We start from the raw sequence: 57,671 nt of genomic DNA on the forward strand, positions 1-57,671 counted from the left end.
GTTCAAACTCTAAGAGATAAAAGGAATGAGGCTATTTCTCTACGACAATATACTTCCTGAGTTATTTAGACGCTAATGTGCTCTCATTCCTTCTCACTTTAATTTCATAAATTTAAAGCTTTGTAAACATAGGAGACGCTAAGACGCAAGAATTTAAGCTTAATCAGGATAATTTCATGTATTTCAAAAATAGCGTCTTTGTGAGTAATAAAATTCAAGAAACTCTGAAAGAGAAATGACAGATGGTAACAAATAGAAGGATTTCGCTATATAGATCAAAGTTCGATCTAAGTTCACAATCAATCCGACGCCGTAGGGATATTAGCCATTATGATGCAATATTTTCATCCTATAGTGCTAAGTTCCCTCAGCAGCTGAAGGGCAGCTATCGGGATGACAGTGCGCCTGGTACATTTTTCCAGCTGAGCAGCCTCCCAACCTGTCATCCTGATCCGCCCTGGGCGGAGAAGGAACTTCGCTGTTCTAACTCAAAATTATGGCCTGAATTTTGAATTTTTAATAGCATTATGCTTAACGTATTAGAACATGTCATGGGTAGCTCCATATCAACTATTTCTTTTAGAAATCATAGCTTGCCATAAACCAACTACAATCAAAAAAAACAAAACCTGATTTTTTAGCAATAAATTCATCAAATTTATATCTCAGAAATTTATAAAATATCATGGTATACTCCAGGAAACAGTTTTTACAAAACTCAGCCATTCTATTTGCAGCAGCAATGAGTGGTTCTGCTTTTACAGCTCAAAAAAATAAACCGCTATTAGCATTTTCGACATTAGGCTGTCCTGACTGGCCCTTTCAGCAAATTGTTGATTTTGCGGCAACAAATGGCTATTCAGGCTTAGAAATCAGGGGCATAAAACGACAGATGGATCTTACAAAATGTGATGAATTCAGCAGTCCGGAGCGGATAAAAGCAACTCTGAGTCTGATGAAGGAGAAAGGTTTAAAATTTATAAACCTGGGAGCTTCTGCAAATATGCACTTTCATGAAGGTCCTGAAAAGGAAAAAAGCATTACTGAAGCCAAATCTTTTATTGATCTGGCGCAAAAAATAAATTGCCCATATGTCAGAGTATTCCCGAACAAATTTCCAAAAGACAGGACAAAAGATCAAACAATCAGTACAGTTGCAGAAAACCTCTTAACCCTGGGCCAATATGCCAAAGAGCGAAATGTTACCGTTTTATTGGAAACACATGGCGATTTCTCAGGCTCAGATGATATCCTGAAAGTAATGAAAGCTGCCTCGCATCCCAATATCGCTTTGGTTTGGGATATTTCAAACATGTGGACCATAACGAAAGAATCTCCTCAGGAAGTGTATAAAAAATTAAAGAAATACATTTTACACACGCATATTAAAGATGCAAAATTAAATGGCGACAAATTACAATATAGCCTTCTCGGGCAAGGAGATATTCCAGTATTCGAAGCAATAGATATTCTTTATAAAGATGGATATAAAGGCTATTACAGCTTTGAATGGGAAAAACTATGGCACCCTGAAATTGCAGAACCGGAAATCGCGATTTCGCATTATGCTAAAGCTATGAAGGAGCACTTTGGTAATTGAGAGTGGAGAATTGAGAGTGGAGAATCACTGTTGTCCGGGGAAAGTTCTGGTTAAAAATTTAACCGGACAGCCGAATATAAAATCTGCTTCATATTTAGATTTTTCAATTTGATTATCTTAAATATTGAAGCTACAAGAGGTCTAAAAGATAAAAACGCTCTTAAATGAGTGATTTTTACCGGACAGCCGAAAATGATAGTGATTTTTCGAGTTTGCTGAACAAGGGGGGCTTGCTTAAGAAAAGATCGTTAAAATCCTTGCTTACAAGCTTTAATAAGCGATTTTGCTTTAGTTTAAATTTTAACCGGACACTAGTGGTAGAGAATTGAAAACGGGGAAATTATCAAATGATTTCTGGGATTCAATTCCGTTTACATTATCAGCAGGAAGTGATTTTTAAAATTGAAAAAAAGAACGGTATTCTTCCTTCAACTCAATCAGGCAGGCCGCACATAAACATCCCTCATAATGTTCACTTACATACTGAACCTCATTCAAATTCAATTGTATAGTACTGCATTGACACTTGCTAAAGGCATTGGCCTTACATTCCATTCTTTTGCCGCAACGCTCGCAGGTGATGATTTCATGTTTAATCATATGTATCAGAATTTTATTTCTTAAATCCACAACTTAAGAACCGCAACTGACGCAGCCATCCTCCATACTGCAGCTTGCGCCTCCCTCCGAAAACGATGGTTCAACTCCACCGAGGTCATTGTTCTGAACCGGGTCAAGCTTCGGAACTACCGGTTCCAATGTTTTTCCTCCCTGCTTTTCTATCGTAAACTGAACCGCCTTTGTTGCCGCCTGGGTACGCAGATAGTACATCCCGGTTTTCAGGCCCTTTTTCCAGGCATAAAAATGCATGGAGGTTAATTTTGCGGTATTAGGATTATCTACAAAAAGATTAAGTGATTGCGACTGACAGATAAAAGCACCCCGATCAGCAGCCATATCTATCAGATTACGCTGTTTAATTTCCCAAACCGTTTTGTATAATTCCCTGACCTCTTTGGGTATTTCCTCAATATGCTGCACAGAACCATTGGCCCTGATGATATTATCTTTCATAGTGTTGTTCCATAATCCCAGATTAATCAAATCTTTAAGCAAATGCTTGTTTACGATAATAAACTCTCCGCTTAGTACCCTTCGAGTATAAATATTAGATGTGTAGGGTTCAAAACATTCGTTATTCCCTAATACCTGCGAAGTTGATGCAGTGGGCATCGGAGCAACAAGCAAAGAATTCCGTACCCCAAATTGTTTTACCTCCTCTCTTAACTTTTCCCAGTCATGCCTTTCCGAAGGCTTCATACCCCAAAGATCAAACTGAAACAAACCCTTTGATAATGGAGATCCTTCAAAAGTTTCATACGCTCCCTGTTCCTTCGCCAAATCTTTACTTGCCGTCATAGCTGCAAAATAGATCGTTTCAAATATATTTTTGTTCAGTAATGCAGCCAGTTCACTCTCAAATGGCAGACGCATCAGAATAAAAACATCTGCAAGACCCTGTACTCCCAATCCGACTGGCCGATGACGCAGATTGGAGTTTCTTGCCTCCTCAACCGGGTAAAAGTTATTATCAATAATGCAATTCAGGTTTTTAGTAACCTGATAGGTAATCTCATACAGTTTCCCGAAATCAAACTGCCCCTCAGTAACAAAACGTGGCAGGGCAATAGATGCAAGATTACATACCGCTACCTCATCCGGACTTGTATATTCCATAATTTCAGTGCAGAGGTTGCTGCATTTAATGGTACCCAAATTCTGCTGATTACTTTTGCTGTTTGCTGCATCTTTATATAGCAGATAAGGAGTGCCGGTTTCAATTTGTGCTTCCAGAATAGCAAACCATAATTCCTGTGCCTTTATCGTTTTTCGTGCCCTACCCTCCGATTCATACTGATGATACAGCTCTTCAAACTCCTTCCCAAAACATTCGTGCAACCCCGGTGCCTCATGCGGACAGAAAAGGCTCCATTCACCATTTGCTTCGACTCTTTTCATAAAAAGATCAGGCACCCAGAGTGCATAGAAAAGGTCTCTTGCACGCATTTCCTCTTTGCCATGATTCTTTCTCAAGTCCAGGAATTCAAATACATCGGCATGCCAGGGTTCAAGATAAATCGCAAAGGCACCTTTCCTCTTCCCACCGCCCTGATCTACATACCGTGCTGTATCGTTAAACACCTTCAGCATCGGAACAATTCCATTACTGGTACCATTCGTGCCACCAATATAAGTCCCGGTAGCCCTAACGTTATGAATTGCCAGACCTATCCCTCCGGCACTCTGAGAAATCCTGGCGGTCTGCTTCAGCGTATCGTAAATACCATCAATGCTATCATCTTTCATTGCTAAAAGAAAACAGGATGACATTTGAGGCTTGGGGGTTCCGGCATTAAAAAGCGTAGGTGTAGCATGTGTGAACCAACGCTCAGTCATCAGATTATAAGTATGAATAACACTTTCCAGGTCATTTTTGTGAATCCCTATTGCAACACGCATGTACATATGCTGCGGGCGTTCAATAACTTTACCATCAATTCGGAGTAAATATGATTTTTCAAGCGTTTTAAAACCAAAATAATCAAATCCGAAATCCCTGTCGTAAATAATGGAACTATCCAGCAGATCAGCATTTTTTTCAATTATTTCGATCACATCATCTGCTATCAATGGCATTTTACGGCCGCTGTGTGCATCTGAATAATGATAAAGATTCAGCATGGTTTCGGAAAATGATTTGGTTGTATTCTTGTGTAAATTACTTACAGCAATACGGCTTGCCAGCAAGGCATAATCGGGATGCTTTGTAGTGAGCGAAGCAGATGTTTCTGCGGCCAGATTATCCAATTCGGTAGTACTTACCCCATCATAAAGTCCCTCAATTACTTTTTTGGCAACATCAATTGCATCTACCAGTGGACTTAGACCATAGGATAGTTTCTGTATGCGGGCAGTAATTTTATCGAACTTGACGCTCTCTTTTCTTCCATTTCTTTTGATTACAAACATGGCTTGGGTGGGTTTTTAGTTATTGGAATGTGAGTTGTTCATTTGTGGACTGTGAGTTTGTCATTGCGACGAAGGAAGCAATCTCATTTTGTTTTGAGAGCTTAGAATACCAGGGATTGCTTTGTACATCACAATGAAATCGCACCCAAAAATATCTTGGTACTATACTCAAAAATCCTCTTCCAGAGAGAAATTATTCGACTCCTTACTGCCAGAAAGCACTCCAGCTTTCTGATAGTCACCAACCCTCTTCTCAAAGAAATTAGTTTTCCCCTGAAGAGAAATCATTTCCATAAAGTCAAAAGGATTTGATGTATGATAAATTTTCGAATAGCCTAATTCATCAGCCCAACGGTCGGCTACAAATTCGATGTATTGTTTCATTAGTTTGGCATTCATGCCAATGAGTTCTACCGGCAAGGCCTCGCTTATAAATTCCTTTTCAATCTCTACTGCATCCCGGATAATACTCAGAACCTGTTCCTCTGAAAGTTTATTGGAAAGCATTCGGTAAAGCATACAAGCGAATTCGCAATGAAGTCCCTCATCACGACTGATCAGCTCATTGCTAAAAGTGAGGCCAGGCATCAAACCTCGCTTTTTTAACCAGAATATGGAGCAGAAACTGCCACTAAAAAAAATACCTTCAACTGCTGCAAAAGCAACAAGCCGTTCGGCAAAACCACCATTTTCTATCCAGCGAAGAGCCCATTCTGCCTTTTTCTTCACTGCCGGCACCGTATCAATAGCATGAAAGAGATGGTCCTTTTCTACAGGATTGCTGATATAAGTATCGATCAGAAGTGCATAAGTTTCAGAATGAATATTTTCCATCATGATCTGAAAACCATAAAAACATCTTGCTTCAGGAATCTGAACTTCCCTCATAAAGTTGACAGCCAGATTCTCATTCACGATACCATCACTGGCTGCAAAAAAAGCAAGGACATGGGATATAAAATGTTTTTCACCAGAATTCAGATTTGCCCAATCCTTGAGATCACCAGATAAATCGATTTCTTCGGCTGTCCAGAAACTGGCTTCATGCTTTTTATACATCTCCCAGATTACGGGATAATTAATGGGAAGGATCACGAAACGATCCTTGTTCTCTTTTAGTAGAATTTCTTCCTGTTGCATATACTTTTGTTTTTTGTGTTAACAAGAATTGACAAAAGGCAACGAACTCTGATTAAAGGAGAAAGAGCTTTCGCCAAAACTTTAGTCGTGAAAGTTTTGAACAAATTATCTTGGCAGGTGTCTGGCTTTCCATTTTATTGGATTACAGTTGCACGTCAGCCCGCGATTTACACACGGTTCCCTTTTAATCATCCGCCAGGGCGAATGAACCAGAATAGATATGACAAAGAACTAGAAAACGAAAGTAGATATTAAATCAGCGCTACAGATAATCTAGTTTTAAACAAGCTCTCAGTTTTCAACAGATTGGGTGAGAAGTTAGTTTGAGGAAGGAATCAGATAATATCCGACCATAAAAAAAACCTTAAAGAGGTTCATAGAAAACTATAAGAAACTGGTTGAATTCCTGCTAAGCAATTACGATATCCCAAAAATGAGGAATTCAAGGTTATATTGTATTGGCTTTAATCATTGCATAGACAGAACCATTAATTTTCAGAAAACTACAATGAAAGCCAATGCAAGAAGTACGCAAATCATTGAAACCTGGGGCAATGGGGTACATCCGGACAATACCGGCTATTACCAGATGGGAGATGCTTTATATTCTTTTATTAAGAGTTTAGTTTCTCAAGAAGATGGCATAAAAAAGGCGCCAAAATTCAGAAGGCGCCTTGTCAGAAATTATTATAAAATGTTATCTGCCTGCCGGACTTGGTCCTGCTGGCTGCGAAATTCCATCCAAATCATAAACAACATTTCCTGCCCTGATAGTCATTTCGGTTTGAAACCTTTCTTTTCCGGTAAATTTACCACCTCTTACTGGCCATCCAAAATCACCTTCATTAATTCTGAAGATAGCGATATCAGCAACCGATCCCTGAGATAGGTTTCCAAGTTCTTCACGCTTTATTGCCTGTGCCGGATGCCAGGTACTTGCAGCAATTACTTCTTTCAGCGGCATTCCGGTGGCCATAAATAATCCCATGATGTTTTCCATGCTTTTCATCGGGCCATTCATACTTCCAGTATGCAAATCTGTACTGATGGTGTTTGGATAAAATCCTGCCTTAACAGCCGGAACACCCTGATTATAAAGATAACTTGCTCCACCAAAGCCAACATCAAAGATTACTCCCTTTTCCCTGGCTTTGTAAACAAACGGCTTTACTTTACCGTTCATATCTACAATAGATTCCCTTCCATTAGGGTCATTTGTTCCATTACCGCCGAAAGCATGTGTATAAATATCACCCTTTCGAAATTTCACATTAAATAGGGAATCCAATGGTAGAAAGGGGTCTGCAGAACCAAAATCAACCATAATTGGGATATTGGCAAGTCTGCCAGCTTCAAGTGCACGGTCGGTAGGCACCCAGGTACGTCCGGAGAAGTGGGCCAGTTTAACCCCAACAATATCATTTGGATATTTCTTAGCCATCTCTGCTGTTTTCTGAGGATCCATCTCATCAATATTGTTTTCACCTGCTCCATCCATCCCTGTACCGACAATGTTTAACATTGCCAAAACACGGGTTTGGGAAGCATCAATTGTACGCTTTTTATAGAGCTCAAAATCTCTCCAGCCGGTACAACCTGCATCCACAACAGTAGTCACCCCGGTACGGAAAGTAAATCCATCGGCTGGTAAAGCAGTAGGTGCATTTTTAAGATAACTTCCATCATGTCCCCAGAAAAAATGGACATGGATGTCAATTAAACCTGGTGTAACATATAAACCTTTAGCGTCAATTATCTTGTCGGCAAGGTCGGGATTGATACTCTTCGCAATCAGTGCAATCTTTCCTTCAGAGGCAGGAACCGCCGGACGTGCTGGTATTGCCGGACGTGCCGGGCGTCCATTCGCTGCAGGACGTTCGGGCATTGCAGGACGGGCTGCCATTCCTCTTCTTCCGGCAGTAAAGGCAATATCCATAACAGAATTGATATTATTCTTAGGGTCAATAACATGTCCGCCTTTAATAATATAGGCATAAGGTTTCCCTGATGATGTTCCGGCTGGTTGAGCATTAGCCCTGATGCCGAAAATTACCAGGACAGTGAATAGAAGTAGTTTTGTTCTCATTATGTGTTTGTTTAATTCTTGAAATATAGAAAAATACACTGACGATCTTAGCCCTGCAATAGATTACTCTGCTTTCTATAATCAGGATTATCCTATTCTAAACTTGATCCTTGAGTATTGATAATTAAAATATGTGCCCCAATTAATTCCCAGGGACATTTGACCCTGATTTTATTACACGAATGGAGAAAATGCCTACCCTTAGAGGCAATTGTAACAATAACATTATCTCACTGAGGCGACTTGAATCACAGGTTAAAAACCTGTGATGGCAAAAAAAATTATTGCAAAAACAGAGATTGAGCGAAGCTGAAAGCAAGCTTGAATAATTATATTGCATCTAAATCTTCAAGTATGTCCGAGCTCAAAAACCGAATACTGGCACATAGCGACCTTATACAGCTCAAACGCTGGAATACCCCTACCATATATAATGGATGGGAGCAGATTACAAATCAGAATCCTGCTAAGGATGCATTCAATCTGGAAGAAACCCGCGACTTTATGCCTCAAATGGGCCCGATGGTAGGATATGCAGTTACTTTGATTATTGAACCCAGTAATCCACAGCATAAGATTTCAAATCCCAATGCCTACATGGAATACCTGCATTATGTCGCTAATACTCCCGGACCAAAAATTGTGGTAGTACAAGACTTAGATAAATCAAGTATTATTGGATCTTTCTGGGGTGAAGTAAATAGCAATGTTCATAAATCCCTTGCTTGTGTAGGTACTATTACTGATGGTGCTGTACGCGATCTGGATGAGATGACCAATGCCGGATTTAAAGCATTGGCCAAAAGGCTATGTGTAGGTCATGCCTATGTTAGCTGCGTCAGATGGAACTGTGAGGTGGAAGTGTTCGGTCGAAAAGTTCAGCCGGGTGACTTAATTCATGCCGACAAACATGGTTTTATAGTGATTGCACCGGAAGAGCAAAGCAGATTACTGGAAGCAGCCCGTTTTATGGATGCCAATGAGTGCAACACAATAATTCCTGCAGCGCGCGATGCAGCAGGGCATACATCAGAAGAAATTTTAGAAAGCCTGAGACAAAATCTCCAACAGTTCAGCGAGAATGTAAAGGAAAAATTCAAACGAACAGGCGAATTTTAAGCTTAAAGCCGAAAGCACCAAGCTGAAAGTTTAAAGCTGAAAGCCAAAAGCCGATAGCTATCCAAACCCACCCTTAGATCAATATTTCATATCTGGAGTGCATAGTTTAAAAGCTTGACTCTCAATTATAATATATACCTGACACCTTAAGGCTCATACCTCAGACTTCATACCTCATACCTCAGACTTCATACCTCATTCTCTCCAGCCCTAATTTACCCTAATCACCCCTTTCATGATCCGCCAATGCCCGGGAAAAGTACAGATAAACGGATACTCCCCAGATTTAGCGGGTGCTTTAAAATCAAGTCTGAATGTTTCGCCGGTAGCAACCAGCGGGCTTGAATAGAGCACCTCGGGAATAGCCGGAACAAAATTCTTCGCATAAGCATCTTTCCGGCTTGCCATAGCATCAGCAGCTTTTCCAACAATCTCGCTTGAACCGGGTTTTATGATTACCACATTATGAGGCATCTCATCAGGGTTCTTAAAAATAAGGGAAACCAAACTACCTGGTTGAATGTTAATTACAAGCTTATCATAGGCCATTTTTCCGCTTAATGTTGATAATTGGATTACAGTTCTTCCCTTAATATCCTTTCCTTCTGACACTGTTGCATCAGCTTCTGTACTTAGTGTTTTCCTGAAATCAGATACAGCCTTCACATCTGCAAAATCATCATAAAATTTATCTGATAAGGGTTTTCTCGTATAAATGGCCGCATCAGGATCCTTCTTAAAGTAGCCAGGCATCGTTAATACCTCAGCAGATGAAAGCGGCTGAAGCAATAATTTTGCCTTCTCAGGTTCGTTTGCAAGAAAATTTTTATCCTCCTTAAACTTAGCCATCCAGATTGGCTGCAGATGCTTAAAACTCTCCTTTAATGCATAAATGATATAATCATCTATGGGCATTTCTGAAGCTGTTAATAAAGCCATCAGGCTGGCCTCATTTTTGAAATGACTCAATGATACAATTGCCTCCAAACGCACTCTTGGAGAGGAATCTTTAGACATTGTTATTAGCCTTGCCTGGGAGTTCTTCAAATCATCCCTCCAGTAAAATAAAACCCTTGTCGCAGCAGCCCTGATATTTGCATCCCTGGCTTTCAATAAGTTATTTAATAGAACTTCGTTGGTTTGATGTAATCGCTGGTACATCCATAAAGCTTCCAACTGAAATTGCTCATGGTTCTCATCCGACTTGTTTAGTTTTTGAAGCCATTGCGGCAGGGCAGCCAGAACTTCCTGCTTAGGAAACTCTGTCAATTGAATTCTGGCCCGGTATCTTGTTCTGTCTTCGTATTCCTTTAATTGATCCAGTAATTGATCGACCTTAAGACGGCTCATATCTACTGGCTTCAGTAACGCTTTACCGGTATAAGTTATCCGCCAGATCCGGCCATGGGTTTTATCCCGATCTGGATCACGCAGTGCTCTTTCTCCATGATTGATTACCAGGTTGAACCAGTCTGCTAAATAGAGAGCACCGTCCGGACCAAATTGAAGATCTACAGGTCTGAACTGAGGGTCTTTGGATTGCAGAATCGGTTCCTGCTCCTTACCAATCAGACCACTACCTTGTTCAGACAAAGAATGATTCGTGATTCCCTGAAATCCAAGAAATGTATTAAAAAGCACATTGCCCTGATAATTATCAGGGAAGTTCCTGCTTGAGACAATTTCCATCCCGCAGGTTTTGGGTTTAATCTTCAGGGTTAGCATATCCTTCATTTCAACATGCTTTACAGGATAATCAGTCGCAACAGTGAGCGGAGGAGCAAAATAATTCATCCCTGTTGAGGTGTCTCCAATCAGATGTGTACCATTCCATGTAAAGACATTTCCCCATGGGTTGGCATAAGGATATGAAACATATGGCTCCAGTTTCATCGTGATCGGATCGTATCTCCAGGTTTCACCATAAGCAGATCGCTGAGGGCCATAGGGCGTTTCTACCTGTGTATGAAGAAAAGTGCCCATATGCATATAAAGTGCACCATCCTGACCCCAGGTAAGCGCAGAAATTGAATGATGTACATCTTCTGTACCAAACCCATGTAGAATGATCTCTTTTACATCAGCTTTTCCATCGCCATTGGTATCTTTTAAGAACATCAGGTTTGGGGGTTGAGAAACATACACTCCACCATTTCCTAATTCAAATCCCAGAGGCATATAGAGGCTGTCAGCAAAAACGGCATGCTTGTCCGCCTTTCCGTCGCTATTGGTATCCTCCAGAATGATAATTTTATCATTTGGCGGACTTCCCGGATAGTATTGTAAATACGATGGAAGAGTAGATACCCATAAACGCCCTTTTGGATCGAAGGTAATTTTAACCGGTTTTTCAATTGGGAAGTCCTTTTCAGAAGCAAACAACTCAACTTTAAAGCCCTCTTTTAAAACAAATTGTTCTTCCAATGGTGCATTCTGAGGCTTTGTAACGATTATCTCCTGCTTATCATTAATCAAATGCCTGACCTTCTTCGTATCGATACCGGAACTATTTTTAGTACCTGTCCAGATGATACTATCAAGGCTTAAAACCAACTGATCTAATTTCAATAATTCAGTTGGGAAAGAAATTGGACCACCTGCCGGTTGTACCCAGGGTTCCTTCCTGCTTCCATTGATATATTCTGCATTTACAGCTCTGAATTTGTAAAAGAATTGCTGATTTTTATGATCAATAACCCACTTTAATCCGGTATAATCAGGTTCATCTTTCCATTCATCGAATTTGAAATTCAAGCTCTTAGCCATTAACTCACTAATAGCTTTATAGCCCTTATCATTCAGATGGATCCCATTAATTGTAATGGAATCAGCAGCATTTGCTAAATCACGGCTTGGCTTGTAAAGGTCAATAAATGGTATCTCCAATAGTTTTGCAACTTCGGCCATACCTTCTGTATATAACTCCAGATTGGCATTATGCACTTTAGGATCGGGTAAATTACCGCCCAGTTTTTCATGGGCAATTGGGGAAATGAGAATAATTTCGGGTGCTGAACTTGAATTGTATTTTTGCTGTTTGAGATGCAGAAGAAACCCTGAAAGACGGTGCTTAAAATTTGCAAGACTATCCGGTCCTTTAAAAGCCTCATTCAAGCCGAAACATGCAAAAATAATATCTGCCTTTTGGAGGGTAAGATGCTCATCCAGTGTACCAAAATTGTATGGCCTGGGCTGCAGACCGACTTCATCGGCACTCCAGCCCATATTTCGGACAGTCAGGTTTGAATCAGGAAAACTCTTGTATAAAAGTGCTTCGAAATAGTTAAAATTTTGCAAACGCTCGGCAAACGTATTCCCAATAATCACAATCCGCTGACCTTTTTGGGGTTTAAAGTCGATGCTCTTATCGCTGCAAGCCGCAACAAAAATACTAGCTATTAAAGGTAAAATTGCAAATAGCAAGGTTCTGGAAGATTGTTTCATGATTTATAAGCTTATCAAATATTTTTACTGTTTCCTGTTTTTAAATCCGAGCTGAATCAAGTGTTTATATACGCTTCAGGCATTTTCAATTTTCGTATTATCTCAAAACGATAGAAACTATTGAATCAAATTCCTATCCTTCATCCAGTTAACAGCCCTCCCGAACCATTCCTCAAAAACAGGCTTTTTCAGGAATCCATGTTCCCCTTCAGAATAAATATGAAGTTCTGCATTGACCTTATTCTTACGCAAAGCATGGTAGAACCTGAAACTATTTTCAGAAGAAACTACTGTATCATCCGCCGTATGCACCAGAAAAGTTTGCGGAGTAGATTGGTTAACATGAAGTTCATTTGAGAAAAAATTGATCTTTTCGGCTGATGGTGTCTTTCCTAAGAGATTATTACGGCTACCGATATGACCAATTTCATCTGAAAAGCTGATAACAGGATTAACGAGTACCATGAAATCTGGTCGAAGATCTGTGTTCTCAGGATTTTCAATAATGCGGGCATCATAATGAGTACCTGCACTCGAGGCAAGGTGCCCTCCGGCAGAGAATCCCATAATTCCTATTTTTTTTGCATCAATATTCCAATGAACTGCATTCTGACGCACCGTTTTTAAGGCCTGCAGGGCATCCTGTAAAGGTCCGATAGATTTATCTTCCATAATTTCATCATCCGGAAGACGGTATTTAAGAACAAATGCGGTGACGCCCAGTTTTGTAAAGGCTCTGGCCACATCACTACCTTCGCGTTTAGTGAGTAATCCGCCATAGCCTCCTCCGGGACAAATAATGACAGCCGCGCCATTAGATTGATTCTTTAAAGGCAGAAAAATGGTCAAAGTCGGAACGGATACTTTTCTGGTAACGGAATCTACTAAAGCATTTGCGGTTATCTGCTCCTCATTGGCACTTAATCTGGAGTTGGGGATTTTTTTGGGATAAAGAGGAAGGATTTGTTGGGCGTTGGAGATCTGATATGATAACACCAGATTCAAGGTTAGTATTAACCAGTTCTTATAATTCATTATTGATCAATTAATTGCAGCTGTTGATCAATTTTAATCAAATACATTTTACCAACAAAATATATTCTTTATTCAAGCTGATACATTTCAATATTTCAAAAAAACTAGCCCCAGTATTCATATTTTTCCACCTATTAAGAAATACTTTATGCAAATTTGAGTTAAAATCAATTCTTATGAAACAGGGACTTTTAATAGATATGGACGGTGTAATTTACAGTGGTGAATTATTAATAGAGGGGGCCGACAGATTTATAAATAATCTGATAAAGAAAGATATCCCGTTTACATTTATGACCAATAACAGCCAGCGTACACGTCTTGAGGTTGTGCGTAAGCTGAAGCATCTTGGAATTGATGTGACCGTCGATCATGTTTATACCAGCGCCATGGCGACCGGAAAATTTCTTGGTGATCAGGGTTCTCATGGTACGGCCTATGTATTGGGTGAAGGAGGACTATTAACCAGTTTACATGAAAATGGAATTACGCTGGTAAACACCGATCCAGAATTTGTGGTATTGGGTGAAGGCCGGAATTTTACACTGGAAATGGTGCAGCGTGCCGTAGATATGATCCTCGCCGGGGCAAAATTTATTACAACCAACCGGGATCCATCACCCAAAAAACCGGGATGGAATAATTTAGGAATCGCAGCTACCACGGCCATGATTGAAGAAGCAACTGGCAGGAAAGCTTTCGTTACCGGAAAACCAAGTCCGGTGATGATGCGTTCAGCCCGAAAATATTTAGGCCTGGAAACAGGAGGAACAACTGTGATCGGTGATACAATGGAAACCGATATACAGGGAGGGGTTCAAATGGGATACAAAACAATTCTGGTGCTCTCAGGTATCGCCCAAAAGGAAGATTTATCCAACTATGCCTTCAAACCTGATTTAATAAGCAGCTCAATTGATAAGATTGAGCTGCCTTTGAGATGGTGGGAAGGATGAGGTATCAGGTTTCAGGTATGAGGAGGCGTGTTTTATGCCAAAATCAGGGCCTAATAAATCATGGGTCATAAAAGTGATTTGCCCTTATAAAAATCGAGAATTTTCTTTCTCAGAATAAAATCATATCGATTAGTTGCCAGATTCTGATTGGCCCGGTCATTTTATTTTTCGAAACCAGATAGTCTACTGAATTTATAGCTCCAGCATTAAAACGAATCTCCATAGTTCTGAATGATTCAGCGAAAGCTTCCTTTTGTTCCTGCAAATTCTTATAACGCTCCCTGGAAGATCCCATATTAAGGTAAGCCTGGCTTGTGAGCTGCTGAAGTTGAACGCGGATAACTCTGAGAAAGGCTAGTTCTCCTTCCTGATTGATATTATTCTTATTCTGCCTGAAATAGTCAATAGCCTACCTCATTGCCGCAAGCTTCATCAATATTTTTGTGGCCTTTACAGAGATATCTTAAAACTACAAATTAAGAACCACGTGTTCTATTAAGCTCCCTCCCGGCTCACTAGCCCCAATAACTATCACATTTTCTACCCAAACTACCGCTCAGTAAAATAAATATTTTAATTAAATATATAAAGTCTATAGATTTAATAGAATTTAATTATAATTGCACCATGAAATCATGCCGCAGTTGCGGGATTAAGACAAATAAGAAACCGATGAAAAAAACAGTACAAATTAGAAGAATCACCCATTCAATCATTCCTTCCTCATCAAGCATTCAGTTGAACCGATGTTGCTGCTGATCTAAAACATCTGCAAATTCTCCATTTAACCCTTTTTCAAATCTTATAAAACATCATAAAATGAAATATTTATCGTATAAATTAAAATTTTTGCTTTTAGCTATCTTTCTTATTCAAAGTACATCCTCATCTGCCCAGCAGGTAATTATAGGTTCAGTTAAAGACACTCAAGGCCAGCCTTTGGCCGGAGCAACTATAGGCTTAAGAGGAACTACTATTTCCACAAAAGCCGATTCTATCGGTCAATTCAGGCTCAATGTAAAACAGGAAGCTCCATTCTTTATCAGAGCAACCTTTATTGGATTCAAACCCCAGGATTTTCAGATATTGAAAATCGACAATACACCCATCCAGCTCCAGCTTGTCGATGATGCATTACTTGAAGAAATTGTGGTGACCTCCAGACGCCGTTCAGAGGTCTTGCAAGATGTTCCAATTCCGATTTCGGTTTTGGGAAGGGCTCAGATTGAGGAATCAGGGTCATTCAACGTTACACGAGTGAAAGAATTAATTCCATCAGTTCAAATGTATACCTCCAATCCAAGAAATACAGGGGTCAATATCAGGGGAATCGGTTCACCATTCGGTCTTACCAATGACGGTCTTGACCCGGGTGTGGGTTATTATGTGGATGGCGTATATTATGCACGTCCGGCAGCAGCCACTCTTGACTTTATTGATATTGATCGTATCGAAGTACTGCGCGGGCCACAAGGAACTTTATTCGGCAAGAATACCAGTGCTGGCGCATTTAATATTGTAACCCGTAAGGCGAGCTTCACACCTGACTATAGTTTCGAAACCAGTTTTGGTAATTATGGCTATATCCAGGCAAAAGCTTCTGTAACAGGCCCATTGAGTAAAAAATTTGCATCACGTCTCTCCTTTTCAGGCACGCAGCGTAATGGTGTTGTGGAGAACGTCCGTACAGGTAAATTCACAAATGATATCAACAACCTTGGTTTCCGGGGCCAGTTGTTGTTTAAACCAAATGACAACACCTTCATCACCTTAGCGGCAGATGCGTCCGATCAGCAGCCGGATGGTTATGCCCAGGTGGTGGCAGGAGTGGTGACTACAAAACGTCCGGCTTACCGCCAGTTCGATGCAATCATAGCCGATCTTAACTATACCCTTCCAAGCAGAAATGCATTCGATCGTAAGATAGATCATGATACCCCCTGGAATTCCGGCAATGAACTGGGTGGTGTTTCATTGAATGCTGAGACAAAGCTTGGTCCCGGTACCCTGACTTCTACTAGCGCATGGCGCTACTGGAACTGGAACCCTTCAAATGACAGGGACTTTACCGGATTACAGGCATTAGCAAAATCTCAAAACCCGGCAGAACATCATAACTGGTCGCAGGAAGTACGGTATGCTGGTCAGTTGAGCGAGAAATTAAGCGGGGTAGTAGGCTTATTTTATATCGATCAGGTAGTAGAAATCAATGGAACCGAAGAATCCGGGACGGCTCAATGGCGTTTTTCTCAAAGTTCAACAAGTGCCTTGTGGAGAACCCCGGGACTCCTCGAAGGCTATGGTATTTATACTAACTCTTCTATTAAATCCCAAAGTGCTGCTGCATTTGCAAGTATAGACTGGGAAATCGCAAACGGTTTTCACATTTTACCGGGGGTTCGCTTTAATTACGACAATAAAGATATAGACTATAAAAGGGTCGCAAGAGGCGGCTTACAAACCAATGATGCCGCATTATTAGCGATTAAGACCGGGGTGTATAGTGATCAGTCGTACCTTGCCAGTGCTGATGAGCGGAATTTCACCTATTCGCTTACCGCATCTTACAGACCAAACAGACGGCTTAATGCTTTTGCGACTTTTTCAACAAGTTTCAAACCTGTCGGGGTTAATGTGGCCGGTTTGCCAACTGTTAACGGAGCCGCTGCAACAGACCTTGCTGTTATTAAACCAGAAGACACAAAACATTATGAACTTGGGATAAAAAGCACACCGGCTGATAATTTAACCTTGAATTTAAGCATCCATAGTTCAGATATTAAAGACTACCAAACCAATGTTCAATCACCCCAATTAGGTGTTAATCGCGGTTACATAGCCAATGCAGAGAAAGTAAATGTAAAAGGTGCTGAGCTTGACCTAAATTTAAAAGCCAGCAATTATTTCTCATTTTATGGTGCGGCAGCCTATACTGAAGCAACTTATGTTCGCTTCACAAATTCACCTCTTCCACTTGAGGAAACGGGCCTTACGGTGAATGGTATTCAGGTAGCGTTTAAAGACATTTCCGGAGGCGATCTTCCGGGGATCTCCAAATGGGCAGGATCATTAGGTGGCGAGTATGCTAAACCTGCGAAGTTTTTTAACAAAGAAGCGAAATTCTTTACCGCTTTAGATGCTTACTTCCGTTCATCTTTCTCATCAAGTCCATCCCCTTCTGCCTATCTCAATATAGATGGCTATACACTTGTGAATGGAAGAATTGGATACAAAGCCACTAAGGGTTTCTCAGCTTATGTATGGGCTCGAAATGTGTTGGATAAGGATTATTTCGAGCAATTATTGCCTGCTGGTGGTAATGCTGGTCATTATGCCGGTGTATTGGGCGACCCGAGAACATACGGACTTACGCTAAGATTCGCATTGTAATAACTATTGAATATTTTAAAAGCTCCACATTTATTTGTGGGGTTTTTAAAATAATATCCAGGAAATTTTATCTAGGATGATTGTATATTGGTCAGTCTATTGTTGGTTTTCAAAAAGAACAAACCCATAATTGCGCCTGAAGTGATAGCCAGACCAAGCATTATAAAAAATATCCAGGCATGTCCTACCAAAAGAATTCCATTGTCTGGATTAACAAAGGTGATGATATAGAAATACAGTATATAAGTCATTAACATGAATGTTAACACTAATGTCAAAAAAGCTTTCAAATAAGCAATTTTAAATCGCTTTTCAGCTTTTAATACAATCACTGTTACGATCATAACAATTGCATAAATAGGTATTGACCACCAGCCTTTATTTGACAGCATTGTACTGAGAATTAAAAGTGCGCCACCTGTCAATCCAAAGATTAAAACTGTTGGCATAATTTGTTTCAGATTGATCTGTTGTAAGTTCATTGGATTAAAGATTAAAATTTAATGCCGGATTCAGTTAACTGAGCTTGCGTGTAGGCTTTCTCGAGAACCCATATCTATTTATTAATTCTTTCATCAAGCATCAAACATGAATATAAATATAAAAAGAATATCCTTAATTCCATCAGGGTGAATGCTTTACATAACCTTCAAACCAATATATCCCTTTTTCAAAAAAACTGGCATTCTGAAAACAGACATCCCTGTTTCCTATTCTCTTTTTAAAGAAATTTTTCCTTTGGAGCTCCTTTTTTTTCATATGAATAAAACTTTAATATTCTTTTAACTGAAATAAGCTATTTTTATGTGAAAAGAAACATAAGATGTATCTTCTACTGTCGCATTTGCTTCTAATTTTATAAAATATAAAAATGAAAAGATCCTCATTACTTTTTATTGCACTTTTTATACTGGGCAATAGTACAAAAGCTCAACAATCCCAAGCGGTACAACCAACAAAACCATACAGTATTATCATCAAGGGAGGTCATGTAATTGACCCAAAAAACAATATCGATGAGATAATGGATATTGCAATTACCCCGGCTCAGGGAAATCAAACATCCAGAACAACCCTTCCTGTAACAGAAGGTAAAATTGCTCTGATAGCCAAGAGTATTGAAGCAAATCTAGGTTTAAAAGTAATTAATGCTAAAGGCATGTATGTAACTCCGGGCCTTATTGACCTTCACGTGCATGTATTTTCCGGAACCAATTTAAAGCAGGAGTACATGAATGGCCCAAGTTCAGTTTGGCCTGATGGTTTCACATTCCGTTCCGGTGTTACAACGGTAGGAGATGCTGGCAGTGCGGGATGGCGCACTTTTCCTGAATTTAAGAAGAATATTATTGACCGATCAAAAACAAGGATTCTTGCATTTCTGAATATTGTAGGTGATGGAATGGGTCAGTATCAGCAGAATGTTAATGATATGGATCCCAATATGGCAGCTGAAGTTGCAATAGCAAATAAAAAGGATGTAGTCGGTTTTAAATCTGCTCATTTTAGCGGGAATCCATTCATTCCTTTAGATAGTGCAGTGAAAGCTGGAAATATTGCTAATATGCCAGTGATGTTGGATTTAACTTATCCTTCCAAGCCGCCTATCAGTTCAGTCGAGGATCTGTTTATGAAACATCTTCGTCCAGGAGATATTTTTACACATATGTACCGCCTGACTTTCCCATTTTTCTATGATAATGATAAAGTTTCCGCACTTGCAATTGCAGCACAAAAAAGAGGAATACTTTTCGATATAGGACATGGAGGAAACGGTTTTACATTTGCCCGTGCAATACCATCAGTACAACAAGGATTTTTACCTTATTCGATAAGTACCGACCTGCATATTACAAGTATGAATGCAGGTATGAAGGATATGCCTAATATTATGTCCAAATTTTTGAATATGGGAATGCCCCTCAAAGATGTTATTTTGAGGTCGACCTGGAATCCTGCTAAAGAAATTAAAAGAGAAGAACTTGGAAATCTGTCTGTAGGATCAGTAGCAGATATAGCAATATTTACCTTGAAAAAAGGAAATTTCGGATTTATTGATTCACATAATTATCTGCTGAAAGGAACAAAAAAACTGGAAGCTGAACTAACTATTCGTTCCGGAAAAATCGTTTGGGATCTGAATGGCATCGGAGCGAGAACTGACAAAGAAAGTACAGTGTTAACTATCAAGTGAGGGAGAATGTTAAAAAGATTTTCTTATTCAGGAGCATAAACCCTTTTTAATTTCAGACTATACTCTTGATGAATTGATACTGATATAATCCATCAAGATCTTAATTGTCCTGAATGTTTGTCAGATTACGGTTTTTTAACAACCCGCTATCAACCAGTTTAGCAAAATACATTAAAGCCGGAACCTTTCTTAAATCGTCTAACTGCCCTGAATGGTGCAGGTCTGTCCCAATAAAATCATAGAGTTTGTCATCTATCAGTCTCTCAGCCAGAATCAACACCAATTATTTAAATACCAACCTCAGTTACGAAAACAATTTGCATTATAATTTGAATAAATAAATTACTTTTATCCCATGAGGAAAAAAATGATGATCATTGAGCGGAATAATGAGATCCTGAGCATTTTAACGCAAATTTTTGAAGAAGAAGGATACCTTGTTACTCCCTTTTCCTCGGATAAGAAAATGCTTGAAAAGGTCATTTCTGAAAAACCCGATGTGATCGTTATTGATATTTTTGAAACTTCCGAAGAAAGCACAGGTTTATGCTGTGAAATCAGATCCATAGATGAACTTAAAGACATTCCAATTATTGCACTTTCAACTCATGTAAAGGCTGAAAGAATTCAGGCCATTTGTGCTGATAAACTTATTGGAAAGCCCTTAGACCTGTATGAACTTATTGATGCTGTGGAAAGTGAATTACCACCGGAATAGAACGAGCTAAACAGGGTTTAAAAGCGAGCTGCAAAAAATACAACCTGCAAATTAAACCACATAGAACACATAAAAATAAAACTATTTTAAAACTATTCGATTTTTAACCAAATAGTCAAAAACCAGGGTTGCAAGATATTGATACCCATCTCGGTTGGGATGAACGCCATCACTTAAAGTCATTAAGTTAGCTTTCCCTTCAAAGGGCTTGGTCAGATCAAGAAATGATACCTGCTCAGATCTGGCAATTTTTTTTATTCTCTTCCTTAACTCCCAAATCCTTGGTCTCCTGCCACTGAGGTCTTCTTTCCTTTCAGAACTTAAAGCATCAGTCTGAATTACCCTATCTAAAGGACTGCAAATAACGATCCTGCAATCGGGATTTATCTTTCTGATCTGGGAAATATAATCTGAATAGTCCCTTTCGAACTCGTTGATATGTTCCCAGTTAAGACGTGGGCTACCAACAGTTTCATTTGTCCCGGCTTTAATGATCACGATATCAGGTCTATAATTCTGCAAAGAATCCAGGAGTGGCCAAAGATTCGGCGAACCAAATCTAAGCATGGTAGCACCTCCAATACCATGATTTTTAATTTCATAATTGAGGTATTCCCCCTGTTTCAACATAGCAGATAATACTGCAGGGTAGGATTCTATTTTAGGCTATTTTAGGCTGTTTGAGCCTCGCTCCTGCTGTAATGCTGTTGCCAATGCAGGCAATCCTGCCTTTCTGAGCCTGAACTGCGTATGAACAAAAAAGCAAATTAAAACGAATACTGCACGTGATAAAATCGATGAAATTTTCTGGCAGAGTAGGTTAGTATATGGGAAGGTAAATTTTTTCTTTCTCAATTTGATCAGGCCACTAAAATGTAATGAATGAATTATGCAGTGGTGTTTGTTGCGGTGTCCTAAAATGGCATTATATTAATCATAGACTATTGTATTACTTTCATTACTACACGTCTGTTTTTTGCTCTGCCTTCTACTGTAGTATTGCTGGCGACAGGTAATGACTGACCTAAGCCTATTCCGGAAAGCCTGGTGTATTCAATTCCGTTATTTATCAGGTGCTGAACAACACTATTTGCACGGGCCTGGCTTAGTTTAGCGTTCAGTGTGAGGCTGCCCATATTATCGGTATGACCTTGTATTTCAAGTCTGGTATCAGGATTATCTTTAAGGAATTGGATCAATTTGTCGAGGTCAGAAGAAAAGGTAGTATTAAGATCAGCTTTCCCAACTTCAAAATAGATATTATTCAGCACAATACTTTGCCCGACTTTTGCTTCTTCAATCTCCAGTTCTAAGTTTACGTACAGTGTTGTGCTCCGGTTCAGGCCTTTGGTACTAACCTTCCCTATATTCGAAATATAACCGGATTTTTTGCCTGAAATAGTAAAATCGCCTGCAGCCTCCAGGGGTATGCTAAAGGTACCGTCATTCGATTGATTTTGCTGGTTAATGGTGCTATTTTGCGTTGTGTTAACAACACTTACGGTTACATTGCCTTCAGGAGTCTGGGTACTTTTATTTTTAACCCTCCCTACAAGGGTAAATCGCGGATCGTTATGGGAGATACTGACGGGAACCTCCTGGCCAGGAACATAAAAGCTACTTATTGCAATTGTCTGAATGCTTGTCTCAATTCCATGAAGCACTCCGCTCACGGTATAGTCAGCAGCCTGAACAGAATTGAAAATAACCAGGCCATTGGCATCAGAGAGGCCAATGATTTTCCCATCCGGCCCATTGATCACTACTTCAACGGATGATAATGATAAACCGGTTTGCTCATCGCTCACTTTTATCATTATATTTTTTACAGGCATTTTCACTTCTGCTGCTACTATAACCGGTTCAATTATCCTTACTGGTTCTGCCGGCGCTTTTGTCTTTTTCTTTTTGCCGATATTAGTGCCGACGCCAAGCGAGTAATAAAAATGATCGTTTATTGACGGACTTATCGCACGCCGGTATTGAATATTGGCAAGAACAAATGCCTCGTTAAATAAATTGAACTGCAAACCTCCACCAATAGGAATAAAGAAACCAGTTTTACCCTGATAAGTTGAAAGTCCGGCACCACCCGTAAAGTATGGCACCAGCTTATGATTATCGGCAAACAGTTTTATATTAAGTGCGGCATTGACATCCAATAGAAATTTACTGCTCCCATTAGTGCTGCCGTTTTCAAAAAGATAATCAGTAGAACTGCCATCTAAAGTAGCCACCGCATCAATTTTCTTGCTAATCCCTTTCAGATAGTTGAAACCAATTCCCATTTGCATTTCGCCAATTTTATTCCATTGACCATTGTTAAGCATATTCTTTAAAGACGTGGTTCTCATCAACTGGGCAGATTTGATATCGTTATAAAAAACATGAAATACCAGGCTCGGCGGTTTTTTATCCTCACTCGTCTGGGCGAACAGCTGTGATACCAAACAGCCCAGTATGATTATAAAGATTATGCGTTTCATCAGGGTTTTATTAAATCCTCATTCTTCCTGTTCTTATCCATTTCACCAATTTGGTTCACGATGCTGAATATTGCCGGTTCACTTCTTCCCTGGATGTTCATATCCATTCCGGGGACAGGCAATCCCCTTGAATCAAGAGTTTGTACCGTCCAGATAAACTGTTTGTTCGCAGTGGAATCCAACATGGGAAGATTAGTTCTCCAGATGAATTGTGTACTTCCGCTCGTTGAGGTTTCGTCCAATAAAGGCCGGTTACCCCGGAATGCCTGCATCGGCGTCTGACCAGGCAGTATTTCAATCACCTGTACCCGGTATTGGGGAAGATCCGGAGAACCAGGAATAAGACTAGTCCAGCGAAAAGTGATAATATTTTGAGCCAGGCGGGCATCGAGGCTACTTCCATTGGCGGGCTGCATTAAAACAGGCAATTGATAGGAAGTAATAAAAAAAAGTCGGGTTTGTCTTGCCCTGACAATATCTCCACCGACATTCAGGACTTCAACCATAAGTTGATACTGACCTGCGGCTATACGCCCGGTACGCTGAAGCAGGTTGTGTAAATTTCCCTGTAATGTTAAATTTTGGAGTTGAAGGGCATCTGCTATTGTGAACTGGTTTACGCCCGCTCTCAAAGTGTAGATCCTCGCAGAATTAATATTGGATGAACCGATTATGTTCCCTCTTTCATCAAGCAAGGAAGTTCTTAACTTTACGGAAGGGTCATTTAACACCGGTCCGGGCATATAAGAAATGATCATCTGGCCATTAACCGGATTTGCCCAATCAGCCAACCAGGGCTGAGGCCTGTTATTTAATGCAAGGTTAAGGGTAACCTGAGCTAATGTCACCTGAACAATCATGAGCATGAGAACAGTTAACAATAGATGATAAAATTTTATCATTAGACAAGATTGAATAAGAATATTTCTGTTAACATATTTTATTATTACCTCGGTTTTAGGCCGCTATGCTGTCCCCCGCTGGCGGGGGTTAGGGGGTGGATTCCATCCCTTCTAAAATTTATATTGTAAACCCGTTCTCAATGTACTTTCTAAATATTCCGGACTGCCCGGATATGCCGGTGTGAATGAACTTCCAGGCAATTCCGTTCCATAGTGATATAAATTAGCAGTCATAGAAAATTGCCAGGTTAACTTCTTATAAATATCCCAGTCAAAACCACTGGTTGCTAGAAGATTTCTATTTGCTGTGAAAGGATCTACAGTGCTCAGACTATATTGTAACTGTCCTTTCAGACTAATCTTTGGAGCAGGCTTCCAGTTCACTCCGGTGGTTGCACTTATCAGGTTTAGTTTAAGTGAAGGGGCCTTGTTCTGGAACCACATCAGGCTAAAATCAGGGCTAATCTTTTTGGTAAAAAATGTTGGAACGTAAAGAATGAGCACGGTCTGCGTGTTATTGTGAGTGGTTGAAGCCGGTACAATTGTGGTTTCATCATATTTGCTCCAGGTATATGTTCCACTTATCAGCTGACTCATTTTACTGTTAATCCAGGTATACGCAGGATTGATACTTATCTCATCACTAACACTTCGATATCCGGCAAGGCCGGGGGAATTGAATCCAAAATTATTAAAGCTGGTATTCAGGCTGAATCGCTCATTAAACTGGGTAAAAACATTCACATTGGCAATTATTTGTTTGGTCAGGCTGGGGCCGGAAATACGGCTCAGGTTGCCAAAGCGCTCGCCAATACTGGCAACTACGTTCATCTTCTTTTTCCAGATATTAAAACGGGTATTAGCCAGGTATTCCATCCGGTCGTTGTTCATGAAAGGGTAGCCAGCCGTATAGTACCCTGCACCGTAATAATTGAATTTCGCTCCTGCTTCCCAGTCTTTCCCCTTTTTGATTATACCTGCTATCAGTGCATTATCTTTCCCGGTGGATGTGTGAGAATTAATAAAGGGTTTAAAGTCTTCAACCGGGCTGGCAGACAATGGGGTATTTAAATTCCGTGTATAAAAGCTTTGTCCAATCTCGATATGATAATCCCAGCCTTTTTCAGAACTGACTTTGGCTAAAAAGCTGACCACCATATTTTCCTGCGGATCCAGGGGAGATAAGGGAGCTGATGTAACTGAATTACGCTTATCTATGGATTTTACAAAATTGAATCCCGCAAAATATTTTCCTTCCTTTTCAAGCCCCAACTGGGCCATCCACTGATTGCGCTGGTAGGCACCAATCACTCCGGAAAAAGGAGGCAAAATTGTAGGAGCCAGATAATTAATGGGCCTTTGGGATACCCCGTTAAATAGTTTAATCCGGAATTTTCCGGGTGCCAGATTCACACCATATCCAAATACACCCAGATCGCCGGTGCTCAGCTCACTGTACTGCTGATTTTGTGTTCCCAGAAGGAGTTCAGTACTGCCAAATTTAGGACGGACACCAAAATTATTTACCGGATTGGTTAAGAATTGCCAAACACTTTGCGGCCCCCCTGTTGCAGCAGTAATGAAATTATTTTGCGCAGGACTAAAGTTAAAATTGAAAGGAACCGTCCATTTTCCAACCGTAAGTGTGGGGTTAAACGAATATCTGAAGAGGTTCCATGGACGGCGGGCCTGGTAAAAATCGGGTACTGCCGGACTGGGAGCTTTGTTAAGCCCATAACCTTCATACCACATACCCATCTCTCCGCCAATAGTGAACGGTTTCTTTTTTTCCTGGGCACTTGCTTGTGAGGACAGCACTAAAAGGATTATCAAAGCAATTTTGGCAAGGTGGTCCATGACTGTTATCTGATCATTAATATTTCAATTGCAGTTCATTGCTAAAATTTGAAACGTTCTTATTTGCGTCCGTTAGTCGTATGGTATAGTTCATTCCCTTCTGCCCCTCTGCAGGCTCATCAACAAAAGTTTTTCCTTTTTCGAAATCAATAATTTTATAAGTCTTCCAAAGCGATTTTTCATCAGTTCTTTTATAGATTTCTACTTTTAACCGACGGTTTATCACTTTGTCATCAACGACAAATGACAGGGATACTTTCTTTGCCTGGCCGTCATATGTGCCCTGAATGATCGGTGCCGGGAGCCTGTTATTCAATAAAGTTTTTATCTGGATACTTCTGGAGATTTTGGATGACAATCCGCCGTCATCCCTGGCAATCATGGCATATTCATACTGTCGTCCGCCAGTAATTTTTACATCAGTATATTTAGTGATGCTGGCATTGGTATTAGAAAAGAGGGAGTCGAATTTCAATTGGCCGATCTCTCGTCTTAATAGGATATTACGTGCGGCATCCTCGCTGCTTGAGTTTACAAAGTTGATCACTACAGAGGTGTCGCTAACAATGAAACCCGTAATTAATGGGCTTACCGGAGGTATGGTGTCTCTTTTTGTAAGCTCGATGATTTTGGATGGGACGGATTGATTAAAATGAGTATCAAAGGCAACAACTTTATAGTAGATATTTTTCGTGAGTGTGTTTAAGGTTGTGGAATCGTTCAATGTGAAGGTAGTACGCCCCAGGCTGTCTTTAAACGTTTCTGTTACAACTGAAAACTCGTGGTCCTTAGAGTTTGCTTTAAGAACCTGGTATCCCATAAAGTCCCTTTCTGTGTTAGGTCTCACTTTAATGCTGATCTTACCAACAGAATCTATTATTGCAGAGGAAATGAATGGCATTGCCGGGGGAATACTATCAATTAAAGTAACATAAGCCTGAAAGGAGTGGCTGCTGTTTCCAGCAGTATCGACCGCTTCCACTACATAATAGTTGGAACCATCCGGGTCAAATGTTTCGTCGATGTAGTTCCGCGTACTAGCAGACAGTATTCCTTTTGAAATTAAACTGTATCTCCCGTTTTCCTGGGCACCTCGTTTAATAGTAAATCCTTTCAGATCGCCTGTATTTTTTGCAGTTAGTTCCCAAAGAAGTTCAACCTGTTTAGGTTTAATGTGAGTTGCAGTTTTCAAAAATGGAGCAGGAGGTGGTGTCTTGTCTTTCGGAATAGCAATAAATTCGGACAATATCATTTCATCTGCAAATGGCGTAGAAACCCATATACGGTAACGGTATTTTTTGTAATTAGTTAAGCCGGTATCGCCGTATGCAAAGTCTGACTTTCCGGTAAATCCTGTCGGCTTTAGGTTTAGTTCAGGGGTTTTTATAATTTTTTTATATGTAGCTCCATTATCGTCAGATCGTTCAGCAGTAAATGCATAATATTCCAAAGATTCGGGAAAAGAAAATGCGATAGCTCCATCTCCTTCACTGAGTTTAACTGTCTTATTATTGCTTAGGTATTTTTCATTAAAATTCCCACATGTTACTTTTACATAAGCTATTTCATTTGCGACATTTGAAATTGGCTGGTTGATGCGAACACGATAAACATAGGTTTGGCCCAGGCTAACCGTTGGGTCTGAAATTCGTACTGCCAGACCTTCAGCGGCTACCCTGCTTCTGTTTGCCGCTATTAATGCAAATCCAAAGCGCATATCGGCATTGTCTTTTTGATCTTTAAAGGACTTGAGTCCATCTTTCATTACATCCCCTCCCTGTGCAGTGGCATCAGGATCAGAAAATACCATTGCGAGGCCGGCTATTTTGGCAGCTGTACTATCTTTTAATTTTTCTTCAATTAATGCCCTTTCCCACTGCTCTTCGCTCCAGCGTTTAAACGGTGAACCGGCGATTGGTGCAAAGGTTAATTTGTCATTAGACACACCATTGATAAAATTTGCCCGTTCAACTATATAGCCGACCTTATTTGCCTGATTAAACAATATTGGATTGGCAGGAGCATAGCGCAAAACAATACGATCTGCATAGCTCCGGGCACTAATTGCAAGTGTCACGTTATTCGGGATCCCGGACTGCTGCGCAAAACAGAGAGAGCTGATCATTGCCTGGAAAAGGATGCAACATATTTTTTTCATTTGATTATGATTTGATTGGTAGCGGCATTAAAGCATTCTTTTTGTCATTGCGAGCGTAGCGCGGCAATCTCTTTATCACAAGTCTGATGCTTTGACTGTTGAGATTGCCGCGGTCGTGCCTCCCTCGCAATGACATATAATTGTGCCTTCTCATTATTTGGCAGCACTCTTTGCTAGCTGTTTAACCGCGCTTCCAGTCCCCACCGTTTCCGCATTCGTTTTAAAATAGATCTTCTTAGTCCTCACGATTGGTGCGTTAGTTGTGCTATGCTTAACCACCTGCCAGCTGTTATTGATTTTTTCTTCCAAACGGCCAACTACCTGGAACCTATAACTTGTATTTGCTTTAAGCGCATTGGTGGTTATGCCGGTTTTTGTAAGCTTGTACACCCTGGCTCCGAGAGCATCATAGCCTGAAGCAACTAGACCAACCGAATTGGAAACTGCAGAACTGGCCTTTTGAGGAGTTCCCAGCTGGCTGATTGCAGGCTTATTGTTGGCATTGCTATTCGCGAGGCCTCCTGCATTCGTTGCCGTCAGCTTAGTGCCAGCTACCTGGGTTTGGATTGGGTTACTGGTATTTAGTGCCATGGCACCTCCTCCGGTAGAATCCTGCGTTAAGGTTGGAGTATAAACAGCGCGGAAGGTTCTTACGTTGATCTGGCCGCTTGACTGCTGTTCCTGAATAGCAAATTCCTGATTATCCGGGTAGTTTAATAATACCGAAAAAGATGCAGTTCGCGGCACTCCGGTAGCGCTTCCTGGCGTGACGATGCTATTGATTAATGTATAATTTAAGCTCTCTTCTGCATCCTCCTGTGCATAAACTGCATCGGGAACATCAACACTGGTTCCTTCGCACTGTTCACCAGTTTTAAATTCGGCAGAAAAATTGAAATTTATCAGACCTAAAACCTGGGCATTGCCGCTAACAGATCCTTCGGCATAAAAAGGCTTTGGGAATTCTGCATAAGCATAAGCTCCAAAACCCAGAGATATCAGATTAACCTCATTATACTCTTGTATATATTTTCCCTGCCAATCATAATAAGCCTTGCCATCCATCTTTGCAAATAATGCGATACCAGATTTGATGCGCCATCCATCTCCGAAACCAGGGCAATTCTCATACTGCATCAGGGAAGCATTGATCTCACTTCCAATATTAAAGGAGTATTTAATGCCTGCAGAATACTTGTTTCCGCTGCTGATTACTTTAGTGTTATTAGCACTTGCAAAAACACCTACGCCAAAAGCAAATCCCTTCGCTGTTTTCGATTCTGAACTAACTGCAGTTTCAGAAAATGCAGGAAGTGCTTTTCCGATGCTTGCAAACCCGGCAATTGTAGGCTGCATAAACCCTGAAGGAACCTGGATCTTATTGCCAAACATTAAATACGAACTAACATTAACCTGGTCAAATAACCTTACCGTGTTCAACGTAGAAGGTAGCCCACAAGTAAATGCCCATTCATTCTTCATCCCATCAATATAAAAATGCGCATTAACAGGGCCGGATGGGGTACTAATTGGGTCTTTATTAAAATTGATCAGCAGGTTGGTGCTGAATTTTTTAAGCGGAAAATCGTACGCAATGTTTAATGCTCCATTGGCAAAAGCATTCGCTTCCTGCCCGATCTCCGCGCCACAACTAAAGAGCCCATCGATGCTGATGTTGTTCATTCCTCCGGAAGTATTAAACTGGGCGGCTAACGCTACGCTGCCATTAAACGTTTCTTCTTTAGGCGTGGTGGCTATGATTGCTTTTGCTTTGAACCCCATCTTCACCGAAATATCCGGCGTAAATACGGCCCCTGCAAACGTACTGGCATTGGCGGTTGCCGGATTAAAAACCGCGGGTACCGTCATGTTCATCCGGCTATAAACCCCGGCGCCAAAACCCCTGAATGCCAGACCGGTCATGAATACAATGCCGGGAGGGGGCAAGTTAACCTGTGCTTCTACCTTCCAGTATTTGAAGCCATTACCCACATTTCCAGGAATATATTTGGTATTGCCAAATATGGCACCGGCTTGTATAGAAGTATTCAGGGTAGTAAATTTTGCCTGCAGATCTCCTTTGAAGCCATTACCGTATGCCGGGTGCTGTTTATAAAATTCTACGCTGCCTTTAATAGTTAAAGCCGGCATTGTAGCATTGATATGAATGTTTTCTACTTTAACACCCAGATATTTAGGCTTTAGCTGCGTCAAAAAACCGTAATCTGCTTTTACAGCGGCCGTTATGACCCCTGTATTAGCACTTGTTATTGCGGTCGTTGTTTGAAGCTGCGAAGTGAGCGTATTCAGATTGGCGACACTTGTATTGTTCCCTGATGCTGCAGGAGGTGTGTATTTTGAAGATTCAATGGCACCCGTTAAAGCAATTTTCGTATCCCCGCTAATTTGTACCGTTGAATTCTCACTTCCAATATTTATTTTGGCTACAAATTCAACTCCTCCTTTAAACAGGTATTGCTTTTCGCTGCCCGCACCAATAGGCTCTATCTTTGGCTTTACCTCGGTTATGGTGAAGGCAAATCCGGAGAGCTTCTTCTGCGGACTGGCGAAAGACCAGTTTCCGGTATTTAAGGTGAATGTTTCCTGGCTGTTTTTTGAATAGACCATGCCGAGGTGCTGAAAGTTGGCTGAAAGATCCAGATCGAGAGGAAGACTGCCACCCGGGTCAATTATTTTTCCTGTAGGATAATGAAGCTTGCCGTTCAAGTCAATTGCCAGATAAATTTCACGCTTGTTAGCAGCCGATTTTGTTAAGATAAGGTTCAGTGAAGATGTTTGATCGATCTGGACTTTTCCGTCTCCTAAAAATTTAGACGTAATATCCTGTCCGGGATGCAATGCAAAAGTGATGGAAGATTGTGGATTTGTCTGGGTAGCTGTACCCGGTAAAAACAGGGCTGAATAATCAATTGCGTTACTGTTGTCGTCGGCGGTACTGAGCGGCAATGTGATCTTGCCTAACATTTTAGCCTCGGTTAACACGCTATTATTTAAGCTTACTTTAACCGTATCAATGCTGGCGCCCAGATTACCAATATTAGCTTTGGGATAGGTTAATACATTGTTACCGAGAATTTTTCCAGTCACCCCATCCTTATCAATGATTAAATTTTGGGCAATAACCTGCACCTTGTTTGTGGTATCAGCATAGCTCCTTAGCTGATCTGGCAGGGTAAGTTTAAAGTCCTTAAGATAAAAACCCGAGAACATAGTATTGGTATTACCTGTATAACCCGTTGGAAACACCATTCCCGTGGCATTGCTTATGGCCGAATGATCATAAGCGATTAAGCCCGATTCTATCCCTAAACCATTTGAATTTGCGATGGAGCAGGCAGGTAAATTTCCCTGAAGCACAAAGTCGTCCCAGTTTACAATCTCAAGCTGGAAATTCATATCGACGTTTGTTTTGGCTGGATCAACGGGCACAAGCCATTCTTTTGGTAAAGCTACATTTGCATCAAGATTGTATTTCCAGTACTCATTGTTGGCTGCACTGAACACAAGCCCGTTCCCAATATGTCCGGCACCCTCCTTATTAAAAGTCAGTTTTAAACTTTCGGTTCCGGAATTGGCGTATAAAAAGGTGATGGGCTCCAGTAATTTAATCGATCCACTTATCCCGCTAAGACCACTCTTGGTAAACTCAATACCTTTTCCCTGGAAAGCAATAACGTCTGTCCCGTTATTAAAAGCGTCATTAAAAATTCCCTTCGTAGTAAATGATGCAATTGCTTCAAATTCAGCGTGGTCTGGCTTAAAAATCATTTCTGTGAATCCGATGGCCGTATTTTCATCGTTATCCTTGAAATAGCCCAGGGGCATGTTCAAGGGGACAACTGTGAGTAATGTATTAACCTGGTCGGAAACCGGAACCAAAGGCTTCAGGATTTTATTCCCCTGGATCCCGTCACTGATATTTTTTATTTTATTTACAGACCATGCACCAGCGCTTGTATTATTTAGCACATTTACCGCCCATTGTGTAGGGTACACCTGGCTGGCATCTGTTTGGGTGTATATCGCACCCGTACACAATTGATTATCTCCATTAACCTTGATATCTTTAAATTTTACGTTCAGTACCCCCAGCCATTTTACATACACTGTTCCATTTCCGCTTAATGCATTATTCGTTCCGGTAGGAACCGTGCTGAGCTTCATGATAAAATCATCGGATAAGCCAATCTCATCTCCTATGACAAAAGCCTTCGTTGATGTTGTGGTACAAGAAGTGGAGTTTGATGCTGTTACCGGAGGAGTTGGAGGTTCCGACTTAAAGGTTGTTGGTGCACTCGTTCCATTAGTTCCGCCTATCGGATTACCATCGCTGTTAAGCGCCTGAACAGTCCAGATAAACTCACAGCGGTAAGGCGGTAAGCAGGGCGGGGATACCAGATTTGTGATTACAGTCTGGGTAACGGCATTAACATCTTTGGTGATCAGGGCTTGATTTGCGGTCATAGCCTGTGTTCCGCTTTGCCCTGTGAGGAGTTGCCATATTTTCAAACGGTACTTAACTGGCGTATTCGGTGCAGGTATAACAGGTGTCCACTGGAATACAATAGGTACAGATAAAGCGGCATCTGTAAATATTTTAGCATTAAAAGGAGCAATATTCTGAGGTGCCTGATAAACCGTTTGACCGGTTGAGGGAATAGAAAATGCCTTTGTTTTTTCGTCACTAACCGGAATTATAGCCCCGTTTTTGGTTCCGAAGAACTGCACGCTGAGTTCATAATTACCTGGTAACAATGTGCACGACTGGCCAAAGAATGAAACTGCCTGGTTACCGCTCCAGACTTTTGTTATTGTATTAAAATTAGCGGTCGCGGCGTTTGCGCTGGTGAAAGAACCGCAGACCTTTACGCCCCCTTTTTTGATGATCAGCAATAATTTACTGTCCTCTGCCGCAGCAACTACACGGCCATTATCCATTTTTGCCGTTGCGGTGATCGTTAATAACGAAGTTCCGCCTCCCCAGTTAGCTGTATTGGGGCTCGGACTGGCAGGCAAAGAAATGTTTATACTGGTAATGGGATGTGTTTGAGCAAATGCCTGAATTGTCAGCAGGGAAAATATAATTGTAAGGAATTTTACCATCTCTGTCAATCTAAATTAGAATTATATAGAAAGAGGATTAAAAGCCTTGAAGACCAAATCCCAGGTTAATTTAAATGCTATTAATCACCAGGGCAAGACTCATCGCCTGACAGGCATTAACCATTGTGTGTGTGACAGTTATGAATGAGTGAGCGGTATTATTTCTGCTGCGCCTTTAGCCAGGCCAGGTGCAGCCCGGCGGGAATAAAGAGGCAGATTTTATTTCCGGGATTTTTTTCACTGGCAAATGCAGGCGACATCGAAATGGTAATGGCTTGCGAGCCAAAGTGGCTGAGTGCCGCAATTCGCTTTTTGATCAGTTCCATGCCCCGGCTTCTATGCCCGCTATCTTCTTTCAGGGCCAGACTGTTGGCTAAGCCGATTCCGTTATCTATGATGATGATCAGTAAATTTCCATCCTGTTGCTTCAAATCAATAAGCAATTCTCCGTCTATTGCCGAAGGCATAAGTCCATGCAGTAATGCATTCTCTAAAAGAGGCTGCAGGATCATTGTCGGAATCATCCAATCTTCCGGTTCTAAGTTTTCATCAATCATTATCTGATATGAAAACCGGTCATTAAAACGCATTTGCTCTAAACGCAGGTATATTTTTATATTTTCTATTTCCTGTTCCAGCGGGATAAACGATTGCTGGGCTGCTTCAAAGTTCTTCCGGATGAGGGAAGCAAAATCACTGAGATAGCGGTTGGCATTTTGCCTATCTTGTACATTAATATAATGCTGAATACTGTTAAGGGCATTGAACATAAAATGAGGATTCATTAAGGAGGTAAAAGCCTGTTGCTCCAGCGATGCGGTCTGTACCCCCGCAATTTCCTTCACCAATTTCGCTTCTTTCCTTCTTTTCTGGCGCCGGTTCACCAGGTAGAAAATTATTAATTGCATTACGGAAGCTATAATCAACCAAAACCATATTGCCTTCCAAAAGGGTGTGGCAATGTCAAATTGTATGGTGAGTGTTCTGGGGCTGATGTTCCCGTTTACATCTAACGCTCTAACCTGGATAACATGAGCGCCATTGTTCAGCTGAACGGTCAGCGTATTTTCATCTAAATTCGTCCAGTTTTCATTTTTATCCAGGGTGTACTGCAGGTTCTTAAAGTGACCGCTTAACTCGATACCGGCAAACTGCATTTGTATATTTTGCTGCTGATAGCCAAGTTTATATCGGGCAGACAGGATAGTATCCCGCTGATTAATAGTGATGCGAATCAATTTTACCGGTATATTAAATTTGGGAATAGAAATATTGGCGGGTATTACAGAAATACCCTTACCGGTAGCAGCGTAAATGGTATCCTTTTGATACAGCATTTCATTAATCGAATTATGGCTTAATCCGTCATTAACAGAGAGATTCTGAATGGAATAACTGATATTTCTGCCTTGTAATTTATAAGTAATGACACTGATGCCCTGGTTGGTTCCAAGCCATATCTTTCCGGGTCCTGCCGCGCTTATACTCAGCAAAGAGTTACTGATGATACCATCCTTTGCTGTAATATTTAACAATACCTTATCGTTCTTAACGATAACTAAGCCATTACTGGAAGTGGCAACCCATACCAGCTTATCGCGTGTTGCGCAAAGTGCTGTAATTCTATGGCTAAGCAAGGAGTTGCTTTGAGTTAGAGATGAAGAAACGTTCCTGTCATAATCATGCTTATATAAGCCATCTGTAGAACCATAATAGATAATCCCATCTGTTGTTCTCGTAAATGCCACGATCCTTTTATAGATACTACCCAGACGACTAACCTTTTCTGTCCGTGAGTTAAGCTGGTTTAAGCCCGAGGTCAACCCAAAAATGATGATGCTATCATTATAACTCATGGCTGTTTTTGCAGGATAACTTGATTGGTTTATTGGATTGACCAACTTCCTGGTATAATTCACATATATGCCTCCCTCAGAAAAAGTAAAGACTTTGTTTTGCGAAATCAATATTTTTTTTTGCCTGAAATCTTTGCTTTGCGAGGGTATGCGGTGGATTTTACTTGTCCTTCCGTCTGTTTCAACTACCTCACCGTAGGAATTCCCCGCCAGCAAGCTTCCATCCCGTTTGCGGGCAATACTTAAAAGAACTGTTCCCTGTAAATCAGGGGGCATTTCCATTGTTGTAAATTGGCTATTCTTATACAGAATTAATCCTTTATCAACGGTGCTTGCCCAAACGTTTCCCTTACTGTCGTTAAACATGGAGTTGGGCAAATAGTTGCCGCTTATAACTAGCAGCTGTTGCAGTGTTTTTTTATCAAAAACATAGATTTTACCAGAGTTTCCCAACAAATACACATAGGTTTGAGTAAATCCAGAGACGAAAAAACGTTCGGGAATCTTAAGTGAATCCATTTTAAAACGAAGAGGATTTACTTTAAAATCACTGTAAATCAAGCATTTGCTCAGAGATGGATAGAAAATATATAATTTTCCATCGTCAACGGAGGGTTTTATATTTCGGGCGGAAAGGTCGTTTCGGCTCGTAGTTGTTATCACGAGACTATCAATAAACGCTGTACCCTTTGTTTGGTAGATCTTTGTTTGAAACAAGTTTAACACAGGATCAAGCTTGTTTCCTGTCCATCTCAATAGGGTTCCATCCTTGTTTTCCTTAAAAAGAAAATTACCAATCTTTAAAGTAGGGTATTCAATTAGTTTATTGTTACGGAAAATAAAAGATCCCCGTTCATTCACATATAATACGCCGCCTTCCTTCAGCGGATAAGAATACATATTGCTTGTACCCTCGCTTACTTTTGCCAGGCTGCTGTTTTCCCTTGCGTTTATGAACCTGTTTTGCACCTCGTCAAAATACGCCGGACCCTGTTTAAAACAGTTCACCCAGATCCGTCCGCTATTTTCTTTCATAACTTCCAGCACATCGTTATCGGGCAAACCCTGCAGGGTAGTAAATACCTGGAAACGTTTCCCGTCAAACCTTGCAATTCCGGCATCAGTGGCTACCCATAAAAATCCTGAGTTGTCTTCAATACATTTGTATACATTATTGCTCGGCAGGCCATCACTTACGGTAAAAGCAGTATATTTTGATTGCTGTGCATGACAGGTAAGGCTTATAAAAAAAATTAGCAAAAGAAAAGCCACAAAACGCATACAAACGATTATTATACAGAGAATTGTATAGAAGGTACTATTTATTTTTGCCAAACATCAAACTGGCCATTTTCATTTTGTCGAGAAAGATGTCCAACTGCCTCCGGCTGATGCTCCACTGGTTTCCATCGCTCATTTTGACAATGCCACCATCAATTGTGCTGTATTCCTTAATATACCTGAGATTGACAATATAAGATTTATGGATCCTTGCAAACTGCTTCGTATCCAGCAACTCTTCAAAATCTTTCAGTGTTTTACTGATCACCAGTTTCTGCATATCCTTCATATGAATAATGGTATAGTTGCTGTCAGCCTGAAGGGATACCATATCATCAACCTCAATAAAGCTAATGCTTCCTAGTTGCGGCAATGCGATTTTTTGGGGTGGCATTTTTTTATTAACTGTTTCCAGAAGATGCTGAAGTAAAGCATGATTCTGTTCCAATGCAGCCGGGTTGTTTAGTGACCTTTTTACTTTTTCTACTGCTTTTTGAAGCTCATCAATATTAACAGGCTTTAAAATATAATCAACAGCGCTGGCCTTAATAGCCTGCAGTGCATATTCATTGTGTGCGGTTACAAAAACTACTTTAAAATTTTGAAAGCTAAGGCTTTTTAGAAATTGAAATCCATCCTCAACCGGCATATTAATATCCAGGAAGATCACATCTGCATGATAAGTCTGTAACCATTCCCGTGCCTCTCTGGCATTCTGTGCTTTACCGGCAACTTCTATCCCCTCACAGTCATGATGCAAAAGGAATTCCAGGCTTGTCAGGTTATTCACTTCATCATCAACTAACAATGCTTTCATCATGCCTGAGAAATTTAAATTTAAAGGTAATCATTGTACTGGCGATTTATTGAACCGTTGTGCAAGTGCAGATTGTGACTGAGTGTAAGATAAAATGATTGAGCGAACGGTAAGAAGATCTAAGATAATGACAGCCACCAAAATGCCACTAACAGAATGGTTTTATTGAGATGATGCTATGTTCTTGTTCTTACTCATCCATCCATTGAACTCCTCTATTTGCTTGATTTTTCTGGGGACTATCTTACCTCACAGCTGCTTACAACACATCCTGAGCGGTTCCTTACGGTCACCCAGGGAGGATCAGCAGGTCGTTTCCGCTGGACTGCACACGATGAAGATAGTTATGAGCAGCAGGCCCTGGAAATAGAACGCTTAGGTTTTAGTCCATCGCTGGAACTCTTTCTTGCAGCACGCAATACACCGAAACTGACTGAAGAAGAAATCAAGATTCGATCGGAGAAGGCCCTGGCTAACCCTAATCAGGATCGCTTCGCCCGAGCCGTTATGATACGCTCGTACCGCGAACAAACCATTACCCCCTGCACAGTTGCTGCGGTTGGAGTGCCCACTTTAGGCATTGTTGGAAGCGCCGATCCCCTCCTGTCAGAACTTCGGGACTTATAAAAGCTAAGGCCAGATATGAAGCTCGTAGTGATTAATGAAGCTACACATGAAAGTGCCATACTACGGCCCGAATTTATTGTAGCGATTCGTGAGTTCCTCGCTTCTAATCGCCAAACTCCTTTGCGATGAATTCAGATTGAAAATGAGAAAGAAAACCATTGCCAAGCTGAAGTTTGAAGCAATGGTCTTATTTTCCAATACAGAAAGTAAAAACTATTGGTTATCAAGCACTTAACCAATTAAGTAGAAAATTTCAAAAAATATTAGTCGGGCATCGAACCGGATTAACCGCCTAAAACCGTTTAGAAATAGTACAAAGCCTGATTAAGCTAATACATCTTATACTCAACTTCGGCATTATATATCCTTAGTTATTATTCAAGTACTATTATATTTATGTTTAAGGAATTCTCATTCGTACATTGTAAGATAAATGATCTATTCTACATTCTCGATACTATATGTGAAATTATTATAGACAAATAATGGTTAATAAAATTATTCTACTACTGTAGTGAAACAGATAAAGGTTTATTTTTTTGCAATATTCTTACCGCTCATTACCTTGAGTGCTGTATTTTCTCAGGAACAGCCTGCCCGTATAACGATTCTGTACGATGCATTTGGAAAGGCTTCTCCCTTAAAGAGAGGCTGGGGCTACTCCGCACTTGTCGAATATGCTGGTAAGCGGGTGCTTTTCGATACAGGAGGGGATAACGACAAGTTTGCATACAATGTGAAGGCACTGGGCCTTGATCTCAGCCGATTAGATCTGGTCGTCCTGAGCCATCGTCACGGAGATCATACGAGCGGCCTCAATTATGTCCTGAGCATCAATCCTGGTGTCAAAATATATACCCCTTCAGAAGGAGGCGCATTTGGCACTCCAATTAGTCCAGCTTTATTGAAGCTAATTCAAGTCAGGGTTGAAGCGGTTCCAGAGGACTTGCGTTATTTTGATGGTAACCCGCCAGAAAAAATGTCGTTCGGTACTCCCTGGCCGGGCGCAAAATTCATTCAGATCAGGGAGCCAACGGAGGTTCTGCCAGGCTTCTTTTTATTCTCTACAACGTCTGATGTGTCCGGAACTAAGGAAATGAACGAAATTTCAATGGCAATACGCACGCCCAGGGGCATCGTTCTAATTTCCGGTTGTTCGCATCCTGGGATCGAAAAGATCATTGAAACCGCTTCGAAAATTGATTCGCGGATCTACTCTATCCTGGGCGGGTTTCATCTAGTCGATGTTTCGGATTCAGGAGTCACAGGATTGGCCAGATCATTTCGTGATAAATGGAAGATTGAACGTATGGCACCCAGTCACTGTACCGGCCAGCTTGCTTTTTCAGAATTCATTAGGGTATACGGTGATAAGTTTGACCATGCTGGCCTGGGATCAATTATTAGCTTGCCGTCCGGCAATTAAATTTTCGGCGATGTTTGGAACTCTTTACCCCTCCTTCCTGCCTGAAAGGAGCTACCCTGTACACACAAATATTACGAGATTAAACGAGCAAAAGATTGATTTAAATTGAGTTGTATAACATCATAGAGGATATAAAGAATTGCAAAAGATATGTATAGAAGGTTCCCGCTTTCGCGGACAAGGCGATGCGATATATTATAGGAATACGGCCTTCGCCGGAATCTAAATGTACGGTCGTTTCCACTCCGATCCCGGAAGGCCGGGATCTCCCAATTAACAACAAAACGTTGTCATTCCGGCGCAGGCCGAAACCTCCATATTAAAAAAATGTGTGTACAGGGTAGCTGAAAGGAGGCCTGACAGTCTACAGGCTTAATCAATATCTCCTTCAAGAGCTAAACTTCATAGTACTACTCAATTAAAAAAGATAACTAATAATTATGTATTTTTAATTTAGGATATTATAAGCTGGGGAGAAAACTGGGGTTGAACATAGCTAGCTGTAAAAACCGTCCTGGATTGGTGCTTTGTGTTATGAAGTAAGAAACTCCGCACGAGGCTGTGGTAAATAATTTAACTCTATGTTGAAGATAATCCTTTTGCTTCTCCTTACTTTCTGCTTCTCAACCAAGAGTTACGATCAAACTAGCGCTAAAGACAGTCTGAAAACCTTGCTTAAAAAAGAAAAGCGGGATACCGTTAGAGTAATTTTATTAGCCGACCTTTCTTATTATTACTCTAACAACCATCCGGATACTGCCATACAACTAGCTTTAGATGCTTTGTCTCTCGCCAAAAGAATTGGGTTCATTAAATGCCAGGCCCTCAGCTTAAACAGAATCGGTACGGATGGTTTAGCGCACATTAACATTGCGAGAAGTTATTTATCCTTAAAAGAATATGCGTTGGCAAGAGCCTATTCTAACCAGGCCTACGAAATAGCAAACAAGAGGAACAATCGTACTCGAATTGGAAATGCTTTATACGTGACTGGCGCAATCTATTCAGGAACAGGGCACAAAAACCTTGCGTTAGAATATTTCCGTCTAAGCATACCATATTCAAAAATGACGGAAAATCATGTGAATTTAGCTAACACTTATCTAGGCATGGCGCAGCTATTCAGAAAAGATCAGAGGATAGATTCAACTTTATTTTATGTAAAGAAGGCCTTCACTATTACCCGAAAAGCCGGGTTTACAAAAGGAACTCTTGAATCAAGCACGTTCCTTTCTACCATTTATGAGGAAAAAGGAAATTCAGACAGTGCTTTCTTTTATCTAAAGGCGGCTAAACTTGCTAAAGACTCATTATTCAATCAGCAGAATATTAACCAGGTCCACAATCTCGGTTTTGAAGAAAAAATTCGACAGATAGAAATTGCTACTACAGAATTAAAAGACAAAGAAGAACGATCACATAACCTTCAATATGCTGCCATCGCGATTGTTTTGATCACTTTCCTTATTTCATTCCTTATTCTGAGCCGCAGCATCATCGTAAAAACTAAGTTTATCGAATTTTTTGGTGTGCTTGGTTTACTGGCTGTGTTCGAATTCATCAACCTGTTTATTCATCCATACCTGGCTCATGCTTCAAATGATTCGCCAGTCCTGATGCTGCTGGTACTAATTGTTATCGGGGGAATGCTGGTACCACTGCATCATAAACTGGAGCAATGGATTACTAAAATAATGGTGGAAAAGAATAAGAAAATTCGGCTGGATGCTGCGAAGAAAACCATAGCTACTCTAGAACCAAATTAATGGTTATGAAAAAAATAATTTTACTGCTGTTTGCTTATTCTTTGTGCCTGACAAACAGTAAGGCTCAATCAACACATCAGGCAAAGGTGAGAGATAGCCTGAAAATTTTATTAAAAAAGGAAAAGCAGGATACCAACAGGGTGATGTTACTAGTCCAACTCAGTAATGCGTACACTAGTGATAAACCAGATACTGTTATGCTTCTGGCATTAGAAGCTTTTTCTCTTTCAAAACGTCTTGCATTCATCAAAGGACAAGCTAATAGTTTGGGGAGAATCGGCGGCGTTTACCGTGTTCTAGGCAATTTTCCTAAAGCAATGGAATTTTCGTTAAAGGCTTTGAAGCTGAATGAAAAAATTGATAATCTTGCTGGCATAGCAGGTAACCTCAGTAATATAGGACTTATATATCGTGATCAAGAACAATACCATCAGGCAATTGATTATTTTTTGAAAGCGAAAAAACTAAGAGAACAGCTAAACATTAGCGATAGAACTCAGTTAGTTACCATCACCAGTATTGGGAAAAGTTATTTGGGGTTAAAACAATATGATTCTGCGAGAGTCCATGCCCAGCAGGCATATGAAATAGCAAGCAAGACAAATAGCACAATTAAAGGAATCCCATTATCTCTAATGGGGAGTATTTATTCGGAAACAGGACAAAAGAAACTTTCGTTGGAATATTACCGTCTGAGCTTACCCTATTTAAAGCTGGCGAAGGACAATATAAACCTAAACATTACATTTCTTGGTATTGCTAAATTGTTTGAAGTTGAAGGGCAGATAGACTCAACCTTGTTTTATGCAAACCATGCATTCGAGACTAGTAGAGGTGCAGGACTTACTATTGGAATCCGTGATGCCAGTAGTTTCTTATCTTCCTTTTACGAAAATAGAAGGAATGCTGATAAAGCCTTGTTTTACCATAAAGTAGCAAAAGCAGCTAACGATTCTTTATCTAGCATGGAAAAAATCAACCAATTTCAGAGCCTTAGTTTTGATGAAAAAATCAGACAAAGTGAAGTCACAGCAGCAGAATTAAAAGCAAAATTAGATAGAAAACACAATCTTCAGTATGCAGCTATTGCCACTGGTTTGATCGCCTTCATCATCCTATTCTTTGTCCTCAGCCGCAGCATTATTGTAAAAACTAAATTCATTGAGTTTTTTGGTGTGCTGGGTTTGTTAGCTGTATTTGAGTTCATCAACCTGTTTATTCATCCCTACCTGGCTCACCTTACAAATGATTCTCCGGTTTTAATGCTGGGGATATTAATTGCAATTGGAGCTTTACTCATCCCGTTTCATCATAAACTGGAGATGTGGATCACTAAAGTAATGGTTGAAAAGAATAAGAAAATACGGTTGGAAGCGGCGAAGAAAACCATAGCGTCTTTAGAACCAAATTAACGCTTATGAGAAAGATAATTCTACTAATAGCCGCTTTCGTTTGGCTGACTAATGTTGAAGCGCAGACGAAACATCATATCGACAGCTTAAATAAGGTAGTTGCTACTACAAAACAGGATACGGAAAAAGTAATGACACTTTTGAGACTTAGTATCCTTAATAAAAATAATCCTGTAAGTAAATTTTCAATAGCAAATAAAGCATTAGTATTAGCAAGAAAAATAAAATTTGAAAAAGGTGAAGCAGATTGTTACTACGCCTTAGGTGATTATTTTATCAATATCAGTGATTATCCCCAATCATTGGAATACAACCTAAAAGCTTTAAAATTAAGCGAGAAGCTTGATTATTCGCCTGGTATTGTTAGGTCATTAGGTGCTGTAGGCCATGTTTATAGTACTCTGCAAAACGATGAAGCAGCATTAGCTTATTACTTTAAACAGTCAGAGGTTTTAACGCAAAATATTATACCACTCCAATCGAGCTCATGGGCCTTATTATATACTAGAATTAGCAGAATTTATCTAAGACAAAACAAGCTTGATTCTGCTTTAATATACTCCATGAGAAGTAATGAGAAGGCTACCAAAGCAAAAACTAATTTAGGACTTGTATTAACAGATTTGGCAAATGTATACACAGCCATGGGTAACTCCGAACTGGCTTTTTTATATTACCGGATGAGTATGGCACAAGCAAAACAAAATAACAACATGGCTGCTTTAGGCAGCTGCTACCTTGCTCTAGCCAAATTATTTATTAAAACTTCCACTAAAGATTCCGCTATTTATTACGCAAAGCAGGCACTTACCCTATCTGGCTCCAGACAAAATAAAGAGGGACTGATGAATTCTGCCAAACTACTAGCGCAACTTTATGAAAACAAAGACAATACAGATGCGAAATATTACAAGATGGCAATGGAAGCACAAGAGAGTATTTCCAGCGGGGCTCAAATAGCACAAATTCAGAGCCTGTCTTTTACTGAACAAGAAAGGCAAAGAGAGGTCAACGAGTCCAAATTAAAAGAAGCGGAAGAAAGAAAACACAACCTCCAATTTGCCGCCATAGCAATCGGACTTATAACCTTTATCATCCTATTTTTTGCCCTCAGCCGCAGTATTATCGTCAAAACCAAATTCATTGAATTTTTTGGTGTGCTTCTACTGCTTGCTGTATTCGAATTTATCAATCTGTTTATTCATCCTTACCTGGCGCATGCTACAGATGACTCGCCAGTGCTGATGCTGCTTATACTCATTATTATAGGTGCAATGCTGGTACCACTGCATCACAAGCTTGAGAAGTGGATCACTAAAATAATGGTGGAGAAAAATAAGAAGATACGTTTGGAAGCAGCGAGGAAAACTATTGAAAATCTGGAGCCAACCGTTGCCGAAGCATCTACAGGTAGAACTGAACAAACTATTTAGATTATGAAAAGTATCATTCTTTTTTTGGCAGCTTTCTTTTGCATCACAAGCTTGAACGCTCAAAACTTTAACGTAGGTAAGAATACAAAAGACAGCCTGAAAATTCTATTGCAAAAAGAAAAGCAGGACACCGGTAGGGTGATGTTATTGACTGAACTTGCTTACGCGTTCAATACCAATAATCGAGATACTACCATAATACTGGCATTGGAAGCCTTGTCACTTTCACAGCGAATTGGATTCGTCAAGGGACAAGCAGCCAGTTTGATAAGAATAGGAAGCTATTATAATGCTTCAGGCAATAGGGCAAAAGCCATGGAAGTTTTTTTGAAGGCTCTGAAGCTCAGTGAAAAAATAAACTACATTAATGGTATATCAGGAAGCCTTAATAACATAGGACTTATTTATCACCTTCAAGGAGAATATCATCAGGCAATTGATTATTATTTGAAAGCAAAAAAACTGAATGGACGAAATAACCGGGAGATTGCAACCAATCTTAGGCTTCTTGGCAGCAGCTATTTCCAGTTAAAACGTTATGATTCTGCAAAAGTCTATACCCAGCAGATATACCAGGTTACAGGAAAAGAGCCGTTTGACTTACTTGGAAATATTTATTCAGGAATGGGGCAAAAGAAACTTGCCCTGGAATATTATCGTCTGCAAATGCCAATTACAAGAAAAAACGAAAGCAATATGGGATTGGGATCTTTGTCTCTTCAGATGGCTAGAATGTTTGAAAGTGAAGGACAGATGGATTCCACGCTGGTTTATGCAAACCAGGCATTCAAAATTTTAAAAGGGGCCGGGTTTACATCTGGCACTCTTAATGCCAGTAGTTTTCTGTCTTCTTTTTACGAACGCAAAGGAAATGCAGATAGCGCCTTCTTCTATCTCAAAATAGCGAAAGCTGCTAACGATTCTCTATTCGGTCGGGAAAGAGTTAATCAACTTCATGGTCTTGGTTTTGACGAAAAGCTAAGGCAAATTGAAATCACAGCCGTCGAACTAAAAGAAGCAGAAGATAGAAAACACAACCTTCAATATGCCGCCATTGCTATCGGACTTATCACTTTTATCATATTATTTTTCGCTCTCAGCCGCAGCATTATCGTAAAAACTAAATTCATCGAGTTTTTTGGCATTCTTGGGTTATTGGCCGTATTCGAATTCATCAATCTTTTTATACATCCCTACCTAGCTCATGTTACAAATGATTCACCAGTGTTAATGCTGGGTATACTAATTGCCATTGGAGCTTTGCTCATCCCGTTTCATCATAAACTGGAGCAATGGATTACTAAAATAATGGTGGAGAAAAATAAGAAGATACGTTTGGAAGCAGCGAGGAAGACTATAGCAACATTGGAGGGATCACCAGTTACTTAAAGCTTATGAAAAAAATACTACTATTACTCGTTGCTTTCTTCTGTCTTGCAAATAGTTATGGTCAAACAAACCTTCTAAAGGATAGCCTGACAACATTATTAAAGAAGGAAAGGCAAGACACCAGCAGGGCATTACTATTAGCCGCACTTAGCCGCACATACGCACTTAATAAACCAGATACGGCTATTACGCTCGCACTGGAAGCCTTGTCGCTGTCACAACGTATTGCATTTGCAAAAGGAGAAGTAGCCAGTTTGAGTGGAATTGGTAACGCTTATCGGGCAATCGGCAATTTACCTAAAGCAATGGGAGCTTATTTACAGGCGCTAAAGCTTAGCGAAAAAATTAGTCACTCTGGCGGTATAGGATTAAGTCTCCATGATATAGGAACAATTTATATCGCACAGGGTGAATACCATAAAGCAATCTACTATTTGTTGAAATCACAAAAGCTTCATAAAGAGATCAATAAATATCTTGTTACGAATGGCATGAGCGAAGTCAGACTTGGAAATAGCTATTTCGGGTTAAAGCAATATGATACAGCAAGAGTCTATACCCAACAAGCATATGAGAAAGCAAGAAAGCTTAATAATCCCTTTGCAACAGGAGTCGCTTTAACTTTAATGGGCGACATTTACACAGAAACAGGACAAAGAAAACTTGCACTGGAATATTACAGACTGAGCATACCTTATAATAAGTTAGGAAATGAACTGAGCTTAACGGATACATTCCTTGGTATAGCCAAATTGTTTGCGAATGAAGGACAAATGGATTCAACTCTATTTTATGCAAATCAAGCTTTCGAAATTAGTAGAGGAGCAGGATTTACTTTGAAAATGCGAGATGTAAGTAGTTTGTTATCTTCCTTTTATGAGAACCGGGGAAACACAGATAGAGCCTTGTTTTACTTAAAAATAGCTTCAGCAGCGAAGGATTCTCTATCCAGCCAGCAAAGAATTAATCAACTTAAAAGCCTTGACTTTGATGAAAAACTCAGACAACAAGAAATTGCAATGACCGAATTAAAAACTGAAGAAGATAAACGACACAATCTTCAATTCGCAGCTCTGGCCATTGGCCTGATCACTTTCATCATCTTATTTTTTGCACTTAGCCGCAGCATTATCGTCAAGACTAAGTTCATTGAATTCTTTGGTATTCTCGGTTTGTTAGCTGTATTTGAGTTCATCAATCTTTTTATTCATCCCTACCTGGCTCATGCTACAAACGACTCGCCTGTGCTCATGTTGCTTGTACTTATTGTAATAGGTGGCCTGCTGGTACCGCTTCACCATAAACTGGAGAAATGGATCACTAAAATAATGGTAGAGAAGAATAAGAAAATACGGTTGGATGCGGCCAGGAAAACTATCGCAAATCTGGAAGGTGCTCCAGTTACTTAAATCTTATGAAAAGACTAATATTTTTGATCACCTTGATCTTTATCTCAAAGAGCCTTTTTGCCCAGACGAAACAGCAGATCGATAGCTTAAAGAATGTTATCGCTACTACAACACAGGATACTGCGAAGGTTATGGCACTTTGCTTACTTAGCCGATATGAGTTGGATAATGTAAGAAAATTTTCAATAGTAGCTAAAGCATTAGCATTAGCTAGAAAGATAAAGTTTGAAAAAGGTGAAGCACAATGTTACAATCAATTGGGCAATTATTTTAGAATTACCAGTGATTATCCCCAATCATTGGAATACAACTTAAAAGCTTTAAAAATAAGAGAGAAGGATCCTTATACCCAAGAGTATTTTAGTTCATTAAATGATATAGGCCTTGTATATTCAGACCAGCAAAACAATGAAGCAGCATTAGCTTATTATTTTAAAGCGGAAGAGATTTTGGGACGAACTAAAGTACCGTATAATGGGCTCTTTTTATTTACAAGAATTGGCGCCATTTATCTACGGCAAAATAAGCTGGACTCCGCTTTAATATATTACACTAAAAGTTATGAAAAAGCCAGGAAAGCTTGGAAATCTCATTTAAGTGGTCCATTAATAGGTTTAGGGAATGTGCACAATGCAATGGGTAACACAGAACTTGCTTTTTCATATTATCGGATGAGTATAGCTAGCATTGCAGATAACCGATTAGTCATGTTACCTCAAAGTTACATGGGGCTTGCCAGACTATTCATGAAGACAAGTAATAAAGATTCTGCATTCTATTATGCAAAACAGGCGATGGCTATGCACAATCAGAGACAAAGTAAAGCCGGTGTGATGAGTGCTGCCAAACTACTAGCGCAACTATATGAAAACAGGGACGGTAACGAAGCAGCCCGATATTATAAAATGGCATTGGAGGCAACTGACAGTGTTTTCAGTGGTTCTAGAACAGTTCAGATCCAAAACATGTCTTTTGCTGAAGCGGAAAGACAAAGAGAGATCAATGAGTCCAAGTTAAAAGATGCAGAAGACAGAAAACACAATCTCCAATTTGCAGCTATTGCCATTGGGCTGATCACATTTATCATTCTGTTTTTTGTCCTCAGCCGCAGCATTATTGTAAAGACTAAGTTCATTGAGTTTTTCGGTGTGCTTCTACTGCTTGCTGTATTCGAATTCATTAACTTGTTTATTCATCCCTACCTGGCGCATGCTACAGATGACTCGCCAGTGCTGATGCTGCTTATACTCATTATTATCGGTGCAATGCTGGTACCACTGCATCACAAGCTTGAGAAATGGATCACTAAAATCATGGTGGAGAAGAATAAGAAAATTAGGTTAGAGGCTGCCAGAAAAACTATCGAAAGCCTGGAGCCCGTCCTCCCTATTAATGCGGTGGGTAAAACTGAACAGAATCTTTAAAGATTATGAAAAAAATAATTTTTCTTTTATTAACTAATTTCTTTTCCCTGACAACAGTGCATGCTCAAACACATGTTAGGGATAGCCTGAAACTATTACTGCAAAAAGAAAAAACAGACACCAGCCGTGTTTTACTTTTATCTGATCTTGCTTTCGAATACGTAGGATCAAAACCGGATACAATGATGGTGCTGGCTTTAGAAGGCTTATCACTGTCAAGCCGCATAGGTTTTCTAAAAGGAGAAGCAGTAAGTCTAAACAGGATTGGAGGTGCATTTTCTAATTTAGGTAATTATCCTCAGGCAATGGAATCCCTACTTCAGGCATTAAAGATCAATGAAAAGATGAAAAATCTTGATGGAATGGGAAGAAATCTTAACCAAATTGGAGGTATTTATTATGCACAAGGAGATTACAGGCTTGCTTTAGATTATTATGTGAAGGCAACTGCATTAGCAGAAAAAATGAATAATAAGATTTTACTCTCTATTTACCTCAATGGTGTTGGGAGGACTTATATGAATTTAAAAAAAATTGATTCTGCAAGACTTTTCGTACAACAAGCGTATAATGTAGCATATGAGGTTCATAATTCCAGGATAATTGGCAGTTCATTAACCTATTTGGGAGACATCCATTCTGCAACACGACAAGACAGGCTGGCATTGGAATATTACCGGCTAAGTATTCCTTATTCAGAAAAAGCAGAAAATTATGCGGGTCTAAGCGGAACCTTTCTGGGCATGGCAAAATTATTTGAAAAAAGCGGACAGAATGATTCCAGTCTTATTTATGCAAAAAGGGCTTTTTTATTTGTTAAGGAAAAAGGATTTACAAAAGCAATTCTTGATGCCAGCAGCTTCTTATCCACTTTTTACAGGAACAGGCGGAATATGGATAGCTTACTCTTTTACCAGGACATCTCTAAATCGGCTTACGATTCTTTATTCAGTCAGCAAAAAACCATGCAGCTTCAAAGTATTGGCTTTGATGAAAAACTCAGACAAATGGAAATTGCGGAAGATAGAAAGAACAATCTCCAATTTGCAGCTATGGCCATTGGACTGATCACCTTTATTATCCTGTTTTTCGCACTCAGCCGCAGCATTATCGTAAAAACTAAATTCATTGAATTCTTTGGAATTCTTGGCTTGCTTGCGGTGTTCGAATTCATCAATCTTTTTATACATCCATACCTCGCGCATCTGACCAATGATTCTCCGGTTTTGATGCTGGGAGTGCTAATTGCAATCGGGGCCTTGCTAATACCATTTCATCATAAATTGGAGAAATGGATCACTAAAATAATGGTGGAGAAGAATAAGAAAATACGGCTGGAAGCGGCGAAGAAAACGATAGCAATCTTGGAACCCGCCTTCGTTGAAACTACTGCGGGTAAAACTGAACAAAGCGATTGACAAATCACAATTTTTCGGGATATAAACATTGGACAAATCCGGAATTAAATTCCGGATTTGTCCAAAATAGTCGTATCTTTAACCTATGATTCAGCGTACAGCAGCAATAAGGTTGATGAAACTTGCAAAAACATTCCGCAGCGTTGCAGTGGTAGGGCCCAGGCAAAGCGGCAAAACCACTCTTTGCAGAAATGTTTTTCCGCAAAAGCCTTATGTTTCATTAGAAAACCCCGACATATTGGAATTCGCCGATTCCGACCCAAGGGGTTTCCTTTCTCAATATAGAAACGGCGCTATACTAGATGAAATACAACGAGCGCCTCACTTATTTTCTTATTTACAGCAGGTGCTGGATGAAACAAAAAAGAAAGGGTTGTTCGTACTAACTGGTTCCAACAATTTTTTATTGCAGGAAAATATTACACAAACTCTCTCAGGCAGAATTGCATATTTAACTTTGCTGCCATTATCGCTAAAGGAATTAAAAGACAGCAAAAAAATAAAAGCAGATTACGGCTGGCATATCCTGCATGGTGGGTATCCCGAAGTAATTGCAAAAAAAATAAATCCGGCAGACTGGTATACAAGCTATATAAATACTTATGTTGAAAGAGATGTCAGGCAATTAAAAAATATCAGCAACCTTTCTCAGTTTACAAAATTACTCCGCTTATGTGCCGGACGAACAGGACAGTTACTCAACCTGACTTCTCTTTCCAACGATTGTGGCATTGACCAGAAAACTGTATCTGCCTGGTTAAGTATTTTGCAAAGCAGTTATATCATTTATTTATTAAAACCTTATCACGGTAATTTTAATAAGCGGATCATAAAAACATCCAAACTTTATTTTTACGATACAGGTGTTGCCTCTTCTTTGCTTGGCATTACTAATGCAAAGCAAATAGCTACCCATGCTGCCAAAGGAGCTTTATTTGAAAACATGATAGTTTCTGATCTTTTGAAAGAAAGATTCAATAAAGGTGCTGCCGATAACCTTTATTTCTGGCGTGATAAAACAGGAAATGAAGTAGATATATTATTAGATACAGCAGGTAAATTAACAGCATTAGAATTGAAAGCCGGGGAAACAATATCAACCGACTTCTTTAAAGGCCTGGAATATTTTTCTTCATTAAAATCCAATACTGTTCAAAAAACAGTAATCTATGGTGGGAAGCAAGAACAGACAAGGAGCAACGATATTATAGTAAAACCATGGGATAAATATCCCTCTACATCATAAACTTGAGAAATGAATAACCAAAAAAATGGTGGAGAAAAATAATAAGATAAGGTTAGAAGCAGCAAAGAAAACGATTGAGCAATTGGGAGGCTAAATTAATTTGTACACAAGGGTAACACTATTTCATCGATTCCATTTTTGCATATTTTTGCAAAAATGGAATTATCCGCTGTTCGCCATGTTCTGCAAGGCATGTCGAATTTTAGATGATGCGGGTTTTAAACCCGCTTTTATTAAGAGTACGGGATGCGCAGGCTAACATCCCGAACAGCGAAATCCGGAATAATTTGCCTGATTTAACTAGAAGCAATAATTATCAATAACCCCGACTTAATAAAATTTAACTCACTGATTTTCTTACAAATACAGAAATAATATAATTATATTTAATATTAGTTAAATTTTTATTTTTTTACACCTAACCAATTAACAAAATGAAAAAATTATTATTTCTAATTATGATTATGCCTCTTGCAGGTGTATTCAGCCAGACTAAAAATTTGTATTCAGTAGGTTTAATGCAGCCTAAGATTGGACAAACTCAGGCATTTGAGTCGGCCTGGAAGACTCATTTAACAAAATACCATAATGGTGAAAGTAAACGGCAGGTTTTTGAAATTGTCAGCGGCGATTATGCAGGCTTTTATCAATTGGCAGAGGGTCCTCTCGGGTATGCAGATATGGATATCGATATGCCTGACTCAAAAGCCCATGATCTCGACATCTCCTCAACTATTTCAGCGAAAATTGCGGTAGAGAAATTAGGAAATACCTACAGATGGCTTGATACATTAAGTTATAATTACAAAGATGTGACTGCCTCAAAATATATTCAAACAAATTATTATGTGAAACCGGGAAAGATGCCTGAATTCATGAATGAAGTGCGTAGAAGCGTTATTATAAACGAAGAAATAAAAAATCCTTCAAGTAATAGAGCATACGTATTAACCTACGCCGGTTCAAAACCGGTATTTGTTATACGAACAGCTTTAAAAGATGGGTTTAAGCAATTGGAACCAGATTATTCCCCCTCAACTACCGCTGCATTTAAAGCGGCTTATATTAATAAATTTGGCCAGTCTGAATGGGATAAAATGAGGGGTTCAACTACCACCATCTACAATTTGATTAATGAAATGGAGACCATGCTGGTAAAACACAGACCAGATTTAAGTTCTGTTATTAAGTAAACACAAAAAATCATGTTCTTATTACAATCCCCTGGGTTAATTTCAGGGGATTGTTTTTTAGAGAAAAAAACTTATCATAAAAAACCCGGCAGAATAAATAATATTGTAAACAAGCAAGGCTTTCTCGAGTGCATAGTATGCAACTAAACCAGTTTAATCTCTCTCTATAATGCAAAGAATTTTCTTAACTCTTATTGCTTTCTGTGTAACGTGTACCTGTTTTTCCCAAACTCAGAAGAACAAGTACTCGCTGGTGTTGGAGAATGCCAGTATTGTAAACGTAACAACCGGGAAAATTACTTATAAACGTTTGCTTGCTATTTCTGGCGACACGATTAAAGTGATTGCTGATACAAAAAAAGTGAGGCAGTATAAGGCCGACCGCTACATAGACCTAGCCAACAAATATGTGCTTCCTGGTTTTTGGGATATGCATGTGCATTTCCGTGGCGGGGATGGCCTGATACAGGCAAACAAAGATTTATTACCCTTATTCCTTTCTTATGGGATCACAACAGTGCGGGAGTGCGGGGGTGACATGACGCCTTCAGTTATGAACTGGAGCAAACAAATAACAGAGGGCACGTTAGCAGGACCGAGAATTTTTACCTCAGGGCCGAAGATTGACGGGCCAAAAAGTACCTGGGCGGGTTCGCTGGAAGTGGAAACACCTGAGCAGGTTACTAAAGCACTTGATTCCCTTCAAAAGATTGATGCTGATTTCGTGAAAATCTATGAAAGCAAGATTTCAAGGGAGGCTTTCCTGGAAACCATTACACAGGCAGAGAAAAGAGGCATGAAAACATCAGGACATATGCCTTATACTGTTAAGCTAAAGGAAGCAGTTGACCGTGGCCTGGATGCATCCGAACACTTATTTTACATCTTCAAAGCCTGCTCCGCCAAAGAAGACAGCATTACCAATGCAGTTATCCAAAGCGAGCATACAGCAAAGCCAATAGGCTTATTTGCCGCACTTCCTTCCTTATACGACACATATGATGCAAAAACTGCGGATCGGTTGTTTAAGTACCTTGGGAGAAAAAGGTTTTCAATTGTACCGACACTGTTTATCTCGAAGACATTAGGTGAGATCAAGGAAAGAGATCATTCGACCGATAAACTAATACCGTACATAGAACCTAAGATACAGACTACCTATGCAGGACGAGTAAATAGCGCAAAGAGGCAATCGAATGAGTTTACAGCCTTTTCTAAGAAATATGCTCTCAAAGCAAATTCGTTGATTCCACAAATGCATCTGAGGGGTATTAACATTATGGCGGGTTCTGACTGCGGTGCCTACAACCCATATGTATATCCCGGCGAGTCTTTGCATGAAGAAGTGAAACTATTGGTGGCTACTGGTCTCACACCTTTACAAGCTTTACAATCAGCAACGATAAATGGTGCAAAGTTTATGGGAGTTAATGATTTTTATGGCAGCCTGGGTAAGGAAAAATCTTCTGATTTGATTGTACTCGATACCAACCCTCTAAACAATATACAGGCCATAGATCAAATCAACATGGTAGTTTCTAATGGAAGAGCGTATTCCAGAACTGAGCTGGATAAATTATTAAATTCAATTAAACATTAATAAAGTACAAACACAGGGTGGCAGTATTAAAAAATAAGGGTAGAAAGTATTTACCTTGTGATATAATAAAGTATCTGTGATAGGTAAATTCATTTAGCACAAAACCATTACCCATTTTTTAACAAAACGGGATTAAACCAAGATTATGATACATACAAGAGTACTTCTATCCCTTCTTTTCCTGGCATTTTCCATTCATGCCGGGGCACAGACTAAATCAACACTTAATCCAAAAGTTGAAAACTGGAAAAAAGAGGTGATGAACAACCTTGATGGTAAATATAAAACCGCCCAGGAAATGGTGGATATGGTTTTCAGCTTCTCTGAACTCGGATTTCAGGAAACGGAAACATCTGCCTATCTCACTGATATTCTGGTAAAAAACGGGTTTACTATAGAAAAAGGAATTGGGGGGATCCCCACGGCATGGATGGCCAAATGGGGCAATGGCAAACCATTCATTGCTCTTGGAAGTGACATAGACGGAATTCCTAAAGCTTCTCAAAAGCCGGGAGTCGCTTATAAGGAGCCTATTGTAGAAGGTGCACCCGGTCATGGAGAGGGACATAACTCTGGCTTACCTTTAGTAATTTTATCAGCTATCGAAGTAAAAAAAATAATGGAACGTGAAAAGATGCCCGGAACACTGATGATCTGGCCGGGTGTGGCTGAAGAACTATTGGCCACCAAAGCATGGTACATTCGGGATGGTTACTTCAAGGACGTTGATGCATGCATATTCACGCACGTGGGCAGTAATATGGGTGTGTCCTGGGGTGACGCGGGCAATAACGGATTAGTATCCGTTGAATTTAAATTTGAAGGGAGCTCAGCACATTCTGCTGCTGCACCATGGCGTGGTAAAAGCGCCCTGGATGCTGTTGAACTCATGAACATTGCCTGGAATTTTAAGAGAGAGCATATGAAACCTAGTCAACGTTCTCATTATGTGATCACGGATGGCGGTGATCAGCCTAACGTTGTACCCTCAAAAGCCTCTGTATGGTATTATCTCAGGGAAAGGACCTATGAGGATATCAGGGATATGTATGATCAGGCCATTCTCTATGCAAAATCAGTAGCTGCTATGACAGGCACTAAAGTTTCTTATCAGTTATTGGGCACTGCATGGCCCGGGCATTTCAATAAACCCATAGCCGAAGCTGTATATAGAAACATAAAAACAGTTGGATTGCCTGTTTGGGATTCATCCGACCAGCAATTGGCAAGGGCTGTCCAGAAACTCGTGAATGCACCCCCAAAAACACCAATGGGCGAACCTATTGACGGGCTATCGACGAAGCCCGATACATTAATGGGCCCGGTACAATTTTCCTGGGGAGCAGGCAGCGATGATATCGCGGATATTGCCTGGAATGTGCCAACTGTGGTATTCAATTATCCGGCAAATATTGCCGGCACACCCGGGCATAATTGGGCGAATGCCATTGCCATGGCTACACCCATCGCGCATAAAGGTGTAGTGGCCGGAAGTAAAGTAGTGGCCTCTACACTATTGGATATGCTGACAGATCCGGGGATCATTGCAAATGCCTGGGATTATCATAAAAATGTTCAAACAAAAGAGGTTAAATATATTCCATTTGTAGAATCCACTACCCTTCCTGCCATTCATCTCAATAAAAAGATAATGGATGAATTCCGGCCTCAGCTAAAAAAATATTATTACGATCCTTCAAAATACAAGACCTATCTCGAACAGCTGGGTATTCAATATCCGCAATTGGAGAAAAAATTATGAAATAATCGCTTTTAATCATTAAGCCCGAAAAAATGAAAACGCTCAGCATCTTCACCATCCTTTGTCTTGTAGTGCTGCCTGACAAACTTTTTTCCCAGAAGGTATCGCTTCACAAATTATTTGACAACTATTATGAAGAACGTTTGAAACTTTTTCCGCTGGAGGCTACGAATAATGGAGACTTGCGATACAATGACCTTCTGCCAGATGAAGGGTCAGAGCATATCAGTAAAGTCAAAAGTTTTTATGATAACTATTTAACCGCTCTTAAACAGTATAAGAGACAAGATTTAAATATCACTGACCGTACCTCCTACGATCTATTGGAGTACGTATTGAAAATGGGTAATGAAGCCATTACTTATCATCCGGAATATATACCGGCAAATCAAATGCGTTCTACTGCTTTAACAATTGGAATATTGGGAGCAGGAAATAGCCAACAGCCTTTTAGATCCATAAAGGATTATGAAGACTGGTTAAAACGTATTAATGCATTTACCATTTGGGTTGATACAGCGATCGCAAATTTTAATAAAGGTGTCTCAGCCGGCGTGGTTTTGCCGAGCGTATTGGTCCTTAAAATGATCCCCCAAATGGAAAAACTTGCAGAACCTGACACAAGCAAAAATATCTTTTATGGACCGGTAAGAAATTTTCCATCTGACTTTACAAAGGCAGAAAAAGAGAAGCTCAGGGAAGCTTATGACAAAGCTATCAGCCAGCAACTAACGCCCGCTTATGTAAGGTTAGCGTCATATCTTAAAAACGAATACCTGCCCAAGGCACGTAAAACATCGGGCTATAACGCATTGCCGGATGGAATGGCCAGGTACGCTTTCCTGATTCGATCTTTTACAACAACAAATAAAACATCGGCAGAAATTTATCAGGTTGGTCTAAATGAAGTCGATGCTATTCATCAGGAAATGGAAAAAATCAAATCCGAAACAGGTTTTAAAGGATCACTTCCGGAATTTTATAAAGTTCTTACTACCGATTCGCAATTTCTGCCTTTTAAAAATGCATCAGAGGTGCTGGCCGCATATAACAGCATCCAGCAAAAGATTGATCCGAACCTCCACAAGCTTTTTAGTATAAAACCAAAAAGTCCTTTTGAGATCAGGCAAACAGAAGCTTTCCGGGCAGCAACAGCGTCTGCGCAATATTCTCGCGGAACTCCTGACGGAAAACGCCCTGGTATCTTTTACGTTCCAATTGTAGATGCGACAAAATATCCTTCATTCAGCATGGAAACTCTTTTTTTGCATGAAGCTATACCTGGCCATCACTACCAATTGTCTTTATAACAGGAAAATATCAGTCTACCCAAACTTCGTCTTTTTTCTATAATCCCAGCTTTTAGTGAAGGATGGGGTTTATATTCTGAGACCCTTGGCAAAGATTTGGGTGTATACACTGATCCATATCAATACATGGGTACTTTGATGGGACAGATCCACCGCGCCATACGGTTAGTGGTGGATGTAGGCATTCACACCGGCAAAATGACAAGGGAAGATGCTATTAAATATATGTTGGATAATATGCCGATCACGGAGCAGTTTGCAACTTCTGAGGTAGAACGCTACATGGCATATCCCGGGCAGGCATTAAGCTATAAAATAGGCCAGTTGAAAATTGAAGAGCTGAGAGAAAAGTATAGAAAACAATTAGGGTCAAAATTTAACCTTAGATACTTCCATGATGCGGTTCTAAAAGGAGGTAGTCTACCGCTGACGGTCTTTGAAAGTTCTATGGATGATTGGGCAATAACACAAAAATGATCTTTATACAGAGGCACTTATAGTTGCAGCATCCCAAAGTTTTCAATGGAGTTATTGAAATCATCGCAAAAGCATCTGACGATTAGAAGCGGGGAATTCACGAATAGCTGCAATAAATCCGGGCCGCTGACGGGTGCCCCGCTCGCCTAATGTCATTATTTAAGCCATTCAAGATTTCTGTTTGGCATCGTTTTGCATTTGCCCTGTAGAGGCCATATGTCATAATAGATTAGCCGACTCCGAAGGGGTCGCATGTTTATAGAAAATCATGCAATCCTGTTTCCCGACCCCGAAGGTGGTCGCATGTGTACCGTTACCACATACGACCACCTTCAGGGTCGGGATTTCCTCGCTAACATGGTTCTATAAACATGTGACCCATTCAGGGTCATCTATAAATATGCGGCCGTCTTCGGGGTCGCCAGAAAAATTTCGACCTCGAAAGAGCAATCAGCAGGATTGAACTCAACTCTTAAATAATGACATTGCCCGCTCGCCACCGTAAGTGGCGCCATCGATTATTACGAGCTTCATAGCGGGTCTTAACTGCTGGGATAAGCCACCAAAGAAGCCGGAAAATCAAACC

The 57,671-nt window shown here is 40.1% G+C and carries 35 protein-coding genes, 1 pseudogene and 1 riboswitch; of the genes and pseudogenes, 20 read left to right on the forward strand and 16 right to left on the reverse strand.

The window, feature by feature from the left end; translation table 11 throughout:
- Positions 1–685: 685 nt before the first annotated feature.
- Positions 686–1,600: a sugar phosphate isomerase/epimerase gene (locus Q8M41_RS13625; RefSeq protein WP_305365831.1), complete on the forward strand. Its 915-nt coding sequence runs from the start codon at positions 686–688 to the stop codon at positions 1,598–1,600.
- A gap of 396 nt (positions 1,601–1,996) precedes the next feature.
- Here the strand turns inward: Q8M41_RS13625 and Q8M41_RS13630 are convergent, their stop codons facing one another.
- From Q8M41_RS13630 to Q8M41_RS13645, 4 genes are all read right to left on the reverse strand, one after another.
- Positions 1,997–2,200, reverse strand: a complete 204-nt coding sequence (locus Q8M41_RS13630; protein ID WP_305365832.1) for a cysteine-rich CWC family protein — start codon at positions 2,198–2,200, stop codon at positions 1,997–1,999.
- A gap of 33 nt (positions 2,201–2,233) precedes the next feature.
- Positions 2,234–4,630, reverse strand: a complete 2,397-nt coding sequence (locus Q8M41_RS13635; RefSeq protein ID WP_305365833.1) for a ribonucleoside-diphosphate reductase subunit alpha — start codon at positions 4,628–4,630, stop codon at positions 2,234–2,236.
- Between the two features lie 168 nt (positions 4,631–4,798).
- Positions 4,799–5,770: a ribonucleoside-diphosphate reductase small subunit gene (locus Q8M41_RS13640; protein WP_305365834.1), complete on the reverse strand. Its 972-nt coding sequence runs from the start codon at positions 5,768–5,770 to the stop codon at positions 4,799–4,801.
- A gap of 94 nt (positions 5,771–5,864) precedes the next feature.
- Positions 5,865–5,999, reverse strand: a riboswitch (cobalamin riboswitch).
- A gap of 468 nt (positions 6,000–6,467) precedes the next feature.
- Positions 6,468–7,856, reverse strand: coding sequence for an amidohydrolase/deacetylase family metallohydrolase (locus Q8M41_RS13645; RefSeq protein ID WP_305365835.1), 1,389 nt, complete (start codon positions 7,854–7,856; stop codon positions 6,468–6,470).
- 354 nt (positions 7,857–8,210) lie between these two features.
- On the opposite strand from Q8M41_RS13645, the gene Q8M41_RS13650 reads away from it, so the two are divergent.
- Positions 8,211–8,975, forward strand: a complete 765-nt coding sequence (locus tag Q8M41_RS13650; protein WP_305365836.1) for an RraA family protein — start codon at positions 8,211–8,213, stop codon at positions 8,973–8,975.
- A 210-nt stretch (positions 8,976–9,185) separates the two neighbouring features.
- On the opposite strand, the gene Q8M41_RS13655 is transcribed toward Q8M41_RS13650, so the two are convergent.
- Entirely contained in the window at positions 9,186–12,419 is a 3,234-nt protein-coding gene (locus tag Q8M41_RS13655) for a PVC-type heme-binding CxxCH protein (protein ID WP_305365837.1), read from the reverse strand.
- A gap of 117 nt (positions 12,420–12,536) precedes the next feature.
- The gene (locus Q8M41_RS13660) at positions 12,537–13,454 is read right to left on the reverse strand and encodes an alpha/beta hydrolase (protein WP_305365838.1); all 918 of its coding nucleotides are present in this window, start codon (positions 13,452–13,454) and stop codon (positions 12,537–12,539) included.
- A 176-nt stretch (positions 13,455–13,630) separates the two neighbouring features.
- Here Q8M41_RS13660 and Q8M41_RS13665 point away from each other — a divergent pair, with 176 nt between their 5' ends.
- Entirely contained in the window at positions 13,631–14,410 is a 780-nt protein-coding gene (locus tag Q8M41_RS13665) for an HAD-IIA family hydrolase (RefSeq protein WP_305365839.1), read from the forward strand.
- Between the two features lie 109 nt (positions 14,411–14,519).
- Here the strand turns inward: Q8M41_RS13665 and Q8M41_RS13670 are convergent, their stop codons facing one another.
- Positions 14,520–14,816 carry a TolC family protein gene (locus tag Q8M41_RS13670; RefSeq protein WP_370870512.1) on the reverse strand — a complete coding sequence of 99 codons (297 nt, stop codon included), beginning with the start codon at positions 14,814–14,816 and terminating at the stop codon, positions 14,520–14,522.
- A 413-nt stretch (positions 14,817–15,229) separates the two neighbouring features.
- Here Q8M41_RS13670 and Q8M41_RS13675 point away from each other — a divergent pair, with 413 nt between their 5' ends.
- Positions 15,230–17,800 (forward strand): TonB-dependent receptor, encoded by a 2,571-nt coding sequence (locus Q8M41_RS13675; RefSeq protein WP_305365840.1) that lies wholly within the window; start codon positions 15,230–15,232, stop codon positions 17,798–17,800.
- Positions 17,801–17,871: 71 nt separating this feature from the next.
- Here Q8M41_RS13675 and Q8M41_RS13680 read toward each other — a convergent pair whose 3' ends face one another.
- Positions 17,872–18,282: a hypothetical protein gene (locus Q8M41_RS13680; protein ID WP_305365841.1), complete on the reverse strand. Its 411-nt coding sequence runs from the start codon at positions 18,280–18,282 to the stop codon at positions 17,872–17,874.
- 389 nt (positions 18,283–18,671) lie between these two features.
- Here Q8M41_RS13680 and Q8M41_RS13685 point away from each other — a divergent pair, with 389 nt between their 5' ends.
- On the forward strand, positions 18,672–19,994 hold the full coding sequence (locus tag Q8M41_RS13685) for an amidohydrolase/deacetylase family metallohydrolase (protein ID WP_305365842.1): 1,323 nt from the start codon (positions 18,672–18,674) through the stop codon (positions 19,992–19,994).
- A gap of 355 nt (positions 19,995–20,349) precedes the next feature.
- Positions 20,350–20,712, forward strand: coding sequence for a response regulator (locus Q8M41_RS13690; RefSeq protein WP_305365843.1), 363 nt, complete (start codon positions 20,350–20,352; stop codon positions 20,710–20,712).
- Positions 20,713–20,793: 81 nt separating this feature from the next.
- Here Q8M41_RS13690 and Q8M41_RS13695 read toward each other — a convergent pair whose 3' ends face one another.
- The 8 genes from Q8M41_RS13695 to Q8M41_RS13730 all read right to left on the reverse strand — a co-directional run bounded on the left by Q8M41_RS13695 (position 20,794) and on the right by Q8M41_RS13730 (position 37,196).
- Entirely contained in the window at positions 20,794–21,372 is a 579-nt protein-coding gene (locus tag Q8M41_RS13695; protein WP_305365869.1) for a GDSL-type esterase/lipase family protein, read from the reverse strand.
- Positions 21,373–21,653: 281 nt separating this feature from the next.
- Positions 21,654–23,198, reverse strand: coding sequence for an OmpA family protein (locus Q8M41_RS13700; protein WP_305365844.1), 1,545 nt, complete (start codon positions 23,196–23,198; stop codon positions 21,654–21,656).
- Positions 23,198–24,100, reverse strand: coding sequence for a hypothetical protein (locus Q8M41_RS13705; protein ID WP_305365845.1), 903 nt, complete (start codon positions 24,098–24,100; stop codon positions 23,198–23,200). The genes Q8M41_RS13700 and Q8M41_RS13705 overlap by 1 nt, the downstream gene beginning before the upstream one ends.
- Positions 24,101–24,211: 111 nt before the next feature.
- On the reverse strand, positions 24,212–25,957 hold the full coding sequence (locus Q8M41_RS13710) for a hypothetical protein (protein WP_305365846.1): 1,746 nt from the start codon (positions 25,955–25,957) through the stop codon (positions 24,212–24,214).
- Positions 25,958–25,973: 16 nt separating this feature from the next.
- Positions 25,974–28,115: a fibronectin type III domain-containing protein gene (locus Q8M41_RS13715; protein ID WP_305365847.1), complete on the reverse strand. Its 2,142-nt coding sequence runs from the start codon at positions 28,113–28,115 to the stop codon at positions 25,974–25,976.
- Between the two features lie 153 nt (positions 28,116–28,268).
- Positions 28,269–33,239, reverse strand: a complete 4,971-nt coding sequence (locus Q8M41_RS13720; protein ID WP_305365848.1) for a hypothetical protein — start codon at positions 33,237–33,239, stop codon at positions 28,269–28,271.
- Positions 33,240–33,397: 158 nt separating this feature from the next.
- Positions 33,398–36,376: a histidine kinase gene (locus Q8M41_RS13725; RefSeq protein ID WP_305365849.1), complete on the reverse strand. Its 2,979-nt coding sequence runs from the start codon at positions 36,374–36,376 to the stop codon at positions 33,398–33,400.
- A 37-nt stretch (positions 36,377–36,413) separates the two neighbouring features.
- Positions 36,414–37,196, reverse strand: a complete 783-nt coding sequence (locus Q8M41_RS13730; protein ID WP_305365850.1) for a LytTR family DNA-binding domain-containing protein — start codon at positions 37,194–37,196, stop codon at positions 36,414–36,416.
- Positions 37,197–37,412: 216 nt separating this feature from the next.
- Between Q8M41_RS13730 and Q8M41_RS13735 the strand changes: the two genes are divergently transcribed.
- The 14 genes and pseudogenes from Q8M41_RS13735 to Q8M41_RS13800 all read left to right on the forward strand — a co-directional run bounded on the left by Q8M41_RS13735 (position 37,413) and on the right by Q8M41_RS13800 (position 57,085).
- Positions 37,413–37,820, forward strand: coding sequence for a hypothetical protein (locus Q8M41_RS13735; RefSeq protein ID WP_305365851.1), 408 nt, complete (start codon positions 37,413–37,415; stop codon positions 37,818–37,820).
- Positions 37,821–38,334: 514 nt separating this feature from the next.
- Complete coding sequence (locus Q8M41_RS13740) at positions 38,335–39,246, forward strand: MBL fold metallo-hydrolase (protein WP_305365852.1); 912 nt, start codon at positions 38,335–38,337, stop codon at positions 39,244–39,246.
- A 581-nt stretch (positions 39,247–39,827) separates the two neighbouring features.
- On the forward strand, positions 39,828–41,012 hold the full coding sequence (locus tag Q8M41_RS13745; RefSeq protein WP_305365853.1) for a lipopolysaccharide assembly protein LapB: 1,185 nt from the start codon (positions 39,828–39,830) through the stop codon (positions 41,010–41,012).
- A gap of 5 nt (positions 41,013–41,017) precedes the next feature.
- Positions 41,018–42,424 (forward strand): tetratricopeptide repeat protein, encoded by a 1,407-nt coding sequence (locus Q8M41_RS13750; RefSeq protein WP_305365854.1) that lies wholly within the window; start codon positions 41,018–41,020, stop codon positions 42,422–42,424.
- A gap of 5 nt (positions 42,425–42,429) precedes the next feature.
- Positions 42,430–43,857: a tetratricopeptide repeat protein gene (locus Q8M41_RS13755; RefSeq protein WP_305365855.1), complete on the forward strand. Its 1,428-nt coding sequence runs from the start codon at positions 42,430–42,432 to the stop codon at positions 43,855–43,857.
- 3 nt (positions 43,858–43,860) lie between these two features.
- Positions 43,861–45,246, forward strand: a complete 1,386-nt coding sequence (locus Q8M41_RS13760; RefSeq protein WP_305365856.1) for a tetratricopeptide repeat protein — start codon at positions 43,861–43,863, stop codon at positions 45,244–45,246.
- Positions 45,247–45,251: 5 nt separating this feature from the next.
- A complete protein-coding gene (locus Q8M41_RS13765; protein ID WP_305365857.1) occupies positions 45,252–46,655 on the forward strand; it encodes a lipopolysaccharide assembly protein LapB in 1,404 nt (467 codons plus the stop codon).
- Between the two features lie 5 nt (positions 46,656–46,660).
- Entirely contained in the window at positions 46,661–48,079 is a 1,419-nt protein-coding gene (locus tag Q8M41_RS13770; RefSeq protein ID WP_305365858.1) for a tetratricopeptide repeat protein, read from the forward strand.
- A gap of 5 nt (positions 48,080–48,084) precedes the next feature.
- A complete protein-coding gene (locus tag Q8M41_RS13775; protein WP_305365859.1) occupies positions 48,085–49,497 on the forward strand; it encodes a tetratricopeptide repeat protein in 1,413 nt (470 codons plus the stop codon).
- Between the two features lie 85 nt (positions 49,498–49,582).
- On the forward strand, positions 49,583–50,743 hold the full coding sequence (locus Q8M41_RS13780) for an ATP-binding protein (protein WP_305365860.1): 1,161 nt from the start codon (positions 49,583–49,585) through the stop codon (positions 50,741–50,743).
- A gap of 434 nt (positions 50,744–51,177) precedes the next feature.
- Positions 51,178–51,936, forward strand: a complete 759-nt coding sequence (locus Q8M41_RS13785; RefSeq protein ID WP_305365861.1) for a hypothetical protein — start codon at positions 51,178–51,180, stop codon at positions 51,934–51,936.
- A 169-nt stretch (positions 51,937–52,105) separates the two neighbouring features.
- On the forward strand, positions 52,106–53,536 hold the full coding sequence (locus tag Q8M41_RS13790; RefSeq protein ID WP_305365862.1) for an amidohydrolase family protein: 1,431 nt from the start codon (positions 52,106–52,108) through the stop codon (positions 53,534–53,536).
- A gap of 145 nt (positions 53,537–53,681) precedes the next feature.
- Positions 53,682–55,298 (forward strand): amidohydrolase, encoded by a 1,617-nt coding sequence (locus Q8M41_RS13795; RefSeq protein WP_305365863.1) that lies wholly within the window; start codon positions 53,682–53,684, stop codon positions 55,296–55,298.
- Positions 55,299–55,330: 32 nt separating this feature from the next.
- A pseudogene (locus Q8M41_RS13800) lies at positions 55,331–57,085 on the forward strand (DUF885 family protein).
- Positions 57,086–57,671: the final 586 nt, after the last annotated feature.

It is taken from the genome of Daejeonella sp., from assembly GCF_030684675.1.
GTDB lineage: Bacteria > Bacteroidota > Bacteroidia > Sphingobacteriales > Sphingobacteriaceae > Daejeonella.

Bases quoted from the DNA above. Each gene is read 5' to 3' on its own strand.
- Q8M41_RS13720 (WP_305365848.1), bottom strand. From the start codon at position 33,239: ATGGTAAAATTCCTTACAATTATATTTTCCCTGCTGACAATTCAGGCA.
- Q8M41_RS13765 (WP_305365857.1), top strand. From the start codon at position 45,252: ATGAAAAAAATACTACTATTACTCGTTGCTTTCTTCTGTCTTGCAAAT.
- Q8M41_RS13795 (WP_305365863.1), top strand. From the start codon at position 53,682: ATGATACATACAAGAGTACTTCTATCCCTTCTTTTCCTGGCATTTTCC.
- Q8M41_RS13730 (WP_305365850.1), bottom strand. From the start codon at position 37,196: ATGATGAAAGCATTGTTAGTTGATGATGAAGTGAATAACCTGACAAGC.
- Q8M41_RS13775 (WP_305365859.1), top strand. From the start codon at position 48,085: ATGAAAAAAATAATTTTTCTTTTATTAACTAATTTCTTTTCCCTGACA.
- Q8M41_RS13625 (WP_305365831.1), top strand. From the start codon at position 686: ATGGTATACTCCAGGAAACAGTTTTTACAAAACTCAGCCATTCTATTT.
- Q8M41_RS13745 (WP_305365853.1), top strand. From the start codon at position 39,828: ATGTTGAAGATAATCCTTTTGCTTCTCCTTACTTTCTGCTTCTCAACC.
- Q8M41_RS13710 (WP_305365846.1), bottom strand. From the start codon at position 25,957: ATGGACCACCTTGCCAAAATTGCTTTGATAATCCTTTTAGTGCTGTCC.
- Q8M41_RS13755 (WP_305365855.1), top strand. From the start codon at position 42,430: ATGAGAAAGATAATTCTACTAATAGCCGCTTTCGTTTGGCTGACTAAT.
- Q8M41_RS13690 (WP_305365843.1), top strand. From the start codon at position 20,350: ATGAGGAAAAAAATGATGATCATTGAGCGGAATAATGAGATCCTGAGC.
- Q8M41_RS13665 (WP_305365839.1), top strand. From the start codon at position 13,631: ATGAAACAGGGACTTTTAATAGATATGGACGGTGTAATTTACAGTGGT.
- Q8M41_RS13655 (WP_305365837.1), bottom strand. From the start codon at position 12,419: ATGAAACAATCTTCCAGAACCTTGCTATTTGCAATTTTACCTTTAATA.
- Q8M41_RS13675 (WP_305365840.1), top strand. From the start codon at position 15,230: ATGAAATATTTATCGTATAAATTAAAATTTTTGCTTTTAGCTATCTTT.
- Q8M41_RS13785 (WP_305365861.1), top strand. From the start codon at position 51,178: ATGAAAAAATTATTATTTCTAATTATGATTATGCCTCTTGCAGGTGTA.
- Q8M41_RS13760 (WP_305365856.1), top strand. From the start codon at position 43,861: ATGAAAAGTATCATTCTTTTTTTGGCAGCTTTCTTTTGCATCACAAGC.
- Q8M41_RS13685 (WP_305365842.1), top strand. From the start codon at position 18,672: ATGAAAAGATCCTCATTACTTTTTATTGCACTTTTTATACTGGGCAAT.
- Q8M41_RS13770 (WP_305365858.1), top strand. From the start codon at position 46,661: ATGAAAAGACTAATATTTTTGATCACCTTGATCTTTATCTCAAAGAGC.
- Q8M41_RS13635 (WP_305365833.1), bottom strand. From the start codon at position 4,630: ATGTTTGTAATCAAAAGAAATGGAAGAAAAGAGAGCGTCAAGTTCGAT.
- Q8M41_RS13640 (WP_305365834.1), bottom strand. From the start codon at position 5,770: ATGCAACAGGAAGAAATTCTACTAAAAGAGAACAAGGATCGTTTCGTG.
- Q8M41_RS13700 (WP_305365844.1), bottom strand. From the start codon at position 23,198: ATGAAACGCATAATCTTTATAATCATACTGGGCTGTTTGGTATCACAG.
- Q8M41_RS13715 (WP_305365847.1), bottom strand. From the start codon at position 28,115: ATGAAAAAAATATGTTGCATCCTTTTCCAGGCAATGATCAGCTCTCTC.
- Q8M41_RS13705 (WP_305365845.1), bottom strand. From the start codon at position 24,100: ATGATAAAATTTTATCATCTATTGTTAACTGTTCTCATGCTCATGATT.
- Q8M41_RS13780 (WP_305365860.1), top strand. From the start codon at position 49,583: ATGATTCAGCGTACAGCAGCAATAAGGTTGATGAAACTTGCAAAAACA.
- Q8M41_RS13725 (WP_305365849.1), bottom strand. From the start codon at position 36,376: ATGCGTTTTGTGGCTTTTCTTTTGCTAATTTTTTTTATAAGCCTTACC.
- Q8M41_RS13645 (WP_305365835.1), bottom strand. From the start codon at position 7,856: ATGAGAACAAAACTACTTCTATTCACTGTCCTGGTAATTTTCGGCATC.
- Q8M41_RS13660 (WP_305365838.1), bottom strand. From the start codon at position 13,454: ATGAATTATAAGAACTGGTTAATACTAACCTTGAATCTGGTGTTATCA.
- Q8M41_RS13630 (WP_305365832.1), bottom strand. From the start codon at position 2,200: ATGATTAAACATGAAATCATCACCTGCGAGCGTTGCGGCAAAAGAATG.
- Q8M41_RS13680 (WP_305365841.1), bottom strand. From the start codon at position 18,282: ATGAACTTACAACAGATCAATCTGAAACAAATTATGCCAACAGTTTTA.
- Q8M41_RS13790 (WP_305365862.1), top strand. From the start codon at position 52,106: ATGCAAAGAATTTTCTTAACTCTTATTGCTTTCTGTGTAACGTGTACC.
- Q8M41_RS13650 (WP_305365836.1), top strand. From the start codon at position 8,211: ATGTCCGAGCTCAAAAACCGAATACTGGCACATAGCGACCTTATACAG.
- Q8M41_RS13750 (WP_305365854.1), top strand. From the start codon at position 41,018: ATGAAAAAAATAATTTTACTGCTGTTTGCTTATTCTTTGTGCCTGACA.